At 61.3% G+C, this 57,671-nt stretch carries 51 protein-coding genes and 1 pseudogene (1 of these 52 running past the window's edge); 42 read left to right on the top strand and 10 right to left on the bottom strand.

Going from position 1 to position 57,671, the window contains the following annotated elements; genetic code table 11:
• A protein-coding gene (locus tag AC1DE4_RS23460; RefSeq protein ID WP_025658181.1) for an EVE domain-containing protein crosses the window boundary here: on the top strand, window positions 1–363 show its 3' portion. The gene continues 69 nt to the left of window position 1, outside the view; only the last 363 of its 432 coding nucleotides appear in the window; its start codon lies off the left edge, out of view; it ends in the stop codon at window positions 361–363.
• Window positions 364–370: 7 nt separating this feature from the next.
• Complete coding sequence (locus AC1DE4_RS23455) at window positions 371–1,018, top strand: class I SAM-dependent methyltransferase (protein WP_113471993.1); 648 nt, start codon at window positions 371–373, stop codon at window positions 1,016–1,018.
• Here the strand turns inward: AC1DE4_RS23455 and AC1DE4_RS23450 are convergent.
• A complete protein-coding gene (locus AC1DE4_RS23450; protein WP_018855758.1) occupies window positions 1,008–1,532 on the bottom strand; it encodes a hypothetical protein in 525 nt (174 codons plus the stop codon). The two genes, AC1DE4_RS23455 and AC1DE4_RS23450, sit on opposite strands and share 11 nt — an antisense overlap.
• Before the next feature lie 312 nt (window positions 1,533–1,844).
• Between AC1DE4_RS23450 and sdhC the strand changes: the two genes are divergently transcribed.
• From sdhC to AC1DE4_RS23365, 17 genes are all read left to right on the top strand, one after another.
• Entirely contained in the window at window positions 1,845–2,240 is a 396-nt protein-coding gene (gene sdhC / locus AC1DE4_RS23445; protein ID WP_025658184.1) for a succinate dehydrogenase, cytochrome b556 subunit, read from the top strand.
• A gap of 11 nt (window positions 2,241–2,251) precedes the next feature.
• The gene (gene sdhD / locus AC1DE4_RS23440; protein ID WP_018855756.1) at window positions 2,252–2,632 is read left to right on the top strand and encodes a succinate dehydrogenase, hydrophobic membrane anchor protein; all 381 of its coding nucleotides are present in this window, start codon (window positions 2,252–2,254) and stop codon (window positions 2,630–2,632) included.
• Window positions 2,633–2,639: 7 nt separating this feature from the next.
• Entirely contained in the window at window positions 2,640–4,481 is a 1,842-nt protein-coding gene (gene sdhA, locus AC1DE4_RS23435) for a succinate dehydrogenase flavoprotein subunit (RefSeq protein WP_477883315.1), read from the top strand.
• 12 nt (window positions 4,482–4,493) lie between these two features.
• Window positions 4,494–5,273, top strand: coding sequence for a succinate dehydrogenase iron-sulfur subunit (locus AC1DE4_RS23430; RefSeq protein WP_018855754.1), 780 nt, complete (start codon window positions 4,494–4,496; stop codon window positions 5,271–5,273).
• A gap of 223 nt (window positions 5,274–5,496) precedes the next feature.
• A complete protein-coding gene (locus AC1DE4_RS23425) occupies window positions 5,497–6,006 on the top strand; it encodes a protease inhibitor Inh/omp19 family protein (protein WP_026371592.1) in 510 nt (169 codons plus the stop codon).
• Window positions 6,007–6,054: 48 nt separating this feature from the next.
• Complete coding sequence (gene zapE / locus AC1DE4_RS23420) at window positions 6,055–7,218, top strand: cell division protein ZapE (protein WP_113471984.1); 1,164 nt, start codon at window positions 6,055–6,057, stop codon at window positions 7,216–7,218.
• Window positions 7,219–7,398: 180 nt separating this feature from the next.
• Window positions 7,399–8,361: a malate dehydrogenase gene (gene mdh / locus AC1DE4_RS23415; RefSeq protein ID WP_112655582.1), complete on the top strand. Its 963-nt coding sequence runs from the start codon at window positions 7,399–7,401 to the stop codon at window positions 8,359–8,361.
• Window positions 8,362–8,401: 40 nt separating this feature from the next.
• On the top strand, window positions 8,402–9,595 hold the full coding sequence (gene sucC / locus AC1DE4_RS23410) for an ADP-forming succinate--CoA ligase subunit beta (protein WP_477883313.1): 1,194 nt from the start codon (window positions 8,402–8,404) through the stop codon (window positions 9,593–9,595).
• Between the two features lie 18 nt (window positions 9,596–9,613).
• Complete coding sequence (gene sucD / locus AC1DE4_RS23405) at window positions 9,614–10,519, top strand: succinate--CoA ligase subunit alpha (protein ID WP_112655586.1); 906 nt, start codon at window positions 9,614–9,616, stop codon at window positions 10,517–10,519.
• Window positions 10,520–10,680: 161 nt separating this feature from the next.
• On the top strand, window positions 10,681–13,665 hold the full coding sequence (locus AC1DE4_RS23400; RefSeq protein ID WP_018855748.1) for a 2-oxoglutarate dehydrogenase E1 component: 2,985 nt from the start codon (window positions 10,681–10,683) through the stop codon (window positions 13,663–13,665).
• A 12-nt stretch (window positions 13,666–13,677) separates the two neighbouring features.
• A complete protein-coding gene (locus AC1DE4_RS23395; protein WP_026371591.1) occupies window positions 13,678–13,995 on the top strand; it encodes a YciI family protein in 318 nt (105 codons plus the stop codon).
• 29 nt (window positions 13,996–14,024) lie between these two features.
• Window positions 14,025–15,269, top strand: a complete 1,245-nt coding sequence (odhB, locus tag AC1DE4_RS23390) for a 2-oxoglutarate dehydrogenase complex dihydrolipoyllysine-residue succinyltransferase (protein WP_018855746.1) — start codon at window positions 14,025–14,027, stop codon at window positions 15,267–15,269.
• A 51-nt stretch (window positions 15,270–15,320) separates the two neighbouring features.
• A complete protein-coding gene (locus AC1DE4_RS23385; RefSeq protein ID WP_026371590.1) occupies window positions 15,321–15,872 on the top strand; it encodes a hypothetical protein in 552 nt (183 codons plus the stop codon).
• Complete coding sequence (locus AC1DE4_RS23380) at window positions 15,869–16,621, top strand: SDR family oxidoreductase (RefSeq protein ID WP_018855744.1); 753 nt, start codon at window positions 15,869–15,871, stop codon at window positions 16,619–16,621. Before AC1DE4_RS23385 ends, AC1DE4_RS23380 begins: the two co-directional genes overlap by 4 nt.
• A 20-nt stretch (window positions 16,622–16,641) precedes the next feature.
• Complete coding sequence (locus AC1DE4_RS23375) at window positions 16,642–17,280, top strand: LysE family translocator (protein ID WP_169681385.1); 639 nt, start codon at window positions 16,642–16,644, stop codon at window positions 17,278–17,280.
• Window positions 17,281–17,306: 26 nt separating this feature from the next.
• A complete protein-coding gene (gene lpdA, locus AC1DE4_RS23370) occupies window positions 17,307–18,713 on the top strand; it encodes a dihydrolipoyl dehydrogenase (RefSeq protein ID WP_018855742.1) in 1,407 nt (468 codons plus the stop codon).
• 96 nt (window positions 18,714–18,809) lie between these two features.
• Window positions 18,810–19,313 (top strand): cytochrome b, encoded by a 504-nt coding sequence (locus AC1DE4_RS23365; RefSeq protein ID WP_026371589.1) that lies wholly within the window; start codon window positions 18,810–18,812, stop codon window positions 19,311–19,313.
• Here AC1DE4_RS23365 and AC1DE4_RS23360 read toward each other — a convergent pair.
• Together AC1DE4_RS23360 and AC1DE4_RS23355 are read right to left on the bottom strand one after the other, a co-directional pair.
• On the bottom strand, window positions 19,310–20,389 hold the full coding sequence (locus AC1DE4_RS23360; protein ID WP_018855740.1) for a TraB/GumN family protein: 1,080 nt from the start codon (window positions 20,387–20,389) through the stop codon (window positions 19,310–19,312). The two genes, AC1DE4_RS23365 and AC1DE4_RS23360, sit on opposite strands and share 4 nt — an antisense overlap.
• Before the next feature lie 80 nt (window positions 20,390–20,469).
• A complete protein-coding gene (locus AC1DE4_RS23355) occupies window positions 20,470–21,405 on the bottom strand; it encodes a tyrosine recombinase XerC (protein ID WP_018855739.1) in 936 nt (311 codons plus the stop codon).
• Between the two features lie 141 nt (window positions 21,406–21,546).
• Between AC1DE4_RS23355 and AC1DE4_RS23350 the strand changes: the two genes are divergently transcribed.
• The 18 genes from AC1DE4_RS23350 (at window position 21,547) to AC1DE4_RS23265 (ending at window position 40,421) form a co-directional block, all read left to right on the top strand.
• Window positions 21,547–22,485: a GNAT family N-acetyltransferase gene (locus tag AC1DE4_RS23350; protein ID WP_477883310.1), complete on the top strand. Its 939-nt coding sequence runs from the start codon at window positions 21,547–21,549 to the stop codon at window positions 22,483–22,485.
• Window positions 22,486–22,514: 29 nt separating this feature from the next.
• Complete coding sequence (locus tag AC1DE4_RS23345; RefSeq protein ID WP_018855737.1) at window positions 22,515–23,651, top strand: AAA family ATPase; 1,137 nt, start codon at window positions 22,515–22,517, stop codon at window positions 23,649–23,651.
• 60 nt (window positions 23,652–23,711) lie between these two features.
• A complete protein-coding gene (locus AC1DE4_RS23340) occupies window positions 23,712–25,928 on the top strand; it encodes a primosomal protein N' (RefSeq protein ID WP_113471981.1) in 2,217 nt (738 codons plus the stop codon).
• Window positions 25,929–26,005: 77 nt separating this feature from the next.
• On the top strand, window positions 26,006–26,395 hold the full coding sequence (locus AC1DE4_RS23335) for an AGROH133_08824 family phage infection protein (protein ID WP_025658205.1): 390 nt from the start codon (window positions 26,006–26,008) through the stop codon (window positions 26,393–26,395).
• A 258-nt stretch (window positions 26,396–26,653) separates the two neighbouring features.
• Window positions 26,654–27,214 carry a F0F1 ATP synthase subunit delta gene (locus AC1DE4_RS23330; protein WP_018855734.1) on the top strand — a complete coding sequence of 187 codons (561 nt, stop codon included), beginning with the start codon at window positions 26,654–26,656 and terminating at the stop codon, window positions 27,212–27,214.
• Window positions 27,214–28,743, top strand: a complete 1,530-nt coding sequence (gene atpA / locus AC1DE4_RS23325) for a F0F1 ATP synthase subunit alpha (RefSeq protein WP_007796947.1) — start codon at window positions 27,214–27,216, stop codon at window positions 28,741–28,743. The genes AC1DE4_RS23330 and atpA overlap by 1 nt, the downstream gene beginning before the upstream one ends.
• 24 nt (window positions 28,744–28,767) lie before the next feature.
• Window positions 28,768–29,652, top strand: a complete 885-nt coding sequence (locus AC1DE4_RS23320; RefSeq protein ID WP_018855733.1) for a F0F1 ATP synthase subunit gamma — start codon at window positions 28,768–28,770, stop codon at window positions 29,650–29,652.
• Between the two features lie 24 nt (window positions 29,653–29,676).
• Complete coding sequence (gene atpD / locus AC1DE4_RS23315) at window positions 29,677–31,122, top strand: F0F1 ATP synthase subunit beta (protein ID WP_018855732.1); 1,446 nt, start codon at window positions 29,677–29,679, stop codon at window positions 31,120–31,122.
• Window positions 31,122–31,358 carry a hypothetical protein gene (locus AC1DE4_RS23310; RefSeq protein ID WP_018855731.1) on the top strand — a complete coding sequence of 79 codons (237 nt, stop codon included), beginning with the start codon at window positions 31,122–31,124 and terminating at the stop codon, window positions 31,356–31,358. The genes atpD and AC1DE4_RS23310 overlap by 1 nt, the downstream gene beginning before the upstream one ends.
• On the top strand, window positions 31,358–31,765 hold the full coding sequence (locus AC1DE4_RS23305; protein WP_018855730.1) for a F0F1 ATP synthase subunit epsilon: 408 nt from the start codon (window positions 31,358–31,360) through the stop codon (window positions 31,763–31,765). The genes AC1DE4_RS23310 and AC1DE4_RS23305 overlap by 1 nt, the downstream gene beginning before the upstream one ends.
• 137 nt (window positions 31,766–31,902) lie before the next feature.
• Entirely contained in the window at window positions 31,903–32,367 is a 465-nt protein-coding gene (soxR, locus tag AC1DE4_RS23300) for a redox-sensitive transcriptional activator SoxR (RefSeq protein ID WP_018855729.1), read from the top strand.
• Window positions 32,368–32,438: 71 nt separating this feature from the next.
• Window positions 32,439–33,209, top strand: a complete 771-nt coding sequence (locus tag AC1DE4_RS23295) for an SDR family NAD(P)-dependent oxidoreductase (protein WP_018855728.1) — start codon at window positions 32,439–32,441, stop codon at window positions 33,207–33,209.
• Window positions 33,210–33,379: 170 nt separating this feature from the next.
• Complete coding sequence (locus AC1DE4_RS23290) at window positions 33,380–34,273, top strand: LysR family transcriptional regulator (protein WP_018855726.1); 894 nt, start codon at window positions 33,380–33,382, stop codon at window positions 34,271–34,273.
• Window positions 34,274–34,442: 169 nt separating this feature from the next.
• On the top strand, window positions 34,443–34,922 hold the full coding sequence (locus AC1DE4_RS23285) for a formate dehydrogenase subunit gamma (protein WP_026371588.1): 480 nt from the start codon (window positions 34,443–34,445) through the stop codon (window positions 34,920–34,922).
• Window positions 34,919–36,475, top strand: a complete 1,557-nt coding sequence (locus AC1DE4_RS23280; RefSeq protein ID WP_169681383.1) for a formate dehydrogenase beta subunit — start codon at window positions 34,919–34,921, stop codon at window positions 36,473–36,475. Before AC1DE4_RS23285 ends, AC1DE4_RS23280 begins: the two co-directional genes overlap by 4 nt.
• Before the next feature lie 4 nt (window positions 36,476–36,479).
• Complete coding sequence (gene fdhF, locus AC1DE4_RS23275; protein WP_025658212.1) at window positions 36,480–39,359, top strand: formate dehydrogenase subunit alpha; 2,880 nt, start codon at window positions 36,480–36,482, stop codon at window positions 39,357–39,359.
• A 59-nt stretch (window positions 39,360–39,418) separates the two neighbouring features.
• A complete protein-coding gene (fdhD, locus tag AC1DE4_RS23270) occupies window positions 39,419–40,186 on the top strand; it encodes a formate dehydrogenase accessory sulfurtransferase FdhD (RefSeq protein ID WP_477883329.1) in 768 nt (255 codons plus the stop codon).
• On the top strand, window positions 40,176–40,421 hold the full coding sequence (locus AC1DE4_RS23265; protein WP_169681378.1) for a formate dehydrogenase subunit delta: 246 nt from the start codon (window positions 40,176–40,178) through the stop codon (window positions 40,419–40,421). Before fdhD ends, AC1DE4_RS23265 begins: the two co-directional genes overlap by 11 nt.
• A gap of 142 nt (window positions 40,422–40,563) precedes the next feature.
• Here AC1DE4_RS23265 and AC1DE4_RS23260 read toward each other — a convergent pair whose 3' ends face one another.
• From AC1DE4_RS23260 to rocF, 4 genes are all read right to left on the bottom strand, one after another.
• Window positions 40,564–41,040 (bottom strand): chemotaxis protein CheW, encoded by a 477-nt coding sequence (locus AC1DE4_RS23260; RefSeq protein WP_007796914.1) that lies wholly within the window; start codon window positions 41,038–41,040, stop codon window positions 40,564–40,566.
• A 174-nt stretch (window positions 41,041–41,214) separates the two neighbouring features.
• Entirely contained in the window at window positions 41,215–41,973 is a 759-nt protein-coding gene (locus AC1DE4_RS23255) for a glycerophosphodiester phosphodiesterase (protein WP_169681377.1), read from the bottom strand.
• Between the two features lie 99 nt (window positions 41,974–42,072).
• Window positions 42,073–43,272: an ornithine--oxo-acid transaminase gene (rocD, locus tag AC1DE4_RS23250; RefSeq protein WP_018855719.1), complete on the bottom strand. Its 1,200-nt coding sequence runs from the start codon at window positions 43,270–43,272 to the stop codon at window positions 42,073–42,075.
• Window positions 43,273–43,284: 12 nt separating this feature from the next.
• Entirely contained in the window at window positions 43,285–44,220 is a 936-nt protein-coding gene (rocF, locus tag AC1DE4_RS23245; RefSeq protein ID WP_112825832.1) for an arginase, read from the bottom strand.
• Between the two features lie 130 nt (window positions 44,221–44,350).
• Here rocF and AC1DE4_RS23240 point away from each other — a divergent pair, with 130 nt between their 5' ends.
• Window positions 44,351–44,779: an Lrp/AsnC family transcriptional regulator gene (locus AC1DE4_RS23240; protein WP_018855717.1), complete on the top strand. Its 429-nt coding sequence runs from the start codon at window positions 44,351–44,353 to the stop codon at window positions 44,777–44,779.
• Here AC1DE4_RS23240 and AC1DE4_RS23235 read toward each other — a convergent pair.
• The 3 genes from AC1DE4_RS23235 to AC1DE4_RS23225 all read right to left on the bottom strand — a co-directional run bounded on the left by AC1DE4_RS23235 (window position 44,776) and on the right by AC1DE4_RS23225 (window position 53,320).
• Window positions 44,776–50,886, bottom strand: coding sequence for a translocation/assembly module TamB domain-containing protein (locus AC1DE4_RS23235; RefSeq protein WP_192241144.1), 6,111 nt, complete (start codon window positions 50,884–50,886; stop codon window positions 44,776–44,778). The two genes, AC1DE4_RS23240 and AC1DE4_RS23235, sit on opposite strands and share 4 nt — an antisense overlap.
• 68 nt (window positions 50,887–50,954) lie before the next feature.
• Window positions 50,955–52,886, bottom strand: a complete 1,932-nt coding sequence (locus AC1DE4_RS23230; protein WP_192241118.1) for an autotransporter assembly complex protein TamA — start codon at window positions 52,884–52,886, stop codon at window positions 50,955–50,957.
• A 170-nt stretch (window positions 52,887–53,056) separates the two neighbouring features.
• Window positions 53,057–53,320 carry a glycine zipper domain-containing protein gene (locus tag AC1DE4_RS23225; protein WP_025662706.1) on the bottom strand — a complete coding sequence of 88 codons (264 nt, stop codon included), beginning with the start codon at window positions 53,318–53,320 and terminating at the stop codon, window positions 53,057–53,059.
• 268 nt (window positions 53,321–53,588) lie between these two features.
• On the opposite strand from AC1DE4_RS23225, the gene AC1DE4_RS23220 reads away from it, so the two are divergent.
• The 4 genes and pseudogenes from AC1DE4_RS23220 to AC1DE4_RS23205 all read left to right on the top strand — a co-directional run.
• Window positions 53,589–54,080 (top strand): (2Fe-2S)-binding protein, encoded by a 492-nt coding sequence (locus tag AC1DE4_RS23220; protein ID WP_018855713.1) that lies wholly within the window; start codon window positions 53,589–53,591, stop codon window positions 54,078–54,080.
• A gap of 81 nt (window positions 54,081–54,161) precedes the next feature.
• The gene (locus AC1DE4_RS23215; protein WP_192241119.1) at window positions 54,162–56,507 is read left to right on the top strand and encodes a xanthine dehydrogenase family protein molybdopterin-binding subunit; all 2,346 of its coding nucleotides are present in this window, start codon (window positions 54,162–54,164) and stop codon (window positions 56,505–56,507) included.
• A 12-nt stretch (window positions 56,508–56,519) separates the two neighbouring features.
• Window positions 56,520–57,317 carry an FAD binding domain-containing protein gene (locus AC1DE4_RS23210; RefSeq protein WP_018855711.1) on the top strand — a complete coding sequence of 266 codons (798 nt, stop codon included), beginning with the start codon at window positions 56,520–56,522 and terminating at the stop codon, window positions 57,315–57,317.
• A 193-nt stretch (window positions 57,318–57,510) separates the two neighbouring features.
• A pseudogene (locus AC1DE4_RS23205) lies at window positions 57,511–57,671 on the top strand (5-aminolevulinate synthase); the annotation flags it as partial.

The raw sequence follows: 57,671 nt of genomic DNA, 5'->3' as shown, positions 1-57,671 counted from the left end.
AAGGGCACCGAATGGACCGGTGTCCGCAACTATCTCGCCCGCAACAACATGCGGGCGATGCAGCTTGGCGATAAGGGTTTCTTCTACCACTCCAACGAAGGTCTCGAGATCGTCGGTATCGTCGAGGTCTGCGCTCTGTCTCACCCGGACTCGACAGCAGCCGGCGATGACCGCTGGGACTGCGTCGACATTCGCGCCGTCTGCGATATCCCCAAGCCGGTTTCGCTGAAGGACATCAAGGCCAACGAGAAGTTTGCCAAGATGTCGCTCGTCACTTCCATGCGGCTTTCGGTCCAGCCGGTAACAGACGAAGAGTATCTCGAGATTTGCCGGCTGGGTGGCCTCGACAATCCGCCGCGGTGAGCCGCCGTTGAAAACCGAACCCGAGGTCTTCATCCGCGCGAATACCAGTCCAATGGCGCCGCCGCATGTGCCCGAAATTCGGCTGCATCTGGCGGACGAAGCCCACGAGCTATGGCTAAAGACGGAAGAGGAGCTTGCGGAAATCGGCCTGCCGCCGCCTTTCTGGGCATTCGCCTGGGCGGGCGGCCAAGGGCTGGCACGCTACGTACTCGACCATCCTGATATCGTTGCCGGCAAATGCGTCCTCGACTTTGCCACGGGTTCCGGCCTTGTTGCGATTGCGGCAAAGCTCGCGGGAGCGGCGAAGGTCGTTGCCGCCGACATCGACCCCTGGACCGAAACCGCTGTGTGGCTGAACGCCGAACTGAACAAGGCGGATATCGATTTTATCGGTGCCGATCTGATCGGCCGCAACGTCGAGGCTGACATTCTGCTCGCCGGCGACGTCTTCTACGACGCTGGCTTTGCGGCCGCGATCGTTCCATGGTTCAATATGCTCAGTCGCCAAGGCATCGCCATCTTCGTCGGGGATCCGGGACGCAGCTATCTTCCCAAGGAGAACCTGGAATTCTGCGCAGTCTACGAGGTTCCGGTTACCCGGGCGCTTGAAGACAGCGAGGTGAAGAAAACGACCGTTTGGCGCTTCACGGCCTGATAACGCAGACGCCGGCCTCGTAGGAGCAGCTGCTGCTCTTTGTGGTCACGTTGATCACCTTGGCCATTGGCGCAAGGGTAATGGTTCTTTGCTGGGCACCGACGCTATAGCCGCTCGCTGTGACGTAAGTCCCGCCGTCGGCGTCATACACGTAGGACGATCCCGAATAGGTGCCGCTTACGCCTGTGCCTGTCGGCGACTGAACGAGGACGATGACGTTGCGTCCACCATAACCGCGATAACCACTATTGCCGCGATACGGGAATGACGCAGGCTTGATTAGGGGCGTCCGGCCGAAGCGATGGCCGAACCGTTTGGAACCATCCGAGAATCGGATGCGTCCGTCGTTCCATCCAAAAAAAGGCCGACCGACGATCGTGGGTGCGTGATGCCTGAAGAATCCCTTACCACCGTGGCGAGAGAATGAACCCCTCCCAAAATCGTCCGCCGACATCGGCAGTGCGATCAAAACAGCGGCGACAAGTGAAACGAGCGCGGACATAGACTTCAGCATCGCGCGGATCTCCGAAAATGAAATGCTTAACAAAGCGTTAACTGCAAAATGCGCCAAAAGCCGCCGATTGTCCAGAAGACGTCTGGCCATGCCGTTCGCGCCAAGCGCGGGCCAGGCCGTCAAGCGCAGTTCGCGCCACCCAGAGACGCAAATCGATTAAATTAAATTGGGGGTGCAATTATACTTGTCGTTAGGGGCTTACGTGATTAAACGTCGCCATTGATGCGACGCACACAAAGAAATTTGTCATTCGTGTGATCGCCTTGAATGCTCCCTGATGGAGGAGCGCAGAGAAGACGCCGCGAGGTTCTGATGGCGAATGTGACAAATAACCGGCCCCTGTCGCCGCATTTGCAAATTTACAAACCAATCCCCACCATGGTCATGTCGATCGTTCACCGTATTACCGGTGGCGCGCTTTACGTCGGTACGCTGCTGGTCGCCTGGTGGCTGATCGCCGCCGCGACTGGCCAAGCCTACTATGACTGGGTCAACTGGATCCTCGGAAGCGTCGTCGGCAAGCTCGTGCTGCTTGGCTACACCTGGGCGCTTCTGCACCACATGGTTGGCGGTTTCCGTCACTTCGTCTGGGATCTCGGTTACGGCTTCGACAAGGAAGTCTCGACCAAGATGGCTCAAGCTTCGATCGTCATATCGCTCTGTCTGACCGTGCTGGTCTGGGTGATCGGCTTCCTTATTCGCTTCTGAAGGTTGTTCTCATGGATATGCGCACCCCCCTGGGTAAGGTTCGCGGCCTTGGCTCGGCCAAGGAAGGAACTGATCATTTCTGGCGCCAGCGCGTCACGGCGGTTGCCAACGTGCCGCTTTTTCTCTTCTTCATCATCTTCATGATCATTCACGCCGGCGAGCCTTATGCCGATGTGGTTCACGCCCTGTCCAACCCGCTTGTTGCGGTCGTAATGGGTCTGATGGTCGTTTCCGGCGTCATTCATATGCGGCTCGGCATGCAGGTCATCATCGAGGACTACGTTCATGGCGAATTCGCCAAGATCGCCCTGCTGATGCTGAACACGTTCTTTTCGATCCTGATGGCGGGGCTCTGTCTCTTCGCCATTCTGAAAATTGCATTCGTAGGATAACCGTATCATGGCACCGACTTCACCCGCTCAGAATGGGAAGGCCTACAAATACGTCGATCACTTATACGATGTGATCGTCGTCGGCGCCGGCGGCGCCGGTCTTCGCGCCACGCTTGGCATGGCCGAACAGGGTTTCCGCACCGCCTGCATCACCAAGGTATTCCCGACCCGCTCGCACACGGTCGCTGCCCAGGGCGGCATCGCCGCCTCGCTGCAGAATATGACGCCCGACAGCTGGCAGTGGCACCTCTACGACACCGTCAAGGGCTCCGACTGGCTCGGCGACGTCGACGCCATGCAGTATCTCACCATGGAAGCGCCGAAGGCGGTCTATGAGCTTGAGCATTACGGCGTTCCCTTCTCACGCAACGAGGAAGGCAAGATCTACCAGCGGCCGTTCGGCGGCCACATGCAGAACTTCGGCGAAGGCCCGCCGGTGCAGCGCACCTGCGCCGTTGCCGACCGTACCGGCCACGCGATCCTGCACACGCTCTATGGTCAGTCGCTGCGCAACAACGCCGAGTTCTTCATCGAGTATTTCGCGCTCGACCTGATCATGTCGGATGACGGCAGCCGCTGCACCGGCGTCGTCGCCTGGTGCCTCGATGACGGCACCATTCATCGCTTCGCCGCCAAGATGGTGGTGCTGGCGACCGGCGGTTATGGCCGCGCCTACTTCTCGGCAACCTCTGCCCATACCTGCACCGGCGACGGCGGCGGTATGGTGGCCCGCGCCGGTCTGCCGCTGCAGGACATGGAATTCGTACAGTTCCACCCGACCGGCATTTACGGTTCGGGCTGTCTCATCACCGAGGGCGCGCGCGGCGAAGGCGGCTACCTCGTCAACTCCGAGGGCGAGCGCTTTATGGAACGCTATGCCCCTTCGGCGAAGGACCTTGCCTCGCGCGACGTCGTTTCGCGCTGCATGACGCTTGAGATCCGCGAAGGTCGCGGCGTCGGCAAGAACAAGGACCACATCTTCCTGCATCTCGACCATCTCGATCCGGCCGTTCTGCACGAGCGCCTGCCGGGCATTTCCGAGAGCGCCAAGATCTTCGCCGGCGTCGACGTGACGCGCGAGCCGATCCCGGTCCTGCCGACTGTCCACTACAACATGGGCGGTATTCCGACGAACTACTGGGGCGAAGTGCTGAATGCCGACAGCTCCAATCCGGAGCGCATCATCCCCGGCCTGATGGCCGTGGGCGAAGCCGGTTGCGCCTCGGTGCACGGCGCCAATCGTCTCGGCTCCAACTCGCTGATCGACCTCGTGGTCTTCGGCCGCGCCGCTGCGATCCGCGCCGGCGAGGTCATCGATCGCAGCGCGCCGATCCCGCATCTCAACGTCGCCGCCTGCGACAAGATCATGGATCGCTTCGACAGCCTGCGCAATGCCAGCGGCGGCACGCCGACGGCGGTGCTGCGCGAGAAGATGCAGCGCGCCATGCAGGAAGACGCCGCCGTGTTCCGTACGCAGGAATCGCTGGAGTCGGGCTGCAAGCGCATCTCGGCCATCTGGCAGGAAATGCGCGACATCAAGGTCACCGACCGTTCGATGATCTGGAACTCCGACCTCGTGGAAACCCTCGAGCTGCAGAACCTGATGGCCAACGCCATCACGACGATCTACGGCGCCGAGGCTCGCAAGGAGAGCCGTGGTTCGCACGCACGCGAAGACTACACGGAAGGCGCTTTTGCCGGCCGTGACGACGTCAACTGGCGCAAGCACACACTTGCCTGGGTCAACGAGTCAGGCGACGTCAAGCTCGACTACCGCCCGGTTCACACCGAGCTCATCGCAGAGGGCATCGATCCCAAGAAGATCGCGCCCAAGGCTCGCGTGTACTAAAAGGAACCGGACATGGTTGAACTCGCTCTTCCCAAGAACTCCCAGATCCGCGAAGGCAAGGTATGGCCGAAGCCAGCGGGCGCGAAGAACACTCGCGAATTCCGCGTCTACCGCTGGAGCCCGGATGACGGACAGAACCCGTCGATCGACACCTTCTATATCGATGTCGACGATTGCGGTCCGATGGTGCTCGACGGTCTGCTCTACATCAAGAACAAAATCGACCCGACGCTGACGCTGCGCCGTTCCTGTCGTGAGGGCATCTGCGGCTCCTGCGCGATGAACATCGACGGCACGAATACGCTCGCCTGCACCAAGGGTCTCGACGACATCAAGGGCGCGGTGAAGATCTATCCGCTGCCGCATCTGCCTGTCGTCAAGGACCTGGTCCCGGATCTCACCAACTTCTATGCCCAGCACCGCTCGATCGAGCCATGGCTGAAGACGGTTTCGCCGACGCCGGCCAAGGAATGGAAGCAGAGCCATGAGGACCGCCAGAAGCTCGACGGCCTCTACGAGTGCATTCTCTGCGCTTGCTGCTCGACTTCCTGTCCGAGCTACTGGTGGAACGGCGACCGCTACCTCGGTCCGGCCGTTCTCCTGCAGGCTTACCGCTGGCTGATCGACAGCCGCGACGAAGCGACCGGCGAGCGTCTCGACAATCTCGAGGATCCGTTCCGTCTCTATCGCTGCCACACGATCATGAACTGCGCGCAGACCTGCCCGAAGGGCCTGAACCCTGCCAAGGCAATCGCCGAAATCAAGAAGATGATGGTCGAGCGTCGTGTTTGATCAATCCAGCAAAAGGGCCGCGGATGCGGCCCTTTTCTTTATCCGCTCGCGAAGCCTTAATCTGTCCGGGATTGCGCCAAATTTGTCTCGGCGTTACGGCGTTGCTCCCACATCGACACAATTTCTCCTCGCGCTGGCTTGATTCAGTACAGCCTTTCAAGATAATTCCGCCGTGATTGCGCGGCAACTTCAGGGCAATACTGGAAAAATCAGGAGTATGATGATGCAGTTCAGACATATGGCGACAGGTCTCGTGGTTATTCTGTCGTTAGCTGGCTGCCAGCGCACCGCCTATGACAATGCAAGCTTTAGCCAGCCGGCGCCGCTGACGGCCCAGCCGGTTCCTTCGGTTCAGGGCGGACAGCTTCCGCCGCCTTCCGGTGCTTCCCAATTCCCGGCCGCTCCAACGGCCACGGCGCCAGTCGCCGGCGGCCAGCCCGGCGCGATGGCTGCGAATGCGATGGATGTCACGAAGGAATCGATGGTCGGCAGCTGGCGCGTCAACGGCTCCTGCGACATGTTCCTGACGCTCACCAATCTCGGCAGCGGCTCGCGTGGCGGTACGCGCGGCTGCGTCGGCGAACTGACGGCGATGGGCTCCTGGGAAGTTTCAGGCAAGCAGGTTATCCTGAAGGACCGCAGCGGCAACCAGATCGGCAGCGTCTACAAGACCGCCGACAACGCTTTCAGCGGCCAGACCAATACCGGTCAGCCGATCAGCCTCAGCCGTTAAAAGATCCGGCGGCGAAGGCCGCCGATCCTGCATAGGCGGACCTCCTTTATGCAACCCATGCCAGACTACACCCTGAGCGTCAGTGAACAATTGAAGTCGCTGACGGCTTCGGGCGCGCTTCAAATCGATTCAGCCCAGATGCACGTGGCGAAATGCCTGGATCGGGTACTGTCGGGGTTGAAGCAGCGGCGGCCGGCGGCAAAGGCAAGCGCTCTCGGCTGGTTGTTCGCCAACAAGAAGAAGCCGGCGGAAGCAGTCAAGGGACTCTACATTCATGGCAGCGTCGGCCGCGGCAAGACGATGCTGATGGATATGTTCTTCGGCATGGCGCCTTGCGCGAAGAAGCGGCGCGCGCACTTCCACGAATTCATGGCCGACGTGCACAACCGCATCGCGGCACACCGGCTGAAGCTCAAGCAGGGCGAGACCAAGCAGGCCGATCCCATTCCGGTCGTTGCTGCTGCCCTCTATGACGAAGCCGAACTGCTGTGCTTCGATGAGTTTACCGTGACTGACATCGCCGACGCGATGATCCTGTCGCGGCTGTTTTCCGAACTTTTCCGGCGCGGGTGCCTGCTGGTCGCGACCTCCAATGTCGAGCCCAACAACCTCTACAAGGACGGCCTCAATCGGAGCTTGTTCCTGCCCTTCGTCGATCTCCTGAAGCAGAACGTCGAGATCGTGACACTGGACTCGCCGACTGACTACCGGATGGAGAAGCTCGACAGCCAGCCGGTCTATCTGACGCCGATCGATAACCGGACCGACATGGCCATGGATGCATCCTGGATGCAGGCGCTTCACGGCCGAAAGGCGCAGCCGCTGGAGATTCCGATGAAGGGGCGGTCGATCCACGTGCCGCTGGCAGTTGATCGGCTGGCGCGGTTTTCGTTCGCTGATCTCTGTGAAAAGCCGTTGGGTGCCGCGGACTTTCTGGCCATTGCCGAACGTTTCGACGCCATCTTCATCGATCACGTGCCGCTGCTGGGGCCAGACAAGCGAAACCAGATCAAGCGCTTCATCATCCTGATCGATACACTTTACGATCATGCGGTACGGCTCTATGTCTCCGCTGCGGCGATGCCTGAAAACTTGCTGACACAGGCGCGTGGCACCGAAGGCTTCGAATTCGATCGTACTGTCTCGCGACTTTTCGAAATGCGCAGTTTGGAATATCTTGCATTGCATCACGAGCGGCGGGCCGCGGAGTAACGTTCTGGCGACAAATAATCTTACGTTTACGTAAGAATTTTATGATCTAAACGATTGAAATTCCTTGCTCAAAAATAATCATTTGCCATTTTTTGGCTTTGGAGCTATGCGATTGCGGCATTGGGCGATGCCCCCTCCGCGCGTCGCCTGACGAATTTTGATCGCAAAGGAAACAGCGAAATGGCGCGTAACAAGATCGCACTCATTGGTTCTGGCATGATTGGTGGCACGCTGGCGCATCTCGCCGGCCTGAAGGAACTGGGTGACATCGTTCTCTTCGATATCGCCGACGGCATTCCTCAGGGTAAGGGCCTCGACATCGCTCAGTCCTCTCCGGTCGAGGGCTTCGACGCCAACCTGACGGGCGCCAGCGACTATTCGGCGATCGAGGGTGCTGATGTCTGCATCGTCACCGCCGGTGTGCCGCGCAAGCCGGGCATGAGCCGCGACGACCTTCTCGGCATCAACCTCAAGGTCATGGAACAGGTCGGCGCCGGCATCAAGAAGTATGCCCCGAACGCTTTCGTCATCTGCATCACCAATCCGCTCGACGCGATGGTCTGGGCGCTGCAGAAGTTCTCCGGCCTTCCGGCCAACAAGGTCGTCGGTATGGCCGGCGTTCTCGACTCGTCGCGCTTCCGCCTGTTCCTGTCCCAGGAATTCAACGTTTCCGTACAGGACGTCACGGCATTCGTTCTCGGCGGCCATGGCGACACGATGGTGCCGCTCGCCCGCTATTCGACGGTTGGCGGTATTCCGCTGACGGATCTCGTCACGATGGGTTGGGTCACCAAGGAACGCCTCGAAGAAATCATCCAGCGTACCCGTGACGGGGGTGCCGAAATCGTCGGCCTGCTGAAGACCGGCTCGGCCTACTATGCGCCGGCTGCTTCCGCGATCGAAATGGCCGAGTCCTACCTCAAGGACAAGAAGCGCGTCCTGCCTTGCGCAGCACAGCTGACTGGCCAGTACGGCGTCAAGGACATGTATGTCGGCGTTCCCACTGTTATCGGTGCCGGCGGCGTCGAGCGCGTCATCGAGATCGACCTCAACAAGGCCGAAAAGGAAGCCTTCGACAAGTCGGTCGCTGCTGTCGCCGGTCTTTGCGAAGCCTGCATCAACATTGCGCCTGCGCTGAAGTAATCAGACCGCGCGCTGACGCAATCCAAACAGGAATAGATCCATGAATATTCATGAATATCAGGCCAAGGCTCTGCTGAAGGGCTATGGCGCGCCGGTCGCAAAAGGTGTGGCGATCCTCAAGGTCGAGGAAGCCGAAGCTGCCGCCAAGTCGCTTCCGGGCCCGCTTTATGTGGTCAAGAGCCAGATCCATGCCGGCGGCCGCGGCAAGGGCAAGTTCAAGGAACTCGGCGCCGACGCCAAGGGCGGTGTTCGTCTCGCCAAGTCGATCGACGAAGTCGTTGCTCACGCCAAGGAAATGCTCGGCAACACGCTGGTAACGGCGCAGACGGGCGAAGCTGGCAAGCAGGTCAACCGCCTCTACATCGAAGACGGCGCCGATATTGCCCGCGAACTCTATTGCTCGCTGCTGGTCGACCGCTCGGTTGGCCGCGTTGCCTTCGTCGTCTCGACCGAAGGCGGCATGGACATCGAGGCTGTCGCTCACGATACGCCCGAGAAGATCCACACGATCGCTATCGATCCGGAAGCCGGCGTCACCGCGGCTGACGTTGCTGCGATCTCCAAGGCTCTCGAACTGACCGGCGCCGCCGCCGAAGACGCCAAGTCGCTGTTTCCGGCGCTCTACAAGGCATTCGGCGAGAAGGACATGGCTCTCCTCGAGGTTAACCCGCTGATCGTCATGAAGGATGGCCACCTGCGCGTTCTCGACGCCAAGATGTCATTCGACGGCAATGCGCTGTTCCGCCACGACGACGTCAAGGCGCTGCGCGACGAGACCGAGGAAGACGCCAAGGAAATCGAGGCCTCGAAGTGGGATCTCGCCTACGTAGCCCTCGACGGCAACATTGGCTGCATGGTCAACGGCGCCGGTCTCGCCATGGCGACGATGGACATCATCAAGCTCTACGGCAAGGAGCCGGCAAACTTCTGCGACGTCGGCGGTGGCGCCGGCAAGGAGAAGGTCGCTGCAGCCTTCAAGATCATTACGGCTGACCCGAAGGTCGAGGGCATCCTCGTCAACATCTTCGGCGGCATCATGCGTTGCGACGTCATCGCCGAAGGCGTTGTCGCAGCTGTGCAGGAAGTCGGTCTGAAGGTTCCGCTCGTCGTTCGCCTCGAAGGCACCAACGTCGAACTCGGCAAGAAAATCCTCAACGAGTCGGGTCTGGCGATTACGGCTGCCGACGATCTCGACGACGCGGCGAAGAAGATCGTCGCGRCGATCAAGGCCTAATCCGGAAGGACCGAAAGAATGTCTATTCTCGTCAACAAAGACACCAAGGTTCTCGTTCAGGGCCTGACCGGCAAGACCGGTACCTTCCACACCGAACAGGCGCTTGCTTACTACGGTACCAAGATGGTCGGCGGTATTCACCCGAAGAAGGGTGGCGAAACCTGGTCGTCGGGCGTCGACGGTACCTCGCTGCCGATCTTCGCAAGCGTTGCCGAAGCCAAGGAACGGACCGGCGCCGATGCGACCGTGATCTACGTCCCGCCGGCCGGTGCTGCTGATGCGATCATCGAGGCGATCGAGGCCGAAATCCCGTTCATCACCTGCATCACCGAGGGCATCCCGGTCATGGATATGGTGCGCGTCAAGGCCAAGCTCGACAAGTCGAAGTCACGCCTGCTCGGACCGAACTGCCCGGGCATCCTGACGCCGGAAGAGTGCAAGATCGGCATCATGCCGGGCTCGATCTTCCGCAAGGGTTCGGTCGGCATCGTTTCCCGTTCAGGCACGCTGACCTACGAAGCGGTGTTCCAGACATCCAACGAAGGCCTCGGCCAGACGACGGCTGTCGGTATCGGCGGCGACCCGGTCAAGGGCACCGAGTTCATCGACGTGCTGGAAATGTTCCTGGCCGATGAAGCCACGACCTCGATCATCATGATCGGCGAAATCGGCGGCTCGGCTGAAGAAGACGCGGCCCAGTTCCTGATCGACGAAGCCAAGAAGGGCCGCAAGAAGCCGATGGCCGGATTCATCGCGGGCCGTACGGCTCCGAAGGGCCGCACCATGGGTCATGCCGGTGCTGTCGTTTCCGGCGGCAAGGGCGACGCGGAATCGAAGATCGCGGCCATGGAATCGGCTGGCATCAAGGTTTCGCCTTCGCCGGCGCGCCTCGGCAAGACGCTGGTTGAAGTCCTCAAGGGCTAATCCAATCTATAACCCGGGCAACGGTTTTCGCCGCTCGCCCGGGTCTCGACTTTGAAATGGAATGAGCCGCGGACAGGCGGCTATCGACAGATGCGGCAAGCCGGTCGAGTATCCGGCGGAATCACAAGTCAGGAGGCGGACGAAAGCGTCCGCGTGCAACCATGGCACGGCAAGAAGCCAACGAGCAGTTTCAGATTACCTCGTTCCTGGATGGCGCCAATGCTGCCTATATCGAGCAGCTCTATGCGCGCTATGAAGAAGACCCGAGCTCGGTCAACGAGGAATGGCGGTCCTTCTTCAAGGCTCTGGAAGACAATCCGGAAGATGTGAAAAAGGCGGCCAAGGGTGCATCCTGGCGCAAGACGAACTGGCCCCTGCAGCCGAAGAGCGATCTAGTTTCGGCGCTCGACGGCGATTGGGGCACTGTTGAAAAGATCATCGAGACCAAGGTCAAGGGCAAGGCGGAAGCATCAGGCAAGCCGACCGAAGGTGCCGACATCCTGCAGGCGACCCGCGACTCCGTCCGCGCCATCATGATGATCCGCGCCTATCGCATGCGCGGCCACCTGCATGCCAAGCTCGATCCGCTCGGGATCGCAGCACCCGTCGAAGACTACAAGGAACTGTCGCCCGAAGCTTACGGTTTCACGCAGGCCGACTATTCCCGCAAGATCTTCATCGACAACGTTCTCGGCCTTGAATACGCCACCCTTCCCGAGATGATCGAGATCCTCGAGCGCACCTACTGCTCGACCCTCGGCGTCGAATTCATGCATATTTCCAATCCGGAAGAAAAAGCCTGGATCCAGGAGCGCATCGAAGGTCCGGACAAGGGCGTTGCCTTCACCCCGGAAGGCAAGAAGGCGATCCTTGCCAAGCTGGTCGAGGCCGAAGGCTACGAGCAGTTCCTAGACGTGAAGTTCAAGGGCACCAAGCGCTTTGGTCTCGATGGTGGCGAATCGCTCATCCCGGCGCTGGAGCAGATCCTGAAGCGCGGCGGCCACCTCGGCCTTCGTGAAGCCGTATTCGGTATGGCCCATCGCGGTCGTCTGAATGTGCTTTCGCAAGTCATGGGCAAGCCGCATCGCGCGATTTTCCACGAATTCAAGGGCGGTTCCTACGCGCCTGACGAAGTCGAAGGTTCCGGCGACGTCAAGTACCACCTCGGCGCCTCCTCCGACCGCGAGTTCGACGGCAACAAGGTCCACGTCTCGCTGACGGCCAATCCGTCGCACCTTGAAATCGTTGACCCCGTCGTCATGGGCAAGGCTCGCGCCAAGCAGGACATGGGCGCCACCGTCTGGGACGGCGATACCATTCCGCTGTCGGAGCGCGCCAAGGTTCTGCCGCTGCTGATCCACGGCGACGCGGCGTTTGCCGGCCAGGGCGTGATTGCCGAAATCCTCGGCCTGTCGGGCCTGCGCGGTCACCGCGTTGCCGGCACGATGCACGTCATCATCAACAACCAGATCGGCTTCACCACCAACCCGGCCTTCTCGCGTTCGTCGCCCTATCCGTCCGACGTCGCCAAGATGATCGAAGCGCCGATCTTCCACGTCAACGGCGACGATCCGGAAGCAGTTGTCTATGCTGCCAAGATCGCCATGGAATTCCGCATGAAGTTCCACAAGCCCGTTGTGGTCGACATGTTCTGCTATCGTCGCTACGGCCACAATGAAGGCGATGAGCCGTCCTTCACTCAGCCGAAGATGTACAAGGTCATCCGCGCCCACAAGACGGTGCTGCAGATCTATGCGGATCGCCTCGTTGCCGAAGGCCTGCTGACCGATGGCGACGTCGAGAAGATGAAGGCTGACTGGCGCGCGCATCTCGAGCAGGAGTTCGACGCCGGGCAGAGCTACAAGCCGAACAAGGCCGATTGGCTGGATGGCGAGTGGTCGGGCCTGCGCACGGCTGACAACGCCGACGAACAGCGCCGCGGCAAGACCGCCGTTCCGATGAAGACGCTCAAGGATATCGGCCGCAAGCTTTCGGAAATTCCGCAAGGCTTCCATGCACACCGCACGATCCAGCGCTTCATGGAAAACCGCGCCAACATGATCCAGACGGGCGAGAATCTCGACTGGGCGATGGCCGAGGCGCTTGCCTTCGGTTCGCTTGTTGTCGAAGGCCACAAGATCCGCCTTTCCGGTCAGGATTGCGAGCGCGGTACCTTCTCGCAGCGTCATTCGGTTCTCTACGATCAGGAGACGGAAGAGCGCTACATCCCGCTGGCGAACCTGTCGTCCAACCAGGCTCGCTACGAAGTCATCAACTCGATGCTTTCGGAAGAAGCGGTGCTCGGCTTCGAATACGGCTATTCGCTGGCTCGCCCGAATGCGCTGACCCTTTGGGAAGCCCAGTTCGGTGACTTCGCCAACGGTGCGCAGGTCGTCTTCGACCAGTTCGTCTCCTCGGGCGAACGCAAGTGGCTGCGCATGTCGGGTCTCGTCTGCCTGCTGCCGCATGGCTACGAAGGCCAGGGTCCGGAGCACTCCTCGGCCCGCCTCGAGCGCTTCCTGCAGCTTTGCGCCGAGGACAACATGCAGGTTGCCAACGTCACGACGCCGGCGAACTACTTCCACATCCTGCGCCGTCAGCTGAAGCGCGACTTCCGCAAGCCGCTCGTGCTGATGACGCCGAAGTCCCTGCTGCGTCACAAGCGGGCTGTTTCCAGCCTTGCCGAACTCGCTGGCGAGTCTTCCTTCCATCGCCTCCTCTGGGACGATGCGGAGGTCATCAAGGACGGCCCGATCAAACTGCAGAAGGATGCGAAGATCCGCCGCGTGGTCATGTGCACCGGCAAGGTCTACTACGACCTTCTGGAAGAGCGCGAAAAGCGCGGCATCGACGACATCTACCTGCTGCGCGTCGAACAGCTCTATCCGTTCCCGGCAAAGGCGCTCATCAACGAGCTTTCCCGCTTCCGGAACGCCGAGATGGTCTGGTGCCAGGAAGAGCCGAAGAACATGGGCGCATGGTCGTTCATCGACCCGTATCTGGAGTGGGTGCTCGCCCACATCGATGCGAAGTACCAGCGCGTCCGTTACACCGGCCGTCCGGCTGCCGCTTCGCCGGCAACGGGTCTGATGTCCAAGCATCTGTCGCAGCTCGCCGCATTCCTCGAGGATGCGCTGGGCGGTTAAGGGATCGGGGCGATGGCATATTTCTTCTTCAGACTTGTGCCGCCTCGCCCCCGTTTCCCCTACGACGCGACCGGGGAGGAAATGGCCGCGATGAAGCGCCATGCCGCCTACTGGCACCAGAACGCGGAACAGGGATCGGCGATCGCCGTCGGTCCCGTCTTCGAAGGTGAAGGAGGCTGGGGCATGGCAGTCGTCTCGGTGGAGGATCAGCAGGCAGCGCAAGCGCTTGCCGATGCCGATCCGATCATCCAGTCCGGTTACGGTTTTCGCTTCGACATATTGCCAATGCCCTCGATCATTCTCCGGCCGTCAGGAGCCGGAAACGAATAAACGAACACAAGCAAATCAGGATTTGAACAATGGCCACAGAAATCCGCGTTCCAACTCTCGGTGAATCCGTCAGCGAGGCAACCGTCGGTACCTGGTTCAAGAAGGTCGGCGATGCCATCAAGGCCGACGAACCGATTCTCGAGCTTGAAACCGACAAGGTGACCATCGAAGTGCCCGCACCGGCTTCCGGTACGCTGTCCGAGATTGTCGCCCAGGCTGGCGAAACCGTCGGTCTCGGCGCGCTGCTCGGCCAGATCGCCGCAGGCGCTGGTGCCGCCGCCGCCCCGGCTGCTGCTGCTCCCGCCGCCGCCCCGGCAAAGGTAGCCGAACCGGCTGTCGCTGCCGCCGCTGCTCCGGCAGCTGCTGCTTCCGCGATGCCGCCGGCACCGGCTGCCGCCAAGATGCTCGCCGAAAACAACCTGTCGGCCGATCAGATCGACGGCAGCGGCAAGCGTGGCCAGGTTCTGAAGGGCGACGTGATCGCTGCTGTTGCCAAGGGCATCTCCGCCCCGGCTGCCGCTGCCGCTCCTGCCGTTCCGGCTGCCGCCCGCGGCCCGTCGACTGTCGAGGATGCGGCTCGCGAAGAGCGCGTGAAGATGACGCGCCTGCGCCAGACGATCGCCAAGCGCCTGAAGGACGCACAGAACACGGCTGCCATGCTGACCACCTACAACGAGGTGGACATGAAGGCTGTCATGGACCTGCGCGCCAAGTACAAGGACGTCTTCGAAAAGAAGCATGGCGTGAAGCTCGGCTTCATGGGCTTCTTCACCAAGGCTATCACCCACGCGCTGAAGGAACTTCCGGCTGTTAACGCCGAGATCGACGGCACCGACATCATCTACAAGAACTTCTGCCACATCGGCATGGCCGTCGGCACGGACAAGGGCCTCGTCGTCCCTGTCATCCGCGACGCGGACCAGATGTCGATCGCTGAAGTCGAAAAGGAACTGGCGCGTCTCGCAAAGGCTGCGCGCGATGGCTCGCTCTCGATGGCCGACATGCAGGGCGGCACCTTCACGATCACCAATGGCGGCGTTTACGGCTCGCTGATGTCCTCGCCGATCCTGAACGCGCCGCAGTCCGGCATCCTCGGCATGCATAAGATCCAGGACCGTCCGGTCGTCGTTGGCGGCCAGATCGTCATCCGTCCGATGATGTATCTCGCGCTCTCCTACGACCACCGTATCGTCGACGGCAAGGAAGCCGTGACCTTCCTCGTCCGCGTCAAGGAAAGCCTGGAAGATCCGGAGCGCCTGGTTCTCGATCTCTAAGCATTCGACTGGGCCGCGTGAGCGGCCCTTTCCACCTCAGCGGGGCGCGTAATGTCGCTGGCAATCTCCACAGGGCGTATGACCGGGATGCCTCCCTTTGCCAAGGGTAGGGTCTGGGCGTCGCTCGCGTTTTTGCTGGCGCTGCCTGCGACTGCTTTTGGTGCTCCCGATTGCACGCAGGCAAGTGCCGTCTATGCCGACCGCGACGGCGCCTACGAGCTTCGCTTTACGCCGATCAATTCGGAAGCAGCCGCTGCCAGAAACCGGTTCACGCTAAAGGTTCTCAAAACTTCGATCGAGCTGGACGGCTATGTGATGCCGTCCGACGATCCGGAACGCGCCGTCGGTATCCTGATGTTCAACTGCCCTGGCGGCGACGTGACGGGCGCCGATCTGGATGCCTGCACGATCTGGCGGGGCACGGTCTATAGCGTAAACGCCAAGGGCGAAATCGACAATCTGCAGTCCGAAGCCGCGGCAGCCACCGAGAATATCTTTCTGCCGGGTCTCGGCCCGGCGATCCGCCAATCGCAGATATGGGGCAACGACAAGGCGACGGTTGCGCCGTGGGATGTCCTGGCATTCGAGGAGTGCGCGAAATGACACAACGACCCGTCCTTCTCGTTACCGGCGGGAGCCGAGGCATCGGTGCGGCGGTCTGCCGTCTCGCTGCCCGCCAGGGCTGGGACGTCGCCGTGAACTACGCCGCGAACCGCGCCGCTGCCGATGCTATCGTCTCCGAGGTCAAGGCAGAGGGTGGCGACGCCATCGCCATCAAGGGCGATGTCGGCAGCGCGCAGGATATCGTTTCGATGTTTCAGGCCGTCGACAGGCATTTCGGACGGCTGGACGGGCTGGTCAACAATGCCGGCATCGTCGATGCCAAGCAGCGCGTCGACGAGATGAGCGTCGAGCGGCTTGAACGGATGATGCGTGTCAACGTGACCGGTTCGATCCTCTGCGCGGCCGAGGCCGTTCGCCGCATGTCGTCGAACCACGGCGGCAAGGGCGGGGCGATCGTCAACATTTCGTCAATGGCAGCGGTGCTGGGCTCGGCCTCGCAGTATGTCGACTACGCTGCCTCGAAGGCCGCGATCGATACGTTCACCGTGGGCCTGTCCCGCGAGGTGGCGAATGAGGGCGTGCGTGTGAACGCTATCCGTCCCGGCGTCATTGATACCGACATTCATGCATCCGGCGGCCTGCCGAACCGCGCACGCGACCTCGCACCGAGCATTCCGATGCAGCGGCCCGGCACGGCAGAGGAGATAGCCGATGCGGTCCTCTACCTTCTCTCGCCGACGGCTTCCTATATAACGGGCGCCATACTCAACGTCAGCGGCGGCCGTTAGGGCACGGAGACCATATCGCCATGCAATACTTCTTCGAATTTCTCGGCCTCATGGCCGTCTTTTCGATCTTCATCGTCGTACCGGGCGCCGACTTTGCGGTCATCCTGCGCCAGAGCATCGTGCACGGGCGCCGTGCCGCCATGATGACCGGCCTCGGCATGGGCTTCTCGCTGCTCTTTCACATCAGCTACACGATCCTCGGCCTTGGCCTGATCGTCTCCAAATCGCTGATGCTGTTTGCCATGATCAAATGGGCCGGCGTCGCCTATCTCGTCTACCTCGGCATCAAGTCCTTCCGCGAGCCGGGCTTCAACGTGAATGAGATCGAGGTGACGGACGAAGACCGCGCGCCGATCTCGGCGCTGAAATGCCTCGGCATGGGCTTCATCACCAACGCGCTCAATCCGAAGCCGGTCCTGTTCTTCCTGTCCCTCTTCTCGACGCTGGTGCATCACGATACCCCGGCGCTGATCCAGTTCAGCTACGGCATCGGAATGGCCACCGCACTCGTCGCCTGGTTCGCCGGCGTCTCCACTTTCTTCACCGTAAAGCCCATTCGCGACCGCTTCATCGCAAGCGGCAGATGGTTCAACCGTATCACCGGCGCCGCACTGGTCGGCTTCGGTTTCCGCCTCGCGCTCGCCCGCGCGGCTGACTAAGCAAATAACGAAAAGGAAAAGAAACAATGTCCTACGATGTGATCGTTATCGGAACCGGCCCTGGCGGCTACGTCGCTGCCATCAAGGCAGCCCAGCTCGGCCTCAAGGTCGCTGTCGTTGAAAAGCGCGCAACGTTCGGCGGCACGTGCCTGAACGTCGGCTGCATCCCGTCCAAGGCGCTGCTGCATGCCTCCGAAATGTTCCATCAGGCTGGCCACGGCATGGACGCGCTCGGCATCGAGGTCGCTGCTCCGAAGCTGAACCTCGGAAAGATGCTGGCGCACAAGGATGCGACGGTAAAGGCCAACGTCGATGGCGTTGCCTTCCTCTTCAAGAAGAACAAGATCGATGCATTCCAGGGGACCGGCAAGATCGTATCGGCTGGCAAGGTTTCCGTGACTGCCGAAGACGGCAAGGTCCAGGAAATCGAAGGCAAGAACATTGTCATCGCGACCGGCTCCGACGTGGCAGGCATTCCGGGCGTGAAGGTCGATCTCGACGAGAAGGTGATCATTTCCTCAACGGGCGCGATCGCGCTTGAGAAGGTGCCGGAAACGATGATCGTCGTCGGTGGTGGCGTCATCGGTCTCGAGCTCGGTTCCGTCTGGTTGCGCCTCGGCGCCAAGGTCACCGTCGTCGAATATCTCGACACGATTCTCGGCGGCATGGATGGCGAAGTCTCCAAACAGTTCCAGCGCATGCTCGCCAAGCAGGGTGTCACCATCAACCTTAGCTCCAAGGTGACGGGCGTTGAGAAGGGCGGCAAGGGTGCCAAGGTTACCTTCGAGCCGGTCAAGGGTGGCGATGCACAGACGCTCGACGCCGAAGTCGTTCTGATCGCGACTGGCCGCACGCCATACATAGCCGGCCTCGGTCTGGAAGAAGCAGGCGTTAAGCTCGACAATCGTGGCCGCGTCGAGATCGACGGACACTTCCGTACCAACGTGCCTGGTATCTACGCGATCGGCGACGTGGTGAAGGGTCCGATGCTGGCTCACAAGGCTGAAGACGAAGGCGTGGCGCTCGCCGAAATCCTCGCCGGTCAACATGGCCATGTGAATTATGACGTCATCCCGAGCGTCGTCTACACGCAGCCGGAAGTCGCCTCCGTTGGCAAGACCGAGGAAGAGCTGAAGGCGGCAGGCATCGCCTACAAGGTCGGCAAGTTCCCCTTCACCGCGAACGGCCGAGCCCGCGCGATGCTGGCGACCGACGGTTTCGTGAAGATCCTCTCCGACAAGGAAACGGACCGCGTCCTCGGCGGCCATATCGTCGGCTTCGGCGCCGGCGAGATGATCCACGAGATCGCCGTTCTGATGGAGTTTGGTGGTTCCGCGGAAGATCTCGGCCGCACCTGCCACGCGCACCCGACCATGTCGGAAGCGGTTAAGGAAGCGGCTCTCGCCGCCTTCTTCAAGCCGATCCATATGTAATATTAAATTTTCGCAATATGGGATGGGCCGCTTGCTTCACAGCAGGCGGCCCATTTACCTTAGAACGGTTCTAATTGCTGTTTTGAGGATAGATACATGCCTACTGATTCTCGTGATGCATATAGCCTCCCACAGCGATTGCTGCATTGGGTCATGGCGCTCATGATCTTTTTCAACCTGCTCTTTCCGGATGGTATGAACGCTTGGAACCGGACGGTTCGTCATGGTGGCATCCCCTCGGCAGATCAGATCGCGTCTGCCAATGTGCATGCCTATGTCGGCATCGGCATTCTCGTTCTGGCAATCTTTCGCGTTTGCCTGCGCCTTATTCAGGGCGCGCCCGCTGAACCGGCGGCGGAGCCGAAGATATTCCGGATTGGCGCCAAGGTCGCGCATGCAGCGCTGTATCTGCTCATCTTCCTCCTGCCGCTGACCGGCATGATGGCTTACTATCTAGGGATCGATTTTTCCGGCGAGCTTCATGGCGGTATCCTCAAGGCAATCCTCTGGGCTTTGATCGCGGCGCATGTTGCCGGCGCGCTGGCCCACCAGTTCTACTGGAAGACCAATGTTCTCAGGCGCATGACCGTCGGGAGCTAGTTGACGGCCGTCACCGTGAAGCCCTGCTTGCGCAGCAGTTCGATGACGCCGCCTTCGCCGGGAAGATGGAGCGCGCCGACGGCCATGAAGACGTTGCCATTGGCAAGGATCGGGGCTGCTCGCTCGGCCATCACCTTGTTGCGGTCGAGAATGATGCGCTGTTCGAAGGCGGCATAGTCGCCGTCCTCATCCTCGCCGTCGGGCGAGACTGTCTTCAGCATCGGAATGGTCATGCCGATATCGCCGGAGAGGTAGAGATCGGTCATGGTTTCCACCACGTCGTTCATCTTGGAACCCAAGGCCAGCGTCTCGATCAGCGACTTCATGTGGAATTCGGTCGGCAGCTCGGCCATTGCCTGCAGCTGCTCGGCAAGCGTTTCCAGGCCCTTGACCTGCTTGCCCCCAGCAACGGCATCTGCGGCAATCTTCTGATCGAGGAACTGTACGCCCTTCGCCTTGCGGGCCATTTCGCAGCCGGGCAGGGCAACAACGCTTGATATCATCCAGGGGCGCATGCGCGAGACCGCGGCAAGTGGGATGCCGCGCTGCTTCAGGCCTTCCTCCAGACGAACGTAGTCGTCGTGAGACAGAAGCTGTTCAATCGTCGTCCCGTCCGTGAACATCATCAGTTCAGGCTTCATCAGCAGAGCGGCGGAAGCCTTCTTCTCGTCGAGGATCTCGTCGGATTCAATGACGATCGTGTCGGCAGCGTCATGGGCTGCCTGCGTGCGTGGTGGGAGTGTCAGCACGCGCGGATCGGTCACATGCATGCTGCCGAGCAGCCAGGACGGGGCTATCCCCGCCTTCTCGATCTTCCAGAAAATGCCCTTGCCGTTCGGCACGGCATCGGCCTCCTTCACCACTTCGGCGTAGCGGGCGGCATCGCTCTGCTTGAGATCGGTCAGGATATTGTGGCCGGTACAGGCATCCTCGTCGGCCGCTGCGGCGGGGGACACCGAGAACAGCGCAGCGATCAGGGTTGCCGCAAGCAGCATGTGAAAGGCGGCAATCAGCCAGAGCAGGAGATTGCTCGGCGATGCGATGTGCAGGCTGCGGTGGCCGATGGAGATCGTCATGATGGTGTTCCGGTCACTATGATCGCTAAGCCTACGCCCAGCGTGCGGATATTCCCTTAAGAGAAGCCGTTAACAAAAGATTACGCCCGGGGATGGGCACGGTCGTAAACTTCAAGCAATCGTGAGGAATCCACACCTGTATAGACCTGGGTGGTGGAAAGGCTGGCGTGGCCGAGCAATTCCTGGATGGTTCTCAAATCGCCGCCACCTGCCAACAGGTGGGTGGCAAACGAATGGCGCAGCGCATGCGGTGTCGCTGTTTCCGGAAGGCCGAAGGCGCTGCGCATCTTTTGCATGGTGCGCTGAATGATCGCAGCTTGCAGTTTGCCGCCGCGCGCGCCGCGAAAGAGGGGTTCTTCGCCTTCGAGATGATAGGGGCACAAAGACCGGTATTTCTCGACGGCGTCGAAGACGACGGTGAGCATCGGCACAAGGCGGGTCTTGTTGCCCTTGCCGGTTATGCGCAGCGTGGCCGCGCCGCGGTTGAAGTTGCCAGGCGTCAGATCGAGCGCTTCGGAGATGCGCAGACCGCAGCCGTAGAGCAGTGTGAAAACGGCGGCATCGCGTGCGGCAATCCAAGGCTCTTCGTGCAACTGAGCCTCGTCGCTGACGACAGTGATGGCCTGCCGGTCGGATAAGGGTTTCGGTAGTGATTTCGGCTGCTTCGGCGAGCGGACGGCACTGACGCCAGCGGCATTCACCAGTCCCTTCTTTTCGAGGTAACGCAGGAGGGAACGCAGCCCGGCGAGACTGCGACCGAGCGAACGAGCGCCGGAGCCCTCTTTGCGTCGCGCCGCCAGAAAAGCACGGAAGTCCGCGGGCCTTAACGCCTGGATATCTTTCAGCGTTGCGGGGCCGCCGAGGTGACCGGTCAGAAACGTCAGGAACTGACGCGTATCACGCTCGTAAGCATCGAGCGTGTGCTCCGACAGACGTCGCTCGCGAGCCAGGCTATCGAGCCATGCCGAGCGCTCGGCCATCAGGCCGGGGTCGGCGATGATCAGGAGTTCGTTCACGTATCCGGCCTTGAATTTGCCAATCCTGCCGCCAATTCTGAAGGAGCGATAGTTATGGAATTCCTAATGCCGGCCAAGTGCTTGTCATGCTTCTATCATATCATTCCACGTGACCGGTTTCCCAACGACGCAGGATCTTGAATGTCACGGCGCCATCCAACGACCGCAATTGGACAGTTCGCGGAGACGATCGCGCTCGTCTCCCATGGCAAGCCGGGCCACATCGTCGATACCTTGATCGCCGAGCGTGGGCAGAAGATCGTGAAGCATCCGCTCTGGCCCGTCATGCGGCCGTTCCTCCACACACTGCTGCGCTACAACAGGGCGATCAGCTTCGCCAATGACGTTGCGAAAATGCCGGGGCTCCAGTGCTTCGAGTACATGAGCAACCTGCTGAAGCTCGAGATCAATATTCGGCACGGCGAACGCATTCCGGATAGCGGCGGCTTCATGCTCGTCAGCAACCATCCGACCGGGATCGCCGATGGCGTTGCCGTGTTCGACCTCCTGAAAACCAAGCGGCCGGACATCATGGTGTTTGCCAACCGCGATGCCATACGCGTCAATCCACGTTTTGCCGAGGTCATCATTCCGGTGGAATGGCGCGAGGAATACAAGAGCAAGCTGAAGACCCGTGAGACATTGCAGATCACCAACCGTGCCGTCAAAGAAGGCAAGGCGACGGTTCTTTTTCCGTCTGGGCGCATCGCTTATTGGGCGAACGGCCGGCTGAACGAACGTCCCTGGAAAACCTCCGCCGTCGGCCTTGCGCGGAAATACAATCTGCCGATCCTGCCGGTACACATGACGGCGCGGAACTCGGGCCTATTCTACTGGTTCGCGAAATGGTCGACCGAGCTCAGGGACATGACGGTCTTTCACGAGCTTCTGAACAAGCGCGGCGACCGATTCGACTTCGTGGTCGGCAATCTGATCCCGGTGGAGCATCTCGACGGCGACATCAACGAAGTCACCAAGGCATTGGAAGACCACACTGTCCATGCGCTCGCCGCGGATGGTGACACGCAATTCCTGCCGTTGGTTCCGCCTGCGGAACCGGAACTGGTCGGTGCCCATTAATTCCCTAATCGGATAGGCTAAAGCGAGGCATGCTGCTCCGCTCGATGTTCGCCCAGAACTACCGGTCCCTGCGATCGATCCGCATGGATCTTTCGGGGATCAACCTTTTCATCGGCGAAAACGGGGTCGGAAAATCCAATCTCTACCGGGCTCTCCAGCTCATCCAGGCGGCAACGCGCGGACGTCTGGCGCATGAGATCGCCGCCGAGGGCGGGATGTTCTCGGCGTTGTGGTCCGGCCCGCGCCGGGATGTCGACGGGCCGTTCCGGATTCGCCTCGAGGCGGAGCTTCTGGACGAGGAAAGGGCGATCACGTTCCGGTATAGGGTCGAGGCCGGTCTACGACCGCCGGCGGCTGCGGCGGGATTTCCCTTTGAACCGCAAATCAAGACCGAAGAGCTTTCGATCGAGACCGGAACCCGACCTGTCACGATGATGAAGCGTGCCGGCCCGGCGATTTCCGTTCGCGGGCCGAATGGGCGGATGCAGGATTATCCCGAGCAGGCGCTGACCTCGGAAACCGCGATCGCACTGCTTGGCGACGCTGGGCACTATCCCGAGATTGGGACATTCCGCCGTGCGATCGACGGCTGGCGCTTCTTCCACGGCTTCCGGACGGATCGTTTCTCACCGCTGCGCGCACCCTGCCTTGCGGTCACGGCGCCACTGCTCGATGAGGACGGCAGCAACATTGCAGCGGTCTTCGCAACGCTGGTGCATACGCGGGAGGATACGGTCGATCTCGATCGTGCCGTCGCCGCTGCCCTCGGCGGTGCGCGACTCGCGGTGCCGCTGCCCGAGGAGACGGCGTCGTTCGGCCTTTCCTTTCCCGAATTTCCGAACCGCGTGTTCCAGCCGCGCGAACTGTCGGACGGGCAGATACGGTTCCTCGGCCTGGCCGCGGCGCTGATGTCCTATCGGCTGCCGCCACTGATTGCGCTCAACGAACCGGAAGCAAGCCTGCACCCCGATATGTTGTTGCCTCTGGCGGACATGATCGCGGAGGCGGCCCGCAGCAGCCAGATCTGGATCGTTACGCATTCGGAAGCGCTGGCGGCCGCCGTGCGCGAGAAATGCGGCGCCTGTGCCCGCCATGTCGTGCGGCGGGACGGCGCCACGTGGATCGAGGGCATGCGGCTCACCGGCGTAGTCGACGAGGACGAGTAGGCTGGTGACGGACGTCTTGCAGGTTTTCTTTTCGCGCCGATCCGGGCATGGTCTCGCCCGATGAGCACAGATTCGTCCGATCTCTTTGGAGCGTTGTTTGAGACGCCGCCGGCAAACCGTACGGTTCCGGTGCTCGTTCCCATGCCCGCGCCGAAGCCATATTCATATGCCGTCCCGGAAGGGATGGCGGTGGAACCCGGCTCGGTCGTCCAGGTGCCACTCGGTCCGAGGCAGGTGATCGGCGTCGTCTGGGACGGCGGCGAAGACAATGTCGATCCGAAGAAGCTGAGGCCGATCAGCCATGTCTTCGATTGCCCGCCGCTGAGCAAGGAGATGCGCGACTTCATCGATTGGGTCGCGAGCTACACGCTGTCCCCGCCGGGACTGGTGGCGCGCATGGCGCTGCGTGCGCCGAATGCCTTTGAACCGGAACCGATGGTGGAGGGCCTGCGCTTCGTTGGCGGCGAGCCGGAGCGGATGACGCCAGCGCGCGCCCGGGTGCTCGACATTGCGGGCGACGGCCTGTCCTGGACGCGAAGCGGGCTTGCCCATGCCGCGGGCGTCTCGACGAGCGTCGTCGACGGTCTGGTAAGCCAGGGCATTTTCGAAACCGTCTTCCTGCCGCCACCGCCGGTGGTCGCCAAACCCGATCCCGAATTCGTGGGCGCGCGGCTGGAAGGCCCGCAAAGGGAGGCGGCCGACGAGATTCTCGCCGAAGTTCGAAAGGGTGAGTTCGCCGTCTCGCTGATCGACGGCGTCACCGGTTCGGGAAAGACGGAAGTCTATTTCGAGGCGATCGCGGAAACGCTGAGACGCGGCAAGCAGGTTCTGATTCTGCTGCCGGAGATCGCGCTGACGGCAAGCTTTCTCGAGCGCTTCCAATATCGTTTCGGTGCCAAGCCCGCCGAATGGCATTCCGATCTGGCCCCGCGCACCCGCGAGAAGGTCTGGCGTCAGGCGGTCACCGGCGAGGTCCGCGTCGTTGCCGGCGCGCGTTCGGCTCTGTTCCTGCCGTTCGAGGATCTAGGTCTTATCATCGTCGATGAAGAGCATGATCCGGCCTACAAGCAGGAGGACCGTGTCTATTACAATGCGCGCGACATGGCGGTCGTGCGTGCGCGCATCGGCGATTTCCCGGTGGTTCTCGTCTCCGCCACCCCCTCGGTCGAAAGCCAGGTCAATGGGCAGAGCGGGCGTTACAGCACCATTCACATGCCGACCCGATTCGGCGATGCGGCGTTGCCGGATCTGCACTTGATCGACATGCGCCGCCATGCCCCCGAGCGCGGCGGCTTCCTGTCGCCGGTCCTGATCCGCGCGATCGGCAAGACGGTCGAAAAGCAGCAGCAGGCGCTCCTCTTCCTGAACCGGCGGGGCTATGCGCCGCTGACGCTCTGCCGCGTCTGTGGACATCGCTTCCAGTGCCCGCAGTGCTCCAGCTGGCTCGTCGAACACCGGTTCAAGAGGCAGCTGCAATGCCATCAGTGCGGCCATGCCGAGCACACCCCGGAAGCCTGCCCCGAATGCGGAACGCTTGATCACCTCGTTGCCTGCGGACCGGGCGTCGAACGCATTGCCGAGGAGGTGGAACGCCATTTCCCCGAGGCGCGAACCATCGTCCTCTCGTCCGACATGATGGGCGGCGTCAAACGGTTGCGCCTTGAGCTCGAGGCCATTGCCAAGGGCGAGGCCGATATCGTCATCGGCACGCAGCTTGTCGCCAAGGGTCACAATTTCCCGCTGATGACGCTGGTCGGCATCGTCGATGCCGATCTCGGCCTCGCCAATGGCGACCCGCGTGCCGCCGAGCGTACCTTTCAGCTGCTGTCGCAGGTGACGGGCCGCGCCGGCCGCACCGGCCTGAAAAGCCACGGCCTGTTGCAGACCTACCAGCCTCAGCATCCCGTCATGCAGGCGATCGTGTCGGGCGATGCAAGCGCCTTCTACGAACGCGAGATCGCCGAGCGGGAGCGCGCCATCCTGCCGCCGTTCGGACGGCTGGCGTCGATCATCGTTTCGGCGGAAACGCGCCATGATGCGGAAAACCATGCCCGCGGCATCCGAAACGCCGCGCCTCATGTCTCCGGCATCTCGGTGCTCGGGCCTGCGGAAGCGCCGCTTGCGCTGGTGCGCGGCCGCTATCGCTTCCGGCTTCTCGTGCATGGACGGAGGAACTCGGACATGCAGGCATTTCTCAGGGCCATGCTTGCGCAGGCGCCGAAGGAGCGCGGATCGGTGCATGTACAGCTCGACGTGGATCCCCAAAGCTTCCTGTAGATCGCTCCCGAACGGGCTTTTGCCGGGCAAGCCAATCATGGCATAAGGAAGCCGAAACAAGGGATTCGGGGTCGATGATGGATTTTTACTTTCCAACGGAGCTTGGGGAACAGCTCGCTTTCGCAGCCGCCGCGTTCGCGGCGCTGGCGGGCTTTGTCATCATGTTCGCGCCAGGTTATGCGATGCGGTTGTTCGGCCTCATGCCGCGCGAGGGCCGCCGTGACGGCTACGCCGAGCAACGATCGGTCGGCGGTTTCTATCTCGGCTTCGGTCTCTCGGCCATCATGTTGGCGCAGAACTGGATCTACATGGCGCTTGGCGCCTCCTTCGCCATGGCCGCATTTGCGCGCATCATTTCGCTCCTTTCAGATAAGGGGAGCACGATTCTCAACTATTTACTTCTGGTTGTGCAAATCGTTCTGGCTGCGCTTCCGCTCGCCTATGTATTTGGTTTCTTTTCCGCTTGAGTTGAGCTGATATTTCTCGCGCTGAGCACTTCGCTGCCGGGCTTTGAGCATTTTTGCGTTAGAAATCGATGGGAAAGCCGTATTCGGGCGTTACGCGTGTTGCGAGTCCGAACATCCTATGTTAGACGGACCCCGAATTTCGGAAGAAGCAAGAGGCTCTCTTGCGATTTCTGGGGGAAATCATAACGAATTCAAGATCCTAGGTCAGGCGCCCGCCGGGGACCGGATTTTGAGTTGAAATCAGGGAAATTTGGGCCAGTGGCAGACACATCCCAGCTTACTTCTGGTGTTGCAGAGCGCTATGCCTCGTCGCTGTTCGAGTTGGCGCTTGAGCAGGGCGCAGTCGAAAGCGTCACCAAGGACCTCGACCGGTTCCAGGCGATGCTCGACGAGAGCGGCGACCTGAAGCGTTTTGTTTCGAGCCCTGTTTTTTCGGCCGACGATCAGCTCAAGGCGATTGTCGCCATCAGCGAGAAGGCTGGTATCAGCGGCTTCTTCGCGAACTTTCTGAAGGTCGTGGCGCGTAACCGCCGCCTCTTTGCTCTCCCGGGCATGATCAGGGCCTTCCGCATCATCGCTGCAAACCATCGCGGCGAAATTACTGCCGAGGTTACCTCGGCCCATGCGCTGACTGCGGCGCAGGAAACTGAATTGAAGGCGGCGCTCAAGGGCGTCACCGGCAAAGACGTGGCGATTGCTGTCACGATCGATCCGTCAATTCTTGGTGGTCTGATCGTGAAGGTCGGGTCCCGTCAGATTGATACGTCTCTTCGTACGAAACTCTCTACCCTTAAGCTTGCATTGAAAGAGGTCGGCTGATGGATATCCGCGCGGCGGAAATTTCCGCAATTCTCAAAGACCAGATCAAAAACTTCGGCAAAGAGGCAGAAGTCTCGGAAGTCGGTCAGGTTCTCTCCGTCGGTGACGGTATCGCTCGCGTTTACGGTCTGGACAATGTTCAGGCAGGCGAAATGGTCGAGTTCCCCGGCGGCATCCGTGGCATGGCGCTGAACCTGGAATCGGACAACGTCGGTGTTGTTATTTTCGGTTCGGACCGCGACATCAAGGAAGGCGACACCGTCAAGCGGACCGGCGCCATCGTTGACGTTCCGGTTGGTCCGGAACTGCTCGGCCGCGTTGTCGACGCTCTCGGCAACCCGATCGACGGCAAGGGCCCGATCAATTCGACCCGCCGCGCGCGCGTCGACGTCAAGGCTCCGGGCATCATTCCACGCAAGTCGGTTCATGAGCCGATGTCGACCGGCCTCAAGGCCATCGACGCGCTCATCCCGGTCGGTCGTGGCCAGCGCGAGCTCGTCATCGGCGACCGCCAGACCGGCAAGACCGCGATCATTCTCGACACGATCCTGAACCAGAAGGCCATCCACGACAACGGCCCGGACAGCGAGAAGCTGTTCTGCGTCTACGTCGCTATCGGCCAGAAGCGTTCGACCGTTGCCCAGTTCGTCAAGGTTCTCGAAGAACGCGGCGCAATGAAGTACTCGATCGTCGTTGCCGCGACCGCTTCCGATCCGGCTCCGATGCAGTACCTGGCGCCGTTCGCTGGTTGCACGATGGGCGAATACTTCCGTGACAACGGTCAGCACGCGCTGATCGGTTACGACGACCTGTCCAAGCAGGCTGTTGCTTACCGCCAGATGTCGCTGCTGCTGCGCCGCCCGCCGGGCCGCGAAGCTTACCCGGGCGACGTTTTCTATCTGCATTCGCGTCTCCTCGAGCGCGCTGCAAAGCTCTCCGACGAAAAGGGCGCTGGCTCTCTGACGGCTCTGCCTGTCATCGAAACCCAGGGCAACGACGTTTCGGCGTTCATTCCGACCAACGTGATCTCGATCACCGACGGCCAGATCTTCCTCGAAACCGACCTGTTCTATCAGGGTATCCGTCCGGCCGTTAACGTCGGTCTGTCGGTTTCGCGCGTCGGCTCCGCCGCGCAGGTCAAGGCGATGAAGCAGGTTGCCGGCTCGATCAAGGGCGAACTCGCCCAGTATCGCGAAATGGCCGCCTTCGCTCAGTTCGGCTCCGACCTCGACGCCTCGACGCAGCGCCTGCTGAACCGCGGTGCGCGCCTGACCGAACTCCTGAAGCAGCCGCAGTTCTCGCCGCTGAAGACGGAAGAGCAGGTCGCGGTGATCTTCGCTGGCGTCAACGGCTATCTCGACAAGATCCCGGTCGCACAGGTCGGCAAGTTCGAACAGGGCCTGCTGTCGTACCTTCGCTCGGAAGGCTCGGCTATCCTCGACACGATCCGTACGGACAAGGCAATCAGCGACGATACGAAGGGCAAGCTCACGGCTGCCATCGATAGCTTCGCGAAGTCCTTCGCCTAATCGGACCCAAAGGACGGATAACGGATGCCTTCACTTAAGGATCTGAAAAACCGGATCGCCTCCGTCAAGGCGACGCAGAAGATCACCAAGGCGATGAAAATGGTCGCCGCGGCGAAGCTTCGGCGTGCCCAGGAGGCGGCCGAGGCCGCCCGTCCGTACTCGCAGCGCATGGGTGCCGTTCTGGCAAACATCGCCGGTGCGATGACGGAGGCCGACGGTGCGCCGGCGCTGATGACCGGCAACGGCAAGGACCAGGTTCACTTGCTGGTCGTCTGCACCGCCGAACGCGGCTTGTGCGGCGGCTTCAACTCGCAGATCTCGCGTTTTGCGCGCGATCACGCTCGCAGGCTTCTCGCTGAAGGCAAGACCGTCAAGATCTTTACCGTCGGCAAGAAGGGCTACGACGTTCTGCGCCGCGAATTCGCTTCGCTCATCGTCGAGCGCAAGGAATTGCGTGATGTGAAGAAGGTCGGTTTCGAGAATGCCGACCAGATCGGCAAGCGCATCATCGACATGTTCGAAGCCGATGAGTTCGACGTCTGCACGTTGTTCTACTCCGAATTCAAGTCGGTCATCTCGCAGGTTCCGACGGCACAGCAGCTCATCCCCGCATCGGCCCCCACGGCTGTTGCAGAGGATGCGGAGCACGCCGGCGCAGTCTACGAGTATGAGCCGGATCCGGCATCGATCCTCGAGGATCTGATCCCGCGCAATATTTCCGTCCAGATCTTCCGCGCGCTCCTTGAGAACGTCGCCGGTGAAATGGGCGCCAAGATGAGCGCGATGGACAATGCAACGCGCAACGCTGGTGAAATGATCAACAAGCTGACGCTCAACTACAACCGTCAGCGTCAGGCTCAGATCACCAAGGAACTCATTGAAATCATTTCGGGCGCGGAAGCGCTCTGAGGTTAGGGAAAAGAGGGTAAGAAGATGGCTAAGGCAGCTACCCCCAAGACTGCGGCAGGCTCTGCCGGCAAGGTCACGCAGGTTATCGGCGCCGTCGTGGACGTTGCTTTCGAAGGCGAACTGCCGGCGATTTTGAACGCGCTTGAAACGAGCAACGGCGGCAACCGCCTGGTTCTCGAAGTAGCGCAGCACCTCGGCGAGAACGAAGTTCGCACGATCGCCATGGACTCGACCGAAGGTCTGGTTCGCGGTCAGGCGGTTTCTGACACCGGTGCTCCGATTGCCGTTCCGGTTGGTCCGGAAACGCTCGGCCGTATCATGAACGTCATCGGCGAGCCGGTCGACGAAGCAGGTCCGTTGGTCACCGCTTCCAAGCGCGCTATCCACCAGGACGCTCCGGCTTACGTCGATCAGTCGACGGAAGCACAGATCCTCGTCACCGGCATCAAGGTCGTCGACCTTCTCGCTCCTTACGCAAAGGGCGGCAAGATCGGCCTCTTCGGCGGCGCAGGCGTCGGCAAGACCGTTCTCATCATGGAACTGATCAACAACGTCGCCAAGGCGCACGGTGGTTACTCGGTATTCGCCGGCGTGGGTGAGCGTACCCGCGAAGGTAACGACCTCTACCACGAGATGATCGAATCCGGCGTTAACAAGCACGGCGGCGGCGAAGGCTCCAAGGCCGCTCTCGTTTACGGCCAGATGAACGAACCGCCGGGCGCCCGCGCTCGCGTCGCTCTCACCGGTCTGACGGTTGCTGAAAACTTCCGCGACCAGGGCCAGGACGTTCTGTTCTTCGTCGACAACATCTTCCGCTTCACGCAGGCAGGTTCCGAAGTGTCGGCTCTGCTCGGCCGCATTCCTTCGGCCGTTGGCTACCAGCCGACGCTCGCAACGGACATGGGCCAGATGCAGGAGCGCATCACGACCACGACGACCGGCTCGATCACCTCGGTTCAGGCCATTTACGTTCCGGCCGACGACTTGACCGACCCGGCTCCGGCAACCTCGTTCGCCCACCTGGACGCAACGACCGTTCTGTCGCGCTCGATCGCTGAAAAGGGTATCTACCCGGCGGTCGACCCGCTCGACTCCACGTCGCGCATGCTCGACCCGATCGTTGTCGGCGAAGAGCACTACGAAGTGGCTCGTAAGGTTCAGTCGACGCTGCAGCGCTACAAGGCCCTGCAGGACATCATCGCCATCCTGGGCATGGACGAACTGTCCGAAGAGGACAAGCTGGCCGTTGCCCGCGCCCGTAAGATCGAGCGCTTCCTGTCGCAGCCGTTCTTCGTTGCCGAAGTCTTCACCGGTTCGCCGGGCAAGCTGGTCGCCCTCGAAGACACGATCAAGGGCTTCAAGGGCCTCGTCAACGGCGAATACGACCACCTGCCGGAAGCTGCCTTCTACATGGTTGGCTCGATCGACGAAGCCATCGAGAAGGCCAAGAAGCTGTCCGCAGCTGCCTGATGAGCGACGCTCTTAACGAGATCTTCTGCTGCGACGCCCTTCGGGAAGTCGCAGCAGAGCTTCCTGCCCCGGCCGCACCGACGATCTACAGATCGAACGACGGCAAGATGATGATGGTGGTAGGACTGATCCAGACCGAGGAAGGTCTTGGATATCTCGATCAGGCGATAGCACATTGCCCGTTCTGCGGGACGAACTTGCAAGATACAGAAGCCGCCGAGAAGGTAAGTCACTGATGGCTGACAATTTCAATTTTGAACTCGTGTCTCCCGAGCGCCTGCTCCTTTCGGAGATGGTGACCGAAGTTGTCATTCCGGCAACCGACGGCGAGATGACGGTTATGGCGAACCACGCCCCGACGATGACGACCATCAAGCCCGGCATCGTCAGCGTTCGTTTCGCCAATGGCTCGAAGCAGGACTACGTGGTTTTCGGCGGTTTCGCCGATATTCTGCCGACCGGCTGCACGCTGCTGGCTGAATCCGCGGTCATCGTTCAGGATCTCTCCAAGGACGAGCTGACGCTTCGCATCGAAGCGGCGAAGCGCGAGATCGAAGACGCCGTGCATCATGAGCACAAGTCGCGCCTGGAACACTACATCATGGAACTGACGCACCTGCAGGGTGTGATCGACCAGGATTGATCTACGCCAACGTCCGGCGTTTTGAAGCGGCCTTCGGGCCGCATTTTTCTTTTCTGCCGTCTGTCCTCGCCACGATGTAGGCTTCCGATCGCGAAGCACTCGGCTATAGTACCTCAAGTTAACTTGAGGCTGAGACTGTGGAAGAAGGCTCCAGCAATCCATTCAGGAAGCTGCTGTCCATCGGCGAAGTTGCCGAGCGCAGCGGCCTTGCCGTCTCTGCACTACACTTCTACGAAGCAAAGGGCCTCATCTCGAGTATCCGCTCTCGTGGCAATCAACGCCGGTTCGGTCGCGACGTGCTCCGCCGTCTCGGCATCATCAAGGTGGCGCAGCGCGTGGGCATTCCGTTGGCGGAGATCCAGGCCGCTTTCGATACGCTGCCGCAGGGCCGCACGCCGACTGCTACGGATTGGCAGCGCCTGTCGGCCCTCTGGAAGGACGATCTCGATGCCCGCATCCATCGCCTCGTTGCTTTGCGCGACAGGTTGACGGATTGCATTGGCTGTGGTTGCCTCTCGGTTGAAAGCTGCCCGCTGCGCAATCCATATGATCGGCTAGCCAGAGATGGGCCGGGTCCGCGCCTGCTGGAAACCGACGACTAGGCAGCGCTCCCCGCGCGGCATCAGAACAATGCAAGAGCTGCAAACAGCTCGCTCACGCTGTGGAGGACTGGATGTTTCACCCCAAGCTGTTCGAAAACCGCAACGTGGTTGTCACCGGTGGCGGTCGCGGCATCGGCCTGGAGGTGGCGCGGCAGTTTCTCAACTGCGGAGCGAGGGTATTGGTGCACCTCGGGCGCAGCGCCGCGCGCGATTTGCCGGATTTCCTGCTGACGGCGGAGGAAGACCGGCGAGCTTTTCTCGTTACCGCCGATTTTTCGACACAGGGCGGCACCAGCGCGTTTGCCGAAAAAGCCCTCGCAACGTTCGACCGGATCCACGTGCTGGTCAACAACGCCGGCACCATGGTCGGTCGCTTTCCGGCCGGTGCGCTGACCGACGAACAATACGAAGTGATCGTACGGCTGAACCAGACGTCGGTTGTGGAAGTGACGCGTGGGCTCCTGCCGGCGCTCCGCGCATCGCAGGAAGCGTCGATCGTCAACACGGTCTCGATTTCCGCGCTGACGGGCGGAAGTCCCGGTTCGGCGATCTATTCGGCGTCGAAAGCCTTCGTCGCGACCTATTCGAAGGCGCTGGCAAGGGAACTCGCACCCGACAACATTCGCGTCAACTGCGTGTCGCCGGGAACGATCGAGACCGACTTTCACCAACGGTACTCGTCGCCGGAAAAGCTGGAACAGGCTCGCAAGACCATTCCCTTGCAGCGATTGGGGACCTCGGAAGATTGCGCCCCCGCCTATCTCTTCCTTTCGGCGCCTTCTCTATCCGGCTACATCACCGGGCAGGTGCTGGAGATCAATGGTGGCCAGCTCATCTGCTGACGAGGGGCCCTTCTGGAGGTGTTCTCCCAGCGTCGCTCATTCGGACACGACCTTGCTGCTGCATTTTTCGTTCGCGACGGTTTCGAGAACGTAAGGCAGTTAACCGACCTTGCGGAGCGCTTTCCCGAGCGTGAAAATGACGCTGTGCTGCAATTCGGTGCGGAGGCCGGATGATCGACAAGTTGGAATTCTTTATCGCGCTCGCCAACGAGAAGCACTTCGGCCGGGCCGCGGAAGAGTGCGGCATTTCGCAGCCGACGTTATCAGCCGCCATTCGTCAGCTCGAGGATCAGCTTGGCGTCATGCTGGTGCAGCGCGGCTCGCGTTTCCAGGGGTTAACGCCCGAGGGACAGCGGGTGCTCGAATGGGCGCGGCGCATCGTCGGCGATGCCCGCACGATGCGCCAGGAGATGCGGGCGGCGCGTACGGGCCTTTCGGGACATATAAAGATTGCGGCAATCCCGACGGCGTTGGCCATGCTGCCGCGCATTACGACGCCGTTTCAGGAGCGCCATCCGGATGTGACCTTTTCGATTGTGTCGCGCAATTCGCTGCAAGTGCTGAGCATGCTGGAGAATCTCGAGATCGATGCCGGCATCACCTATCTGGAAAACGAGCCGCTCGGGCGGGTAACCAGCGTGCCGCTCTATGCCGAGCACTACAATCTCATTACCGCCGCCGGCAGCCCTCTTTCGGAGCGCGACAGCGTCACCTGGAAGGAAGTGGGCGATCTTCGGCTTTGTCTATTGACTGCGGACATGCAAAACCGCCGTATCATCAACCAGCATCTGGCCGAAGTGGGCGTCACGGCGCATCCGACGCTCGAATCGAATTCGATGATCGTGCTCTTCTCGCACGTCCGAACCGGGCGATGGGCCAGCATCATGCCCCGCAATGTCGCGAAATCCTTCGGCTTTCCGGCCGAAATACGGATGATCCCGATCACCGAGCCGCGGGCACATCATCTTGTTGGTCTGGTTGCGACGCATCGTGAACCGTTCACGCCATTGGTTTCCGCCTTGCTGCATGAGGCTCGGATTCTCGCTGAAGACCCCGATTCTTGATAGGAATCTTCTATCGATTGACGGAACAGCATTATTGATCGCTTCGTCCATCCCTGAGAAAGTTCTATAATGAACGGACGCGAGCGGTTCTGTCGGCCATAGGGTTCTGAGGAAAGCCCGCCTGCCCAGGCCCGCGACGCGCAATGTGCAGGCCGTGGGAGGGCTGCTGATGAATATCCATGTCGCCAAAGGCGATATCGCAACGCGCACCATCGCGATCATCGATCAACTCAAGCATCTCGAAGGTCCGCTTCTGCCGATCCTGCACGAGATCCAGGATGAGTTCGGCCATGTGCCGCAAGAAGCGCTGCCCGTCATCGCGAAGGAGCTCAATCTCTCGCGTGCAGAGGTGCACGGCGTTGTTACCTTTTACCACGATTATCGCGACCATCCCGCTGGCCGGCATGTGCTGAGGCTCTGTCGTGCCGAGGCCTGCCAATCGATGGGAGGCGATGCGCTTGCCGAACGCGTCAAGGCGCTGCTGGGCATCGACTGGCACGGTACGACGCCGGATGGAGCGATTACCCTCGAGCCCGTCTTCTGTCTGGGGCTCTGTTCCTGCTCCCCGTCCGCGATGATGGATGGCGAGGTTCATGGCCGGGTGGATGCCGCCGATCTCGAGGCGCTGATTTCGGAGGCACGCCGATGACCGTCCGGATCTATGTTCCCTGCGACGCCGCGGCCATGGCATTGGGCGCCGAGCATGTGGCCAAGGCGATCTCCGAGCAGATTGTGGCGCGCGGCCTCGACGCCAAGATCGTGCGCAATGGCTCGCGCGGCATGCATTGGCTGGAGCCRCTGGTCGAGGTTGAGGTCTCGGGCAAGCGCATCGGCTATGGGCCTGTGAAGGCAAAGGACGTCGTTTCGCTGTTTGATGCCGGATTGATTACCGGCGCCGATCATCCCCTCTGTCTTGGCGAGGTCGAGGAACTTCCGTTCCTCAAGCGTCAGACGCGCCTGACCTTCGCCCGCTGCGGCATCACCGATCCGCTTTCCCTTGATGACTATGAGGCTCACGGCGGCCTCGCCGGCTTGCGTCGCGCGGTTTCGATGTCGCCCGCCGATGTCGTCAAGGAAGTCACCGATTCCGGCCTGCGTGGCCGCGGTGGCGCAGGTTTCCCGACGGGCATCAAGTGGAAGACGGTGCTCGACGCTCCCGGTGATCGCAAATACATCGTCTGCAATGCCGATGAGGGCGACAGCGGCACCTTTGCCGACCGAATGATCATGGAAGGCGATCCCTTCGTGCTGATAGAAGGCATGGCGATCGCGGGCCTTGCATCGGGCGCGAAGAAGGGCTTCATCTATACCCGCTCGGAATATCCGCATGCGATCGCGGCGATGAGCCGGGCGATCGATATTGCCCGCAGCGCCGGCATTCTCGGCACGTCGGTTCTGGGCTCTGGCAAGGCTTTCGACATGGAAGTCCGCACCGGCGCGGGCGCGTATGTCTGCGGCGAGGAGACGGCGCTTCTCAACAGCCTCGAAGGCAAGCGTGGTATCGTCCGTGCCAAGCCACCTCTGCCGGCCCACAAGGGCCTCTTCGACTGTCCGACCGTCATCAACAATGTCATTTCGCTCGCTTCCGTGCCCGTGATCATGGACAAGGGGGCGGCCTATTACCGCGACTTCGGCCTCGGCCGGTCGCGCGGAACCATTCCGATCCAGATCGCCGGCAATGTGAAGCATGGCGGTCTGTTCGAGACGGCTTTCGGCATTTCGCTTGGCGACCTGGTCGATGACATTGCCGGCGGAACGGCATCCGGGCGGCCGGTGAAGGCGGTTCAGGTCGGCGGTCCCCTCGGCGCCTATTTCCCGCGCTCCCTGTTCGACACGCCATTCGACTACGAGGCTTTCGCTGCCAAGGACGGACTGATCGGCCATGCCGGTATCGTCGTCTTCGACGAGAGTGCTGACATGCTGAAGCAGGCCCGGTTCGCAATGGAATTCTGCGCCGTCGAAAGCTGCGGCAAGTGCACGCCCTGCCGCATCGGCTCGACGCGCGGCGTCGAAACGGCGGACAAGATCGCCCGCGGCATCGAGCCGGAGAAGAACCGCGAGCTGCTTGCCGATCTCTGCAACACCATGAAATTCGGGTCGCTCTGCGCGCTCGGGGGCTTCACGCCCTATCCGGTCATGAGCGCCATGACGCATTTCCCCGAAGATTTCGTTCCCACACCTCTTATCGAAGCGGCGGAGTAAGACCATGCCTCTCGTCCACGAAATAGACTACGGCACGCCGGCCTCGACCTCCGAAACCATGGTGACGCTCACCATTGATGGTAACCAGGTGACGGTGCCGGAGGGAACATCCGTCATGCGCGCGTCGATGGACGCGGGCATCGAGATTCCGAAGCTCTGCGCCACCGACATGATGGATGCCTTCGGCTCCTGTCGGCTCTGCCTGGTCGAGATTGAGGGGCGGGCGGGTCTCCCTGCGTCCTGCACGACGCCGGTTGCACCTGATATGGTTGTTTCGACACAGACGAACCGGCTGAAGGATGTCCGCAAGGGCGTGATGGAGCTCTACATCTCCGACCATCCGCTCGACTGTCTGACCTGTGCGGCCAACGGCGATTGCGAGCTTCAGGACATGGCGGGCGCCGTCGGTCTCCGCGACGTGCGTTATGGCTATGATGGCGACAATCACGTCAAGGCACGCAACAACGGCGATCTCAATCTCAAATGGGCGCCGAAGGACGAGTCCAATCCTTACTTCACCTTCGATCCGGCCAAATGCATCGTCTGTTCGCGCTGCGTGCGCGCTTGCGAGGAAGTGCAGGGCACCTTCGCGCTGACCATTGAAGGCCGCGGCTTCGATTCACGTGTTTCAGCCGGAATGCATGAGGACTTCGTCTCGTCCGAATGTGTTTCCTGCGGCGCCTGCGTGCAGGCCTGCCCGACAGCGACGCTGATCGAAAAGTCGGTAATCGAGATCGGCCAGCCGGAGCATTCCGTTGTCACCACCTGCGCCTATTGCGGCGTCGGCTGTTCCTTCAAGGCGGAGATGCGCGGCGAAGAACTGGTGCGCATGGTGCCCTGGAAGGACGGACAGGCGAACCGCGGCCATTCCTGCGTCAAGGGCCGCTTCGCCTACGGCTATTCCAGCCACAAGGACCGCATCCTCAATCCGATGATCCGCGAGAAGATCACCGACCCCTGGCGCGAAGTGACTTGGGACGAGGCCTTCGCGCATGTCGCCTCGGAATTCCGCCGCATCCAGTATCAGTATGGCCGCGACTCGGTCGGCGGCATCACGTCGTCTCGCTGCACAAATGAGGAAACCTATCTGGTGCAGAAGCTAGTGCGCGCCGGCTTCCGCAACAACAACGTCGACACCTGCGCCCGCGTTTGCCATTCGCCGACCGGCTACGGTCTCGGCCAGGCCTTCGGCACGTCGGCCGGCACGCAGGACTTCGACAGCGTCGAGAAAAGCGATGTCGTCGTCATCATCGGCGCCAATCCGACCGATGGACACCCGGTCTTTGCCTCGCGCCTGAAGAAGCGGTTGAGGCAGGGCGCCAAGCTAATCGTCATCGACCCGCGCCGCACTGACATCGTGCGTTCGCCGCATGTCGAAGCCTCCTATCACCTGCCGCTGAAGCCCGGCACCAACGTCGCGATCCTGACGTCGCTCGCGCATGTCATCGTGACCGAGGGGCTGTTTGACGAAGCCTTCATTCGCGAACGCTGCGACTGGTCAGAGTTCGAGGATTGGGCAAGCTTTGTCGCCGAGCCGCATCATAGCCCCGAAGCATCGGAGAGGTTCACCGGCGTTCCAGCCGATTTCGTGCGCGGCGCGGCGCGTCTCTACGCCACCGGCGGCAACGGCGCGATCTACTATGGCCTCGGCGTTACCGAGCATAGCCAGGGTTCGACCACTGTCATGGCGATCGCCAACCTCGCCATGGTCACCGGCAATATCGGTCGCCCCGGCGTTGGCGTGAACCCGCTGCGTGGCCAGAACAACGTGCAGGGCTCCTGCGACATGGGCTCCTTCCCGCATGAGCTGCCCGGCTATCGCCACATCTCAGACGACGCGACGCGCGACATCTTCGAGAAGTTGTGGGGCGTCAAGATCAGCAACGAGCCGGGTCTGCGCATTCCGAATATGCTGGATGCAGCGGTCGACGGATCGTTCAAGGGCCTCTACGTCCAGGGTGAAGACATCCTGCAGTCCGACCCCGATACCAAGCACGTCGCGGCCGGCCTCGCCGCCATGGAATGCGTCGTCGTGCACGACCTCTTCCTGAACGAGACGGCGAACTACGCGCATGTCTTCCTGCCGGGGTCCAGCTTCCTTGAGAAGGACGGTACCTTCACCAATGCCGAGCGCCGCATCAACCGTGTTCGCAAGGTCATGAGTCCCCGCAACGGCTATGCCGATTGGGAGGTGACGCAAAAGATGGCGCAGGCCATGGGCCTTCCCTGGAACTACACGCATCCTTCGGAGATCATGGACGAGATCGCCGCAACGACGCCAAGCTTCGCGCTGGTCTCCTACGACTATCTTGACAAGGTGGGCTCCGTGCAGTGGCCCTGCAATGAGGCACATCCATTGGGCTCGCCAATCATGCATGTCGACGGCTTCGTCCGCGGCAAGGGCAAGTTCATCCGCACGGAATATGTCGCGACCGATGAGCGGACGGGACCGCGCTTCCCGCTGCTGCTGACGACCGGGCGCATTCTCAGCCAGTACAATGTCGGCGCCCAGACGCGCCGCACCGAAAATGTCGTCTGGCATTCCGAAGACCGGTTGGAGGTCCATCCGCACGATGCCGAACAGCGCGGCATTCGCGATGGCGATTGGGTGAAGCTGATGAGCCGCTCGGGCGACACCACCTTGCGTGCGCTGATCACCGATCGCGTCGCGCCCGGCGTCGTCTACACGACCTTCCACCATCCGGACACGCAGGCGAATGTCATCACCACCGACTTCTCCGACTGGGCGACGAACTGCCCGGAATACAAGGTGACGGCGGTGCAGGTCTCGCCTTCCAACGGCCCGACCGATTGGCAGCGCGACTATGACGAGCAGGCACGCCAAAGCCGCCGCATCGTTGGCAAACTGGAGCCTGCCGAGTGATGAGCGACCGCCCGACCCGCCTTGCCGTGAAGCGCGCCGCCCGCAGCGGCGGCGTCGTCATGCCCGGCGAGCGGATCGTTCCGGAGGAGGTGCCGATCGCCTTTTCCTATGGTGGCAGCACGCATGCGGTGATGATGGGAACGCCCGGCAATCTCGAGGATTTCGCCATCGGCTTCAGCCTGACGGAAGGGATCATCTCCGACATCGGGCAGATCGCTGCAATTGAGATTGTCAATGGCAAGAAGGGCATTGACGTCCAGATCTCTCTCGTTGACGAGGTCGCCGCCGCGTTGACAGCCCGCCGACGCAGCATGGCCGGACCGGTCGGCTGCGGGCTCTGCGGCATCGAGTCGATCGAACAGGCCGTTCGCAAGGTTCCTGACGTCGCCGATGTGTCGCTTCAAGTCACTCATCGCGATATCGTTCAGGCCATCTCGCTGCTGAACGGTGCGCAGCCGCTGCATCGCGAGACGCGCGCCGTGCACGGCGCCGGCTTCTATGTGCCGGGCAAGGGACTGCTGGCGGTGCGCGAGGATGTGGGCCGGCACAATGCGCTCGACAAGCTGTGTGGCGCGATCACTCGGCAACGGCAATCCGGCGCGGCAGGCATTGTCGCCGTTACCAGCCGCCTGTCCGTCGAGATGGTGCAGAAGGCGGCAATCCTCGGCGCCTCCGTCCTCGTTGCCATTTCCGCACCGACTGCTCTCGCAATTCGTACCGCCGAAGAGGCCGGCATGACCCTCGTCGCCCTGGTGCGAGGCGAGGACTTCGAGATTTTCACGCATCCGCACCGCATTCATCCGGGAAGCATATCCGATGTCGCATGATACGCAGTCCAAGCTCGTCTATATGGCCAACCAGATCGCGACCTTCTTCAAGACCCAGCCGGAGAGCGAAGCCGCGCAGGGCGTGGCGACGCATATCAACAAGTTCTGGGAACCGCGCATGCGGCGGCAGTTGTTCGAGATCATGGAGCGGGAGGGCAATGGCCTCAGTCCGCTGGTTGTCCAAGCCGCGCCCTTGATCAAACGGCCTGAGCCGGCGGCCAGCGCCCCCCAGTAGGATCTCGAACAGCAGCGTCAGCGCTGACGTATCGACGCCAGCGTCCGCGTCCGGCCAGTCTGCGACCACAGTTCTCCTGCTACTGCAGCATCAACAAAAAGCCGCCCTCCAGGCGGCTTTTTATCTGGGTAAAGAGCCGATATCAGGCGGCGAGATCGTCCGTCTCGCTTTCCTTGAACATCTTGGCGAGGTTCAGGAAGCAGATCATGCCGTTCTCCGAGGCGATGATACCCTCGCAGAAGGCGCGATCGAAGGAAGCGGTGACTTCAGGAACCGGCTGTACCTGGCTGGAGGAGATCGTGAGGATGTCCGAGACGCGGTCGACCAGCATGCCGATGACCATGTTGTGGACTTCGGCCACGACGATGGCGCTGCGCTCGTTGGCGACCGTGCTCTTCATGCCGAGCTTGAAGGCGAGGTCTATGATCGGGATCACCGAGCCGCGCAGGTTCATTACGCCGATGACATCGGCTGGCGCGTGCGGGATCGGTGTCGACGGGGCCCAGCCGCGGATTTCGCGGATCGTCGTGGTTTTTACGCAGAATTCCTGATCGTGAAGTCTGAAGGCAATGATCTCGAGCGTATCGCCGCTGAAATTCGTGGAATTGATTGTAGCCATAAGTATTGTCCCAACCGCCAAAAGCCAGGGCAGAAGCAACCGCGCCACCATTGGCGCGGATCGACTTGCCTTCAAACCGTGCGCGCTCGTCCCGTGGATGAGTATCGATACGGTTACTCCGGACCTTAATCGAAGAGTATTGCCCAAATCTAAATTGGGGCCGCTGATTTTTGGTCAGGTGGAAACGGTAGGCCGCGTCATCATTCGTGGATCGTCAAGCAGGATGGCGTCCGGTTTGATGGCAAGGATGCGCTCGAGGCCGTACTGGTCGACCTGGCCCACCGGAAAGGGTGGGTATTCCGGCAGTGCGATCGAACGAGGCTGCCCAACCATGACAGCGACGCGCATCCCCGCCTCACGAACGGTGTCAGACACAGCTGGAGTGGCCCACCCTTGCCACAACCTGAACCAGTCGGCTCCAGCTGCGCGCGCCGCATCAGCGCAGGCAGGATCCTCGAGAAAGGCTAGGATCGCGACGTCTTTCGACAAGCGGCGGGTGGTGTCGATCAGTGCGATACTGCGCAGTCCAATGAGCGCGCGTCGCATCGCACCGCGCTGCGCAACGTCGGAAATGATCTGCGCAATCTGACCCTCGTGGCTCAGCTTGATGTCCAACAGGATACCCAAAGGGTCAGACGCAGCCAAGGCATCACCAAGGGTCATTATGCTTGGCAGCAGGCTGCGCAATGTCGCCAGATCGAGGTCCGACACGGTTCGTGCGTCGCCGCAAAGCCGAGAAAGATCCGGATCGTGGACGCAAACAGGAACGCCATCCCGCGTCAACCGGACATCAGTCTCTATGGCGTCAACTCCGGCAGCCGCCGCAGCCTTGAAGGCAGAGATGCTGTTTTCCGCAGCCAGTGCTGCGCCCCCGCGATGGGCGATCGCAAGCGGGCGACGGTCCGGCGAGCGCTTCCATAAGCCAATGGCCATACATTCCCCTATAGAGAGCTCGACCAACTCGATCGGGCTCACCATAGGTTTCAAACGGCCGCTACACCAGTCGTTGTTTCGCAGCGATCTAGATGAGCACTAGGCCAGCGTCTTTTCGATCTGCTCGACCGCCCAGTCGACCTGGCTCTTGGTGATCACCAGCGGCGGGGCGAGGCGGATCGTGTTCTCGTGCGTGTCCTTGGCGAGCAGGCCGCGGTCCTTGAGGGTGTAGCAATACTGGCGGGCGCCACCGGCTTCAGGCACGAGTTCGACCGCCATCATCAGTCCGCGGCCGCGCACGTCCTTGACGATGTTGGAGCGGATGGAGCGCAGCCCTTCCTGGAAATAGTCGCCCATCTTGGCGGCGTTCTCGATCATGCCTTCCTCGGTCAGGACCTTGAGTGCCGCGCGCGCCACGGCGCAGGCAAGCGGGTTGCCGCCGAAGGTCGAGCCGTGCTGCCCCGGCTTCAGGACACCCAGCACTTCGGAATTGGAAAGGACCGCCGAGACCGGATAGAAGCCGCCGGAGAGCGCCTTGCCGATCAGCGTCACGTCGGCCTCGATCCCCTCATGCTCTTCCGCCAAAAGCTTACCAGTACGGCCGAGGCCGGTCTGGATCTCGTCGAGGATCAAGGTCACCTTGTGTTGAGTGCAGAGTTCCCGCACGCGCTTGAAATAGCCGGTTGGCGGGATGATGACGCCTGCTTCGCCCTGAATCGGCTCGATCAGCGCCGCAACCGTGTTTTCGTTGATGGCGGCGGCAAACGCGTCGGCGTCGCCGAAGGGGATCGTGCGGAAGCCGGGCGTGTAGGGACCGAAGCCGGTGCGGGCGTCCGGGTCCGTGGAGAAACTGATGATGCTCAGGGTCCGGCCATGGAAATTGTCGGCGCAGACGATGATCTCGGCCTTGCCCTCAGGCACGCCCTTCACCTCGTAGCCCCATTTGCGCACTGCCTTGATGGCGGTTTCAACGGCTTCGGCGCCCGAGTTCATCGGCAGGATCTTGTGCGAGCCGGTCAGCGCCGCGAGTTCCTCGTAGAGATGGGCGAGCTGGTCATTACGGAAGGCGCGGGAGGTCAGCGTCAGCTTGCCGGCCTGCTCGACCATCGCCGCCAGAATCTTGGGGTGGCAATGGCCCTGGTTCACCGCCGAATAGGCCGACAGGCAGTCGAGATACCGCTTGCCGTCGGTATCCCAGACATAGACGCCTTCGCCCCGGGTCAACACGACATCGAGCGGCTTGTAGTTGTGGGCGCCGAGGCGCTGTTCGGTGTCGATCAGGTTCTTCGAGTTGCTCATGGTCGGTTCTCCTCAGGCGGCGCGGGTCGGACGGTCGAAAATGCGGCGGCCGAAGAGGCTTGCCGTCAGTTCCACTAGGATCCGGGCGCTCTTGCCACGGTCGTCCAGGAAGGGGTTCAGCTCCACGAGGTCGAGCGAGGAGACGAGGCCGCTGTCGCAGAGCATCTCCATGATGAGATGCGCTTCACGGAACGTCGCGCCACCGGGCACCGTCGTGCCGACGCCGGGCGCGATTTCCGGATCGAGGAAGTCGACATCGAGGCTTACATGCAGCAGGCCGTTGGCATCGGACACGACGCCAAGGATCTGGCGGATCGCCGCGGCAACGCCCTGTTCGTCGAGCCAACGCATGTCGAAGACGTTGACGCCATGCTCCTTGATGAGCTCCCGTTCAGACGCATCGACCGACCGGATGCCGACCTGAAAGACGTTTCGCGGATCAACGAAGGGGCGGTCCTTCGGCAGGATCTCGGCAAGTTCGGCCTGGCCGCAGAAATAGGCGACCGGCATGCCATGGATATTGCCGGAGGGCGAGGTCGCCGGGGTGTTGAAATCGGAATGGGCGTCGAGCCAGAGGACGAAGAGCGGCCGGCCCTGCTGGGCGGCGTAGCGCGCCATGCCTGATACCGTGCCCATCGACAGGCTGTGGTCGCCGCCAAGGATCAGCGGAAAGCGTCCGGCCGCGGCCGCATCATAGACACCGGCTTCGAGCGCACGGGTAAATGCGCCGACGACACGCAGGTTGTGGGCCTTCGGATGGTTCGGCAGATCGCGCGCCGGAACGACATGAACATCCCCGGCATCGACCACATCATGGCCAAGATCGATCAGTGTCTGGTCGACGCCCGCGATGCGAAGGGCAGCTGGACCCATCGCGGCGCCCCTGCGCCCCGAACCCTCTTCCAGTGGTGCTCCAATGAGCGTGACCGATCTTGCTTGTGGCTGCATGCGTCCCTCTTTAGCTCGTGTTTTCCGAAAGCATATTGAGATATCGGCGCGGCGACAAATAGATGAAAAAGTGCCGATAATGCGCTATGATTGACCAGTTTGATAAGTGCATTTTGACAAAGTGGCAGCCATGGACGATCTCGACCAAGAACTTCTCAGCGCCTTGCGACACAATGCGCGCACGCCGGTTTCTTCGCTGGCGGCAATGACCGGTGCATCGCGTGCGACGGTCGCGGCGCGCATCGACCGGCTGGTTGCCAACGGCACAATCACGGCGTTCACCGTTCGCACCGGCCATGAAACCCGCGCGGCCGGAGTGCGCGCGATCGTCATGATCGAAGTACTCGGCAAGCTTGCGGACAAGGTCGCCGATCAGCTCCGTGGATTGCCGCAGGTGCGTGCCCTGCACAGCACCAACGGGAAATGGGACTTCATTGCCGAACTTGAGGACCGCGACCTCGTCTCCTTCGACGAAACGCTTCGCCGCATCCGGCTCATCAATGGCATCAATACGACGGAAACCAACATCCTGCTGAAAACCAGCAAGACCGGTTTCTAGTATTCGTGTTCGTAAACGACGCCGGCTTCCCCTTCGCCGTCGCCACCCGCGCCGGCGCGCAACTTCACGCCACGGCCGACATCGAAATTGATGATTGCCTTCGCGCCGCCCTTGCCGGTGGTCTGCTGCAATTCGAAATAAGTCCGGTCATTCAGGTAGCGGCCAACGCTGACGGTGGTGCGGCCTTTGGCATCGGTGCTGATGTCGAAATCGTCGACGCCAAGCTGATTGCGCAGGCCCTGGAACAGCGATCCGGAGCGCCCGCCGGCCAACTGGGCGACGGCATCGGCAAGCTGAGCGATCTGAACCGGCGACAGCCTCGACATTGATTGACCGAAGATCAGTTGCGCCAGAACTTCGTCTTGCGGGAGGGCCGGAGACGACGAGAAGGTGATCGAGGGATCGGTTGCGAGCCCGCTGACATCGACCGTCAGCGTCGTGGAACCGGAAGTGGAGCTTGCCTCCAGCTCAAGGGCGGGGGTGAGGTCACCGGCAAAGGTGATACGGCTTCTATTGGTGAAATCGAGGCGTCGGTTGAGAATCGTCAGGCGACCGCGCCGCATGGTGAAGCCGCCGGAAACGACGGGCTCCGCCGCCGTTCCCCTGATCGTGACGCTACCGCCCAGTTCGGCATCGATACCGCGACCACGCACGAAGATCTGCGAGGGAGCGTCCAGCTGAAGATCGAGATTGAAGGAGTTGGATTTCGCGCGGGCACCCTGCTGCGACTCGTCGCGCAACTGGGCAAGAACCCCCTTGGGGGCGTTGACGTGCTTGACGTCGATTTCGCGCAGCGAGGTCGGCAGCCTCTCGGGGACGGTGATCGAGGCTCTTTCCAGATGCAGCCTGCCGTTCAGGGTGGGATTTGCGAGCAGCGGACCGCGCAAACCGATCGTGCCGTCGACGGTCGCCACCACGAGCGTTCCATCGACGTAGACCGCTCTGTCGAGCCTGACGTCGATGTTCGCAGGGAAGTTGGAGGCAGGTTGGATTCCGATGCTGCCGGATGCTGAGATGCTGCCACCGCTGGCAAGCTGGCCAGTCAGGCGCGAGATCACGGCTTGGTTTCCGGTGAACCGGATGTCTGCCGCCAGATTGTTGATCGCAAGGTTGCGACGGACATCGACGATCCTTGCGCCACTGGTCGCAACCGTGCCGTTGATCAACGGCGCGGCCGCGGTGCCGCCAATCTGCAGATCAAAATTGGCCCTGCCATCGGCAACGAACCCCTGGGCGGCAAGCTGCGCACCGAGCACGGCGAACGGCAGGTTGCCGGAAAAGCGCAGGTCCAGCGCGCGATTGCCTGTAATGCCAACGTTGCCACCGCCCCGCAGGGACAGCCCGCTCTCGCCCGTCACATTGGTGTCGATCGTCAGCCGGTTGTCTTGCAGTCTTCCGTTCGCAGTTATGCTGAGCGGCGAAAGCCCGGCGCTTCTGGTCTGGCTGGTGGCGGCGCCCCTCCAGTCAAGGTTGAATTCCACAGCGGGCACGGGCAGTCGGCCCGATGCCCTGACGGTGCCCGAAACATTGCCTTCGGCGGCAAGCCCCGGAACGAAAGCGTTGGCAAGCCCGGCGGGAAGATTGGAGATGTCGGCATTGGCCGTCAGCGACGGGGCATTCGGTCCAGTGATGACAAAGTTGCCGCCAGCTCTCATCGACACGCCGCTGCCGCTTAGGTTCGTCATGAAGTCGACCCTGCCGTCCGCAAGCCTTCCGCTTGCATTCGCCGAAAGCGGCCGGATACCGGATGCCCTCGTCTGCGTGGTTGCGACATTCCTCCAGTCCAGCCTGAAATCGATGATTGGGTTGGTCGCTGTTCCCGACGTCCTTGCCGTGCCCGAGATGGTTCCTTCCGCCCCCAGGTTCGGGACGAAGCCATTAGCGAGGCTCGCGGGCAGATCCACGATATCGGCATCGACCGAGAGGCCCGCGACTCCGGCGCCTTGGAGGATTGCCGTACCCCTTGCCTTCAGCAGGGTGGTGCGAGTGCTGTTCAGCGTTGCATCAAAGGAGAGCCTGTTGTCGGCGAGGTTGCCGGTCGCGTTCAGCCGAAGGCCAGAAAGGCCGGCAGCCCTGGTCTGACGAGTCCCGGCGTTGTTCCAATCGAGCTTGAAATCGACGGCCGGCATCGGTAGCGATCCGGACGCGGTTGCCGTTCCCGAGATTGTTCCTTCGGCACCGAGATCAGGCATGAAGTTGTTTGCCAGCGCGGCAGGAAGGTTGCGAAGCGTGGCATCCGCCTGCAGGCTCTTCACGGCCGTACCTTCGACAGTAACCTTTCCTTTCGCCGTGAGGGCGGAGCCRCCATCGCCGTCGAGATTCGTCTCGAAATCGAGCGTGTTGTTGGCGAAGGTTCCCTTGGCGCCAAGTGCGAGGGCGGAAAGGCGTGCTTCCCTCGTCTGAGTGGTTGCGAGGTCCTTCCAGCTGACGTCGAAGTTTGCCGTCGGCTGTTGCAGCGTCCCGGAAGCGGACGCGGTGCCTGATATCGTACCACTGGCGCCGAGGTTCGGGACGAACGCGTTTGCCAGGCTTGCGGGAAGATTGCGTATCGTGGCGTTGGCCGTCAGGTCCTGGATTTTCGTTCCCGCCAGGGAGACGTTGCCGGAGGCGTTCAACGCCACCCCGCCGTCCGCCCTAAGGTCGCTCTGGACGGTCAATTTTTCATCCGCGAAATTGCCCGTCGCCGTCAAGTTGATGCCAAAGAGGCGGGCTGCCCTGGTGTGGCTGGTGGCCGCGTCCTTCCAGGAAAGGTCGAAGGTTGCTGTCGGTTTCGGCAACTTGCCGGAGGCCGATATCGTGCCTGATATCATGCCTTCCGCGGCAAGATTCGGCACGAAGCCGTTGGCCAGGGCAGCCGGAATGTTGGCGAGCTGCCCATCGAGCTTCAGCGTCTGAGCGTCGGCGCCTGCCACGGTGTAGGTGCCGGTCGCCTTTAGCGACATGTTGCCGCTACCGCGTGCGTAGGTGTTGAAGCTGAGAATATTGTCCTTGAGGTTGCCGCTCGCCGTCAGCCCAAGCGACGAGAGCTTGGCGCTTCTGGTCTGGCTCGTCGCGGCATTCTTCCAGTTCAGTTTGAAATCGAGCGCCGGGTCGGGCAGCTTCCCGGCCGCCGTGACGTTGCCCGAGATCGAACCTTCGGCGGCAAGATCCGGAACAAATGCATTCGCCAATCCGGCCGGGATGTTGACGATATCAGCATCCACCTTCAGCGACTGCGCGTTCGGGCCACCGGTCACGACATTGCCAGCGGCCTTCAGCGATACGCCGCCCTTGCCGCTGAGGTTCGTTTGAAAATTGAGTGTGTTGTCGGCAAAGGTCCCGTTTGCACCGATCGCCAGCGGCGACAGGCCGGCGCCCTTTGTCTGGCTGGTGGCGGCATCCTTCCAATTCAGGTCAAAGTTGGCAATCGGCGCTGCCGGTGTGCCGGTCACGACGACCTTCCCCGAAATTGTGCCTGCGGCATCGAGCTTCGGCACGAAACTGTTGGCAAGGCTTGCGGGCAAATTCCGGATGTCCGCCTTGATATCAAGAGTCTCGCCGACGGTACCGCTCAGGTGGACCGAGCCATCGCCGGTCTTCAGTTCCATCGCATCAAGCGTCACGGTGCCGCCACTGATCGACACTTCCGACGGCGACGCAAGCTCCACCGGAATGTTGCGCGGTTTCGCCGAGAAACGGTCGAGGCGAAGCAGCGTCGTGCCGGCGTTCACCTCGACATTCCCCGATGCGACCAACGGATTGGCATCATAGCTGGCGCCGAGATCGAAGTTCGTCCGGTTCTGTTGCTGCGTGAAACTCAGCTCCAGGCTTTCAGCCTTGTTAGGACCGGAAGCAAGTTCCTCCGCTTTGATCGTGCCAGTCGCGGCAAATGCTTTGAGGTCGGTGACCGCGACGTTGATGTCTGGCCTGACGATGGCAAAGGTGTCACGTTTCAGGCCGCTGCCAGATGCTACGACCTTGAGGGCGATCCTGCCGTTGTCGTTGGCGATATCGACCGATCCCTTCAGGTCGCCTTCTGCCTTCTGTCCGGCAAGTGCCGCGAGAAGGCTGATATCCGGGAAGTCGAACGTCGCCTGTCCGGTCGGCGCAAACGCCGGCGACAGTTCGACGTGGCCGGTCAGGCGATTGTTGCCGACGTCGGCGGCGATCGACGGCAGCCGGATGTTTCCGTCCACGGCCTGAACAGCGGTGCTGACGTTGATCGGCTGGTTGTCGATCGTGCCCTTGGCGGTGATGTCTGCTTGCGGCGCCTTCGGGTCCGCCGTTCCGGAAACGTTGATGTCGAGGTCTTTGACCTGCCGGCCGGCCATTACCAGTGATGGCCCTTTGATATTGGCCGCTATTGCGAGAGCCGAAACATTGCCTTTTGCGCTTAGCTGGTAGTTCAATTCGCCCGCTGCGCCTGCCAGCAGCGGCTGCATATCCGGAATACGACCCGAGAGGTTGGCATCGAGCCTATCTTCGTCGAGCACGACCGCGCCGGTCGCCTCGAGGGAGCTCGACTTGATGGAGAGGTTCGAGACGTTGAATTTCGAAGGAACGGTTCCCGCGACCTGGCCCTCGATCACGATTGGTGCGTTGAAACGCGTCGCGACCGCAGGCGGCAGCGCGGCTGGCTGGATGGTCAGCTTGGCATTGCCGGTCAACGCGCTGGCGCTCAATTTGTAGGAACCGTTGAGGGCTGCTGTTGCCGAAGCGCTTTCGATCGTGGCGCCGTTGAAGCCGAGCGCATCCGGCGAAATCTGCAATGGCAGGGTGATGGTAACGGGGCCTTGAATTGCCCGGTTGATGTCGGGATTGACGAAGGACGTATCACCGGCGGCGAGCGTAATCTGAACGCTTCCGGTGCGACCGGCGAGATTGAAATTGTCGCTCTTTGCCGTCAGCTTCACGTTGCCAATCGTCGCCTGGGGCAACATGGCGGAATCGAGGGAGGCACTGGCGTTGAGGCGGGAGGCCTTGGCGTCGCCGGTCAGGGAAAGATTGATGCCGGAAATTAGAAACCGCGCTTCGCCTTCGGTCAGCGGCCAGCGGAAATCGACGGGTCCCGATGTTCCCAAGAGATTGGCGTTCAGGCTGTTCTTGCCTCGTGGATCCAGCGTGCCCGATGCGGCGATGACCATCGCGCCGGTTGCCAGATTGCCGGTCTGGATGTCGATCTTTCCCCTGTTGTCGAAGTTCGCGGCGACGTCGATGTTCGTCTGCCCGGCAAAGAGCGGACGGAAGGCCGCTGGCAGCAGCGAGCTGAGGTCGCCACCACCCTTGAGGTCGAGGTGGTGAAGGCTTTCCGGCGTCAGCGTGTGGTGCGCTTCGATCGAGGCGCGTTGCTGTCCGTCGAGTGCTGCCTGCAGCTGGCCTCGCCAATCCGAGATCGGTCCATCTCCGGTCAGGCTGATTTCCACCGCCGGGTTGCCGGGCAGCGCCAGGACACCTGCGAGCAACCCGCCCTTTGGTTCCGTCAGTTTTGCCTTCACCCGCAACTGGTTGCGATCCGGCATGAAGGCGACATCGGCGATCAGCTTGGCATCCGGAACATCGTGACGGCGGACATTGATCGAGGCATTGCCGCCTTCATTGTCGGCACGCAGGCTGCCGTCCGCGGCAAGTGTGAAGGCCCGCCCGATCAGCGGTTCGGCGAGGTTGATCTCCGGCAGGGCGATCTTGTCTATGTCGAGCTTGATCGGCAACGAGAAGCCGCTGTCGCTTTGACCCTCTGCAGCCGGACGGGACGGAAGTGTGCGCACCGGTTGTCTGAGGATGTGGATTGCCGCGGCTTCGACGCTTGTGGCATGGAACCGGCCGGTTAGGAGCGCCAAGGGATTCCAGTTAATCGCCAGCCTGTCGACCCGAGCGAAGACGCCCCTGGTGTCGGAGAGCACGATTTGGCTGGCGCGCAGCCCGCCAGTCAGCAGCCCGCCGGGATCCTGAACCTTGATGGTCATATCCCGATTCGAAAGGCTCGAGGCGACCCTGTCGGTGACGATGCGCGCGCCAAAGGACGTGAAGCCGAAAACACCGATGGCGATGGCAAGAAGGACCAGCACGACACCAGCCGAATAGGCCAGCAGTCGCACGATCCAGTTCAAGATTTTCGCCAGTGTCTGCATGGCCGCGGACATTACTCCGTTTCTATGGCGGCTCAAGGCGCGCGAGGCGCCACGAGCCGCGAGCGGGTTTAGAATGACTGACCGATGCCAGCGTAGATGCCGAAATCCGTGCCATCCTCGTACTTGTTGAGCGGTACTGCAAAATCAAGCCGCAGTGGACCAAATGGCGTCGCATAGCGAACGCCGATGCCTGCACCGGCCCGAATGTCGGAAAAATCGGGCGCAATGTCTGCTGAAACCGTCCCGACATCGATGAAGGGCACTATCCCGATCGTATCGGTAACCTTTATCCGGGTCTCGAACGACGCAGTGACATAGGATGCGCCACCGGTCTCTTCATTGTCGGCGTTGCGGGGCGAGATCTCCTGGTAACTGAAGCCGCGAACCGAGCCGCCACCGCCAGCAAAGAATCGGCGTGTAGCAGGAATGTTCTGGAGATCGTCTGCCCCGACAAGGAAACCTGCGGCAAGCTTGCCGGCAAGAACGATGCGGTCCTCCGCTCCCAGCGCATGATATCCGGTGATCAAGCCCTCGAAGCTCGAGAAGAAGGTCCCGTTGTAGGTCTCGTAGCTTGGCGTTGCCTTGAGCATCCCCCGATAGCCCTCGGTCGGATCGAACTTGTTGTCGCGCGCATCGCGGTCATACTGGAAAGGCAGCGAGAAGGTCAGGTAGCTGTTGTTGCCAAAGGCATCGTCATCGCGTTCCCAGCTCACCTCGCCGGCGCCGGTTATCGTATCCAGGTCCGACAGCTCGTAGGAAAGACCGAGGGAGGCGGTGACGAGTTTTGCAGTATAGGCGTCGGGGTTTTCGGTTTTGGCAAGGACGCTGGCCCGCAAGGTCGCGGCCGGTACAAACGCGCCGGGTTTGGTGAAGGTAATACCGGCTGAATAGTCGAGATCGCCGATGTTGGTCGTTTCGCCCAAGCGGCCCACAGACCCTTCGATGCGCAGCGCCTCCGCCTCGCCGAAGAGATTGCGATGACCCCAATAGCCGTTGATGCCGAAGCCGTCCGTTGTCGAATACTGGGCGCCGATGCCGAGATAGCGCCGCTTGCCCTCCGACACCTCGATCGTCATCGGCAAAGTGCCGTCTGGCGCCAGTTCGTCAGCCTCGTGGATGGTGACGCTCGAGAAGACGCCCAATGCGCGCAGTCGTTCGCCTGCCTTTCGCAGCGCCTCCGGCGAATATTGTTCACCCTTGTTCAGCCGCGAATAGCGCTGGATGAAGCCCGGTCGAACGGCCTTTTCGCCCGTGACGCCGACATCGCCAATTGGGGCGACCGGGCCACCCTCGGCGGCGAGGACAATGTCAGCCGTGCTCGTCCTGTGGTCGGCTATGACCTTGCGGGTCGTCAACTTCGCCAGCGGCCGGCCTTCGCTTTTCAGCTGCTCGACGATTTTGTCGCCAGCCTTGATGATCGTCAGCGAACCGGCTGTCTCACCCGGAGCAAGATCGTAGTCGGCTGGATTGCGTCGTGCAGCATCGCCGCCGAACTGCACCTCACGGACCTTGAAGACGGGACCTGCGGCAACGCTGATTGTCACCGGTACTGGGCGCGAGCGATTGAAGGTGGGATTGGGCGGCAGGTCATCGATGTTTCGACCATCAACCCTGATCGTTACGATGCCGCCGTAGCGGGCCTTTTCAAAGAGGGCGGCAAGCAGGCGTTCGCGGTCGTCTCTGGCCTTGACGACGACGCCCAGATCGCCCGAGACGGGCCGATCCTTGTCGCCGACCAGACGGGAACTGTTTTCCAATGCTTCCTTGAGATCGGGATCGCTCGCGTCGGTCGTCAGTGTCACATCGTAGCGCACCGGATCGGGCACCTGGTCGCTGGCCGATTCGTCGTCCTTGCCCCACAACGTGATGCCGAAAAGCTTGAAGGCGAAAGCCTCTGAGACGAGAGCCGGCGAAAACGCAAATGCAGCCGCGACCACCAACATGGTGCCTACGCGCCGATACGCTATACCCGGTTTCGGTGCCGTCCCTCTAATCTGCATACACCGCTTTTGGTTACACTAGAATTAAGCTTCGCGCCCCCCGGCCGGCGGCAACCTTAGCGGCAAAATTCCTCGACGTGTACCGTTTTAAATCGCTTAGCCGCTGAAATGGTGGAAAAAAAAGAAATCCCGGGCGCCGAACCCGGGATTCGAGATGATTTCGGACCGGCTCAATAGTCGCCGCGGCAATCGTCGATATACCGGCGGCCATACTCGTCGCGATAGTAGCACTGTCCCGGCTGCTCCGCGACGCGGCCGATAAGAGCGCCCGAAACGCCGCCGACCGCCGCGCCAACGGCTGCCCCGCGTACATTTCCCGTCACCGCGCCGCCGATGATCGCGCCGGAGGCTGCGCCGATGCCTGCCCCGCGCTCAGTCGGTGTACAGCTTGCGATCGACAGGCCGATCAAGGCGAATGCGACAATCTTCTTTATCAAAATATTCTCCTAGGTTGGTCGCCCTCAATAAGAGCTGTGGCCGTCCCTGATTCTTTTTTGTCATGCTAGCCGTCAAACTGTGGCGCAAAAGCAGCGACCCTGCCTTCGGCTTCCGCTTTCGCACAATTGGTGGTGCAATTGCGCGCAAATGCGCCACAACCGAACGCGCTGAATTTTAATTAGCCTCCCTAAAGTAGTGGTTGATCCCAAAGCGAAAACGTCAAATGATACCGTCCGCGCCTGGAGGAGGCGCGAGGAGGAAATCATGGCGAAAGTGAAACTGACGGTGAACGACCGGGCAGTCAGCGGTGACTGTGAAGAGCGTACGCTTCTTGTCCATTTTATTCGCGAAAAACTCGGCCTGACGGGAACGCACGTCGGCTGCGATACCAACCAATGCGGTGCCTGTGTCGTTCACATGGATGGCAAGTCAGTGAAGAGCTGCTCGATCCTTGCCGTCCAGGCGTCGGGTTCGACGATCACCACCATCGAGGGGCTTGCCAGCAACGGTGAGCTGCATCCCGTTCAGGCTGCCTTCAAGGAACACCACGGCCTGCAATGTGGATTCTGCACGCCAGGCATGGTGATGACGGCCGTCGACATGATTTCGCGCCACGGAGGCGATCTGGACGAGAAAACGGTCCGCCATGAGCTCGACGGCAATATCTGTCGCTGCACCGGCTACCACAACATCGTCAAAGCCGTTCTGTCTGCCAACGAGCAGATGCATGGCGCTGCCAAGCAGGCGGCCGAGTAGCTCTCAGGATTGTCTGGCTGACTGCCGAACACGATTCTCTTTGGCGGAATGCCAGGCCCGAAACCCCATTGGGAGGACATTATGGGTGTTGAAGGAATTGGTGCGCGCGTCGCACGAAAAGAAGACAAGCGGTTCCTGACCGGCAAGGGCCGTTACACGGACGACATGGTCGTGCCGGGCATGAAATTCGCCTATTTCATCCGCAGTCCGCATGCGCATGCCAAGATCACGAGGATTGATGCCGCCTCGGCAAAGGCAATGCCGGGTGTTATCGACGTGCTTGATGGCAAGCAGTTGCTCGCTGACGGGATCGGCAACCTCATCTGCGGCTGGATGATCCATTCGAAGGATGGTTCGCCGATGAAGATGGGCGCCTGGCGCCCGCTGGCGGTGGAGACCGTTCGTTATGTCGGCGATGCCGTTGCCATCGTTGTCGCAGACTCGCTCGCCGAAGCGCGCGATGCCGCGGAAGCCGTCGTCATCGACTACGAGGAATTGCCTGTGGTCGTCGAGGCAGTCGAGGCGCTGAAACCAGGAGCGCCGCAACTTCATCCGGAAGCTCAGAACAACCTGATCTTCGACTGGCAGCTCGGCGATGGTGCGGCAACCGACAAGGCCATTTCCGAAGCGGCGCACGTCACGGAAATCGAGATCCACAACAACCGCCTGTCTCCCAATGCGATGGAGCCGCGCGCTGCGCTCGGTATCTATGACGCTGCCGAAGATCACTATACCTGCTACACGACCAGCCAGAACCCGCATGTCGCGCGCCTCGTGATGAGCGCGTTCTACAATGTCGCGCCCGAGAACAAGCTTCGGGTGATCGCCCCAGATGTCGGCGGCGGCTTCGGCTCGAAGATCTACATCTATCCTGAGGAGATCGTCTGTCTCTGGGCTTCCAAGAAAACAGGCGTGCCGGTGAAATGGAACTCCGATCGCACGGAGGCCTTCCTCACGGATGCGCATGGCCGCGACCACGTCTCCAAGGTCAAAATGGCTTTCGACAGCGACCATCGCATCATCGGGCTGAAGGTCGACACCATCTGCAATCTCGGCGCCTATATGTCGCTGTTTTCGTCGGCGGTTCCGACCTATCTCTACGCGACGCTGCTGTCCGGCCAATACGATATTCCGGCCATCCATGCCAACGTGCGGACGGTCTACACCAACACCGCGCCGGTTGACGCCTATCGTGGTGCCGGCCGTCCCGAGGCGACCTTCCTGCTTGAACGGACGATGGAAACGGCGGCCCGCGAGCTTGGTATTTCGCCCGCCGAGTTGCGGCGGAAGAACTTCATCCGGGCCTTCCCGCATCAGACGCCTGTGATCATGAACTATGACGCGGGCGACTACGAAGCATCGCTCAATGCGGCGATGCAGGCGGCCGACTGGAACGGCTTCCCGGCGCGCAAGGCCGAGGCTGCCAACCGCGGCCTGAAGCGCGGTCTCGGCATGAGCTGCTACATCGAGGCGTGCGGCATAGCGCCCTCGCAGGCGGTCGGATCGCTTGGTGCGGGCGTCGGCTTGTGGGAGTCGGCAGAGGTTCGCGTCAATGCGGTAGGCACGATAGAAGTGCTCACCGGGTCGCACAGCCACGGGCAGGGGCACGAGACGACATTCGCGCAGCTTGTGTCGGATCGTCTCGGCGTTCCGCTGGAGAGCGTGTCGATCGTGCATGGCGACACCGACAAGGTGCAGATGGGCATGGGCACCTACGGCTCGCGTTCAGGCGCTGTCGGCATGTCTGCTGTGGTCAAGGCGCTCGACAAGGTCGAAGCCAAGGCCAAGAAGATCGCCGCCCATCTGATGGAAGCCGACGAAAGCGATATCGTCATCGAGAACGGTGAGGTGAAGGTTGCCGGTACAGACAAGAGCCTTCCCTGGTTCCAGGTGGCGCTGGCCGCCTACACCGCACACAACCTGCCGGGCGGCATGGAGCCGGGGCTGAAGGAAACTGCCTTCTACGACCCGTCCAACTTCACCTTCCCCGCCGGCTGCTATATCTGCGAAGTCGAGGTCGATCCGGAAACCGGCAAGACCGAGATCATCCAGTTCGTCGCTGCGGACGATTTCGGCAACATCATCAATCCGATGATTGTCGAGGGCCAGGTGCATGGCGGTATTGCGCAGGGGATCGGTCAGGCCCTGCTCGAGGGCGTGCATTATGACGAGAACGGTCAGTTGTTGACGGCAAGTTTCATGGACTACGCCATGCCGCGCGCCGACGACTTGCCGTCGTTCAAGGTGTCGCATCAGGTAACGCCGTCCCCGAGCAATCCGCTCGGCATCAAGGGGTGCGGCGAGGCTGGCGCGATCGGGTCTCCTCCGGCACTCATCAATGCCATCACCGATGCCATCGGCAACAACATGCTGACGATGCCCGCCACACCACAGAAAGTGTGGATGGCAGCGCGCGCGGTTCATTGAGGAGGAACGACGATGTATCAGACCAACTATCACCGCGCGTCCTCGGTCGATGAAGCCGTCAGGATGATTTCGGGAACATCCGAAGGCAAATATGTCTCCGGCGGCATGACGCTCATACCGACGATGAAGCAGCGTCTCGCCGCGCCGAGCGACCTCGTCGATCTCAGGCATATTCCGGCGATGCAGGGCATCAAGGTCGATGGTCGCAAGGTGACCATCGGGGCGGCCACATCGCACGCCGAAGTCGCTGCATCAGCGGCTCTGCGTGCGGTTTGTCCCGCCATCTGCGACCTTGCCGGCATGATCGGCGATCCGCATGTCCGTCATATGGGCACGATCGGTGGTTCGATTGCCAACAACGATCCTGCGGCGGACTATCCCTCGGCCATGTTGGCGCTGAATGCCAGCATCGTCACCAACAAGCGCGAGATTGCTGCTGACGATTTCTTTACCGGCTTGTTCGAGACGGCCTTGGAAGATGGTGAACTGGTCACCGCCATCAGTTTCGAGACGCCCGAGAAAGCGGGATATTCGAAGTTTCCAAATCCGGCATCGCGTTATGCGATGACGGGGGTCTTCGTTACCAAGGGCGCTGGTGGCGTAAGGGTTGCCGTCACCGGGGCGGGAGCCAACGGCGTCTTCCGCGAAACCGCCATGGAAACCGCCCTCAAAGCGAACTGGTCCGCCGGTTCGATCGCTGGCATCGATGTCAATCCTGCCGGACTGATGTCGGATTTGCATGCGAGTGCGGAATACCGCGCCAACCTGATCAAAGTGATGGCCAAACGCGCCGTCGCCGAGGCGGGCTGACACAAACGGTCGGATCGCGAGGCGGCGTGTCTGCCTCGCGATTCTTCGCTGCGTCTGGCCAAAACGAGCTTTTTCGAATTAAAATAATTCAAGGCTATGGGCCTTTTGCCGCAGTTGATGGTAAAGCGATGGCAAAGGGTTGACGTGCGTGCGTCGGTTGGCAACAAACGCTCGCACGACACTGGAGCATGACATGGATTTCGAAGCGTTTTTCAAAAGCGAGCTGGATGGCCTTCACAGCGAAGGTCGCTATCGCGTTTTTGCCGATCTTGAGCGTCACCGCGGCAGCTTTCCGCGCGCCACGCGACACACGGCGGACGGCCCGAAGGAAGTCACGGTCTGGTGCTCCAACGA

The organism is Rhizobium sp. 10N414 (assembly GCF_056394785.1).
The sequence above is the reverse complement of the archived record's forward strand: the minus strand, read 5'-3'. Positions and strand labels throughout refer to the sequence as shown.

Bases quoted from the DNA above. Each gene is read 5' to 3' on its own strand.
- AC1DE4_RS23450 (WP_018855758.1), bottom strand. From the start codon at position 1,532: ATGCTGAAGTCTATGTCCGCGCTCGTTTCACTTGTCGCCGCTGTTTTG.
- sdhC (WP_025658184.1), top strand. From the start codon at position 1,845: ATGGCGAATGTGACAAATAACCGGCCCCTGTCGCCGCATTTGCAAATT.
- sdhD (WP_018855756.1), top strand. From the start codon at position 2,252: ATGGATATGCGCACCCCCCTGGGTAAGGTTCGCGGCCTTGGCTCGGCC.
- sdhA (WP_477883315.1), top strand. From the start codon at position 2,640: ATGGCACCGACTTCACCCGCTCAGAATGGGAAGGCCTACAAATACGTC.
- AC1DE4_RS23430 (WP_018855754.1), top strand. From the start codon at position 4,494: ATGGTTGAACTCGCTCTTCCCAAGAACTCCCAGATCCGCGAAGGCAAG.
- AC1DE4_RS23425 (WP_026371592.1), top strand. From the start codon at position 5,497: ATGCAGTTCAGACATATGGCGACAGGTCTCGTGGTTATTCTGTCGTTA.
- zapE (WP_113471984.1), top strand. From the start codon at position 6,055: ATGCAACCCATGCCAGACTACACCCTGAGCGTCAGTGAACAATTGAAG.
- mdh (WP_112655582.1), top strand. From the start codon at position 7,399: ATGGCGCGTAACAAGATCGCACTCATTGGTTCTGGCATGATTGGTGGC.
- sucD (WP_112655586.1), top strand. From the start codon at position 9,614: ATGTCTATTCTCGTCAACAAAGACACCAAGGTTCTCGTTCAGGGCCTG.
- AC1DE4_RS23400 (WP_018855748.1), top strand. From the start codon at position 10,681: ATGGCACGGCAAGAAGCCAACGAGCAGTTTCAGATTACCTCGTTCCTG.
- AC1DE4_RS23395 (WP_026371591.1), top strand. From the start codon at position 13,678: ATGGCATATTTCTTCTTCAGACTTGTGCCGCCTCGCCCCCGTTTCCCC.
- odhB (WP_018855746.1), top strand. From the start codon at position 14,025: ATGGCCACAGAAATCCGCGTTCCAACTCTCGGTGAATCCGTCAGCGAG.
- AC1DE4_RS23385 (WP_026371590.1), top strand. From the start codon at position 15,321: ATGTCGCTGGCAATCTCCACAGGGCGTATGACCGGGATGCCTCCCTTT.
- AC1DE4_RS23380 (WP_018855744.1), top strand. From the start codon at position 15,869: ATGACACAACGACCCGTCCTTCTCGTTACCGGCGGGAGCCGAGGCATC.
- AC1DE4_RS23375 (WP_169681385.1), top strand. From the start codon at position 16,642: ATGCAATACTTCTTCGAATTTCTCGGCCTCATGGCCGTCTTTTCGATC.
- lpdA (WP_018855742.1), top strand. From the start codon at position 17,307: ATGTCCTACGATGTGATCGTTATCGGAACCGGCCCTGGCGGCTACGTC.
- AC1DE4_RS23365 (WP_026371589.1), top strand. From the start codon at position 18,810: ATGCCTACTGATTCTCGTGATGCATATAGCCTCCCACAGCGATTGCTG.
- AC1DE4_RS23360 (WP_018855740.1), bottom strand. From the start codon at position 20,389: ATGACGATCTCCATCGGCCACCGCAGCCTGCACATCGCATCGCCGAGC.
- AC1DE4_RS23350 (WP_477883310.1), top strand. From the start codon at position 21,547: ATGTCACGGCGCCATCCAACGACCGCAATTGGACAGTTCGCGGAGACG.
- AC1DE4_RS23345 (WP_018855737.1), top strand. From the start codon at position 22,515: ATGCTGCTCCGCTCGATGTTCGCCCAGAACTACCGGTCCCTGCGATCG.
- AC1DE4_RS23340 (WP_113471981.1), top strand. From the start codon at position 23,712: ATGAGCACAGATTCGTCCGATCTCTTTGGAGCGTTGTTTGAGACGCCG.
- AC1DE4_RS23335 (WP_025658205.1), top strand. From the start codon at position 26,006: ATGGATTTTTACTTTCCAACGGAGCTTGGGGAACAGCTCGCTTTCGCA.
- atpA (WP_007796947.1), top strand. From the start codon at position 27,214: ATGGATATCCGCGCGGCGGAAATTTCCGCAATTCTCAAAGACCAGATC.
- AC1DE4_RS23320 (WP_018855733.1), top strand. From the start codon at position 28,768: ATGCCTTCACTTAAGGATCTGAAAAACCGGATCGCCTCCGTCAAGGCG.
- atpD (WP_018855732.1), top strand. From the start codon at position 29,677: ATGGCTAAGGCAGCTACCCCCAAGACTGCGGCAGGCTCTGCCGGCAAG.
- AC1DE4_RS23310 (WP_018855731.1), top strand. From the start codon at position 31,122: ATGAGCGACGCTCTTAACGAGATCTTCTGCTGCGACGCCCTTCGGGAA.
- AC1DE4_RS23305 (WP_018855730.1), top strand. From the start codon at position 31,358: ATGGCTGACAATTTCAATTTTGAACTCGTGTCTCCCGAGCGCCTGCTC.
- AC1DE4_RS23295 (WP_018855728.1), top strand. From the start codon at position 32,439: ATGTTTCACCCCAAGCTGTTCGAAAACCGCAACGTGGTTGTCACCGGT.
- AC1DE4_RS23290 (WP_018855726.1), top strand. From the start codon at position 33,380: ATGATCGACAAGTTGGAATTCTTTATCGCGCTCGCCAACGAGAAGCAC.
- AC1DE4_RS23285 (WP_026371588.1), top strand. From the start codon at position 34,443: ATGAATATCCATGTCGCCAAAGGCGATATCGCAACGCGCACCATCGCG.
- fdhF (WP_025658212.1), top strand. From the start codon at position 36,480: ATGCCTCTCGTCCACGAAATAGACTACGGCACGCCGGCCTCGACCTCC.
- fdhD (WP_477883329.1), top strand. From the start codon at position 39,419: ATGCCCGGCGAGCGGATCGTTCCGGAGGAGGTGCCGATCGCCTTTTCC.
- AC1DE4_RS23265 (WP_169681378.1), top strand. From the start codon at position 40,176: ATGTCGCATGATACGCAGTCCAAGCTCGTCTATATGGCCAACCAGATC.
- AC1DE4_RS23260 (WP_007796914.1), bottom strand. From the start codon at position 41,040: ATGGCTACAATCAATTCCACGAATTTCAGCGGCGATACGCTCGAGATC.
- AC1DE4_RS23255 (WP_169681377.1), bottom strand. From the start codon at position 41,973: ATGGCCATTGGCTTATGGAAGCGCTCGCCGGACCGTCGCCCGCTTGCG.
- rocD (WP_018855719.1), bottom strand. From the start codon at position 43,272: ATGAGCAACTCGAAGAACCTGATCGACACCGAACAGCGCCTCGGCGCC.
- rocF (WP_112825832.1), bottom strand. From the start codon at position 44,220: ATGCAGCCACAAGCAAGATCGGTCACGCTCATTGGAGCACCACTGGAA.
- AC1DE4_RS23240 (WP_018855717.1), top strand. From the start codon at position 44,351: ATGGACGATCTCGACCAAGAACTTCTCAGCGCCTTGCGACACAATGCG.
- AC1DE4_RS23230 (WP_192241118.1), bottom strand. From the start codon at position 52,886: ATGCAGATTAGAGGGACGGCACCGAAACCGGGTATAGCGTATCGGCGC.
- AC1DE4_RS23220 (WP_018855713.1), top strand. From the start codon at position 53,589: ATGGCGAAAGTGAAACTGACGGTGAACGACCGGGCAGTCAGCGGTGAC.
- AC1DE4_RS23215 (WP_192241119.1), top strand. From the start codon at position 54,162: ATGGGTGTTGAAGGAATTGGTGCGCGCGTCGCACGAAAAGAAGACAAG.
- AC1DE4_RS23210 (WP_018855711.1), top strand. From the start codon at position 56,520: ATGTATCAGACCAACTATCACCGCGCGTCCTCGGTCGATGAAGCCGTC.